The sequence below is a fragment of the Streptomyces sp. NPDC002446 genome, assembly GCF_053595675.1.
In genome coordinates this window covers 113,993-171,488 of record NZ_JBSFYC010000006.1, presented here as the reverse complement: position 1 = coordinate 171,488, position 57,496 = coordinate 113,993, and the positions used below count along the sequence as shown (strand labels likewise).

The 57,496-nt window shown below is 73.0% G+C and carries 46 protein-coding genes and 1 pseudogene (1 of these 47 only partly in view); 23 read left to right on the top strand and 24 right to left on the bottom strand.

Annotation, left to right across the window (positions count from 1 at the left end; translation table 11 throughout):
• The first annotated feature begins 195 nt into the window (after window positions 1–195).
• On the top strand, window positions 196–885 hold the full coding sequence (locus ACWD6P_RS06085) for a PepSY domain-containing protein (RefSeq protein WP_451442823.1): 690 nt from the start codon (window positions 196–198) through the stop codon (window positions 883–885).
• A gap of 45 nt (window positions 886–930) precedes the next feature.
• Here the strand turns inward: ACWD6P_RS06085 and ACWD6P_RS06080 are convergent, their stop codons facing one another.
• From ACWD6P_RS06080 to ACWD6P_RS06070, 3 genes are all read right to left on the bottom strand, one after another.
• The gene (locus tag ACWD6P_RS06080) at window positions 931–2,211 is read right to left on the bottom strand and encodes an HRDC domain-containing protein (protein ID WP_451442822.1); all 1,281 of its coding nucleotides are present in this window, start codon (window positions 2,209–2,211) and stop codon (window positions 931–933) included.
• A 77-nt stretch (window positions 2,212–2,288) separates the two neighbouring features.
• A complete protein-coding gene (locus ACWD6P_RS06075; RefSeq protein WP_006602452.1) occupies window positions 2,289–2,951 on the bottom strand; it encodes a response regulator transcription factor in 663 nt (220 codons plus the stop codon).
• A gap of 273 nt (window positions 2,952–3,224) precedes the next feature.
• Entirely contained in the window at window positions 3,225–3,881 is a 657-nt protein-coding gene (locus ACWD6P_RS06070) for a DUF3000 domain-containing protein (protein WP_451442821.1), read from the bottom strand.
• Window positions 3,882–3,983: 102 nt separating this feature from the next.
• On the opposite strand from ACWD6P_RS06070, the gene hemE reads away from it, so the two are divergent.
• Window positions 3,984–5,051: a uroporphyrinogen decarboxylase gene (hemE, locus tag ACWD6P_RS06065; RefSeq protein WP_451442820.1), complete on the top strand. Its 1,068-nt coding sequence runs from the start codon at window positions 3,984–3,986 to the stop codon at window positions 5,049–5,051.
• 38 nt (window positions 5,052–5,089) lie between these two features.
• Window positions 5,090–6,100 (top strand): hypothetical protein, encoded by a 1,011-nt coding sequence (locus ACWD6P_RS06060; RefSeq protein WP_451442819.1) that lies wholly within the window; start codon window positions 5,090–5,092, stop codon window positions 6,098–6,100.
• Window positions 6,101–6,134: 34 nt separating this feature from the next.
• Here the strand turns inward: ACWD6P_RS06060 and ACWD6P_RS06055 are convergent, their stop codons facing one another.
• Both ACWD6P_RS06055 and ACWD6P_RS06050 read right to left on the bottom strand, forming a co-directional pair.
• The gene (locus ACWD6P_RS06055) at window positions 6,135–7,520 is read right to left on the bottom strand and encodes an FAD-dependent oxidoreductase (protein WP_451442818.1); all 1,386 of its coding nucleotides are present in this window, start codon (window positions 7,518–7,520) and stop codon (window positions 6,135–6,137) included.
• Between the two features lie 105 nt (window positions 7,521–7,625).
• A complete protein-coding gene (locus tag ACWD6P_RS06050; protein ID WP_451442817.1) occupies window positions 7,626–8,822 on the bottom strand; it encodes a thiolase family protein in 1,197 nt (398 codons plus the stop codon).
• A gap of 240 nt (window positions 8,823–9,062) precedes the next feature.
• On the opposite strand from ACWD6P_RS06050, the gene hemG reads away from it, so the two are divergent.
• Window positions 9,063–10,541, top strand: coding sequence for a protoporphyrinogen oxidase (gene hemG / locus ACWD6P_RS06045; protein ID WP_451442816.1), 1,479 nt, complete (start codon window positions 9,063–9,065; stop codon window positions 10,539–10,541).
• A gap of 2 nt (window positions 10,542–10,543) precedes the next feature.
• Window positions 10,544–11,299, top strand: coding sequence for a hydrogen peroxide-dependent heme synthase (hemQ, locus tag ACWD6P_RS06040; protein ID WP_451442815.1), 756 nt, complete (start codon window positions 10,544–10,546; stop codon window positions 11,297–11,299).
• 69 nt (window positions 11,300–11,368) lie between these two features.
• Here hemQ and ACWD6P_RS06035 read toward each other — a convergent pair whose 3' ends face one another.
• The 5 genes and pseudogenes from ACWD6P_RS06035 to ACWD6P_RS06015 form a co-directional block, all read right to left on the bottom strand.
• Window positions 11,369–13,069 (bottom strand): alpha/beta hydrolase, encoded by a 1,701-nt coding sequence (locus ACWD6P_RS06035; RefSeq protein ID WP_451442814.1) that lies wholly within the window; start codon window positions 13,067–13,069, stop codon window positions 11,369–11,371.
• Window positions 13,070–13,153: 84 nt separating this feature from the next.
• Window positions 13,154–13,936 (bottom strand): TIGR04222 domain-containing membrane protein, encoded by a 783-nt coding sequence (locus tag ACWD6P_RS06030; RefSeq protein WP_451442813.1) that lies wholly within the window; start codon window positions 13,934–13,936, stop codon window positions 13,154–13,156.
• Between the two features lie 123 nt (window positions 13,937–14,059).
• On the bottom strand, window positions 14,060–15,082 hold the full coding sequence (locus ACWD6P_RS06025; RefSeq protein WP_451442812.1) for a TIGR04222 domain-containing membrane protein: 1,023 nt from the start codon (window positions 15,080–15,082) through the stop codon (window positions 14,060–14,062).
• Window positions 15,083–15,087: 5 nt separating this feature from the next.
• Window positions 15,088–16,462, bottom strand: a pseudogene (locus ACWD6P_RS06020) (DUF692 domain-containing protein).
• A 163-nt stretch (window positions 16,463–16,625) separates the two neighbouring features.
• Window positions 16,626–17,312: an aminoacyl-tRNA hydrolase gene (locus ACWD6P_RS06015; RefSeq protein WP_451442833.1), complete on the bottom strand. Its 687-nt coding sequence runs from the start codon at window positions 17,310–17,312 to the stop codon at window positions 16,626–16,628.
• Window positions 17,313–17,588: 276 nt separating this feature from the next.
• Here ACWD6P_RS06015 and ACWD6P_RS06010 point away from each other — a divergent pair, with 276 nt between their 5' ends.
• From ACWD6P_RS06010 to ACWD6P_RS05995, 4 genes are all read left to right on the top strand, one after another.
• On the top strand, window positions 17,589–18,575 hold the full coding sequence (locus ACWD6P_RS06010; protein WP_451442811.1) for an ATP-binding cassette domain-containing protein: 987 nt from the start codon (window positions 17,589–17,591) through the stop codon (window positions 18,573–18,575).
• A gap of 115 nt (window positions 18,576–18,690) precedes the next feature.
• Window positions 18,691–19,359, top strand: a complete 669-nt coding sequence (locus tag ACWD6P_RS06005) for an ABC transporter (RefSeq protein ID WP_451442810.1) — start codon at window positions 18,691–18,693, stop codon at window positions 19,357–19,359.
• Window positions 19,360–19,522: 163 nt separating this feature from the next.
• Window positions 19,523–19,819, top strand: coding sequence for a hypothetical protein (locus tag ACWD6P_RS06000; RefSeq protein WP_451442834.1), 297 nt, complete (start codon window positions 19,523–19,525; stop codon window positions 19,817–19,819).
• Window positions 19,816–20,001 (top strand): hypothetical protein, encoded by a 186-nt coding sequence (locus tag ACWD6P_RS05995; protein WP_451442809.1) that lies wholly within the window; start codon window positions 19,816–19,818, stop codon window positions 19,999–20,001. Before ACWD6P_RS06000 ends, ACWD6P_RS05995 begins: the two co-directional genes overlap by 4 nt.
• A 44-nt stretch (window positions 20,002–20,045) precedes the next feature.
• On the opposite strand, the gene ACWD6P_RS05990 is transcribed toward ACWD6P_RS05995, so the two are convergent.
• Both ACWD6P_RS05990 and ACWD6P_RS05985 read right to left on the bottom strand, forming a co-directional pair.
• Window positions 20,046–21,413, bottom strand: coding sequence for an alkaline phosphatase PhoX (locus ACWD6P_RS05990; protein WP_451442808.1), 1,368 nt, complete (start codon window positions 21,411–21,413; stop codon window positions 20,046–20,048).
• An 88-nt stretch (window positions 21,414–21,501) separates the two neighbouring features.
• Complete coding sequence (locus ACWD6P_RS05985) at window positions 21,502–22,155, bottom strand: TetR/AcrR family transcriptional regulator C-terminal ligand-binding domain-containing protein (protein WP_451442807.1); 654 nt, start codon at window positions 22,153–22,155, stop codon at window positions 21,502–21,504.
• Between the two features lie 53 nt (window positions 22,156–22,208).
• On the opposite strand from ACWD6P_RS05985, the gene ACWD6P_RS05980 reads away from it, so the two are divergent.
• Window positions 22,209–23,216, top strand: a complete 1,008-nt coding sequence (locus tag ACWD6P_RS05980; protein ID WP_451442806.1) for a hypothetical protein — start codon at window positions 22,209–22,211, stop codon at window positions 23,214–23,216.
• A gap of 39 nt (window positions 23,217–23,255) precedes the next feature.
• On the opposite strand, the gene zapE is transcribed toward ACWD6P_RS05980, so the two are convergent.
• Window positions 23,256–24,380 (bottom strand): cell division protein ZapE, encoded by a 1,125-nt coding sequence (zapE, locus tag ACWD6P_RS05975; RefSeq protein WP_451442805.1) that lies wholly within the window; start codon window positions 24,378–24,380, stop codon window positions 23,256–23,258.
• A gap of 67 nt (window positions 24,381–24,447) precedes the next feature.
• On the opposite strand from zapE, the gene ACWD6P_RS05970 reads away from it, so the two are divergent.
• Window positions 24,448–25,272 carry a pyrimidine reductase family protein gene (locus ACWD6P_RS05970; protein ID WP_451442804.1) on the top strand — a complete coding sequence of 275 codons (825 nt, stop codon included), beginning with the start codon at window positions 24,448–24,450 and terminating at the stop codon, window positions 25,270–25,272.
• A 156-nt stretch (window positions 25,273–25,428) separates the two neighbouring features.
• Complete coding sequence (locus ACWD6P_RS05965; RefSeq protein WP_451442803.1) at window positions 25,429–25,899, top strand: indole-3-glycerol phosphate synthase; 471 nt, start codon at window positions 25,429–25,431, stop codon at window positions 25,897–25,899.
• A 213-nt stretch (window positions 25,900–26,112) separates the two neighbouring features.
• Here ACWD6P_RS05965 and ACWD6P_RS05960 read toward each other — a convergent pair whose 3' ends face one another.
• Both ACWD6P_RS05960 and ACWD6P_RS05955 read right to left on the bottom strand, forming a co-directional pair.
• Window positions 26,113–26,799: an ABC transporter ATP-binding protein gene (locus ACWD6P_RS05960; RefSeq protein WP_451442802.1), complete on the bottom strand. Its 687-nt coding sequence runs from the start codon at window positions 26,797–26,799 to the stop codon at window positions 26,113–26,115.
• Window positions 26,796–27,884: an ABC transporter permease gene (locus ACWD6P_RS05955; protein WP_451442832.1), complete on the bottom strand. Its 1,089-nt coding sequence runs from the start codon at window positions 27,882–27,884 to the stop codon at window positions 26,796–26,798. Before ACWD6P_RS05955 ends, ACWD6P_RS05960 begins: the two co-directional genes overlap by 4 nt.
• Window positions 27,885–28,067: 183 nt before the next feature.
• On the opposite strand from ACWD6P_RS05955, the gene ACWD6P_RS05950 reads away from it, so the two are divergent.
• From ACWD6P_RS05950 to ACWD6P_RS05930, 5 genes are all read left to right on the top strand, one after another.
• A complete protein-coding gene (locus ACWD6P_RS05950; protein ID WP_451442801.1) occupies window positions 28,068–29,303 on the top strand; it encodes a sensor histidine kinase in 1,236 nt (411 codons plus the stop codon).
• On the top strand, window positions 29,300–29,941 hold the full coding sequence (locus ACWD6P_RS05945; protein WP_451442800.1) for a response regulator: 642 nt from the start codon (window positions 29,300–29,302) through the stop codon (window positions 29,939–29,941). The genes ACWD6P_RS05950 and ACWD6P_RS05945 overlap by 4 nt, the downstream gene beginning before the upstream one ends.
• A 148-nt stretch (window positions 29,942–30,089) precedes the next feature.
• Window positions 30,090–31,490, top strand: a complete 1,401-nt coding sequence (murC, locus tag ACWD6P_RS05940) for a UDP-N-acetylmuramate--L-alanine ligase (protein ID WP_451442799.1) — start codon at window positions 30,090–30,092, stop codon at window positions 31,488–31,490.
• A gap of 18 nt (window positions 31,491–31,508) precedes the next feature.
• A complete protein-coding gene (gene msrB / locus ACWD6P_RS05935) occupies window positions 31,509–31,916 on the top strand; it encodes a peptide-methionine (R)-S-oxide reductase MsrB (protein WP_451442798.1) in 408 nt (135 codons plus the stop codon).
• A 338-nt stretch (window positions 31,917–32,254) separates the two neighbouring features.
• Window positions 32,255–32,650 carry a hypothetical protein gene (locus tag ACWD6P_RS05930; RefSeq protein WP_451442797.1) on the top strand — a complete coding sequence of 132 codons (396 nt, stop codon included), beginning with the start codon at window positions 32,255–32,257 and terminating at the stop codon, window positions 32,648–32,650.
• Window positions 32,651–32,657: 7 nt separating this feature from the next.
• On the opposite strand, the gene ACWD6P_RS05925 is transcribed toward ACWD6P_RS05930, so the two are convergent.
• From ACWD6P_RS05925 to treZ, 5 genes are all read right to left on the bottom strand, one after another.
• Window positions 32,658–35,828: a type ISP restriction/modification enzyme gene (locus ACWD6P_RS05925; RefSeq protein WP_451442796.1), complete on the bottom strand. Its 3,171-nt coding sequence runs from the start codon at window positions 35,826–35,828 to the stop codon at window positions 32,658–32,660.
• Window positions 35,829–36,226: 398 nt separating this feature from the next.
• On the bottom strand, window positions 36,227–36,886 hold the full coding sequence (locus tag ACWD6P_RS05920) for a 4'-phosphopantetheinyl transferase family protein (RefSeq protein WP_451442795.1): 660 nt from the start codon (window positions 36,884–36,886) through the stop codon (window positions 36,227–36,229).
• Window positions 36,883–37,857, bottom strand: coding sequence for a metallophosphoesterase family protein (locus ACWD6P_RS05915; RefSeq protein WP_451442831.1), 975 nt, complete (start codon window positions 37,855–37,857; stop codon window positions 36,883–36,885). The genes ACWD6P_RS05920 and ACWD6P_RS05915 overlap by 4 nt, the downstream gene beginning before the upstream one ends.
• Window positions 37,858–37,987: 130 nt before the next feature.
• Window positions 37,988–39,655 carry a PucR family transcriptional regulator gene (locus ACWD6P_RS05910; RefSeq protein WP_451442794.1) on the bottom strand — a complete coding sequence of 556 codons (1,668 nt, stop codon included), beginning with the start codon at window positions 39,653–39,655 and terminating at the stop codon, window positions 37,988–37,990.
• A gap of 314 nt (window positions 39,656–39,969) precedes the next feature.
• Window positions 39,970–41,790, bottom strand: a complete 1,821-nt coding sequence (gene treZ, locus ACWD6P_RS05905; RefSeq protein ID WP_451442793.1) for a malto-oligosyltrehalose trehalohydrolase — start codon at window positions 41,788–41,790, stop codon at window positions 39,970–39,972.
• 197 nt (window positions 41,791–41,987) lie between these two features.
• On the opposite strand from treZ, the gene ACWD6P_RS05900 reads away from it, so the two are divergent.
• The gene (locus tag ACWD6P_RS05900) at window positions 41,988–42,533 is read left to right on the top strand and encodes an FHA domain-containing protein (protein WP_451442792.1); all 546 of its coding nucleotides are present in this window, start codon (window positions 41,988–41,990) and stop codon (window positions 42,531–42,533) included.
• On the opposite strand, the gene otr(A) is transcribed toward ACWD6P_RS05900, so the two are convergent.
• Both otr(A) and lpdA read right to left on the bottom strand, forming a co-directional pair.
• Window positions 42,512–44,476, bottom strand: a complete 1,965-nt coding sequence (gene otr(A), locus ACWD6P_RS05895; RefSeq protein WP_451442791.1) for a tetracycline resistance ribosomal protection protein Otr(A) — start codon at window positions 44,474–44,476, stop codon at window positions 42,512–42,514. The two genes, ACWD6P_RS05900 and otr(A), sit on opposite strands and share 22 nt — an antisense overlap.
• Window positions 44,455–46,110, bottom strand: a complete 1,656-nt coding sequence (lpdA, locus tag ACWD6P_RS05890; RefSeq protein ID WP_451442790.1) for a dihydrolipoyl dehydrogenase — start codon at window positions 46,108–46,110, stop codon at window positions 44,455–44,457. The genes otr(A) and lpdA overlap by 22 nt, the downstream gene beginning before the upstream one ends.
• A 114-nt stretch (window positions 46,111–46,224) precedes the next feature.
• Here lpdA and ACWD6P_RS05885 point away from each other — a divergent pair, with 114 nt between their 5' ends.
• Window positions 46,225–47,106, top strand: coding sequence for a LysR family transcriptional regulator (locus ACWD6P_RS05885; RefSeq protein WP_451442789.1), 882 nt, complete (start codon window positions 46,225–46,227; stop codon window positions 47,104–47,106).
• Between the two features lie 14 nt (window positions 47,107–47,120).
• Here ACWD6P_RS05885 and treY read toward each other — a convergent pair whose 3' ends face one another.
• The gene (gene treY, locus ACWD6P_RS05880) at window positions 47,121–49,664 is read right to left on the bottom strand and encodes a malto-oligosyltrehalose synthase (protein WP_451442788.1); all 2,544 of its coding nucleotides are present in this window, start codon (window positions 49,662–49,664) and stop codon (window positions 47,121–47,123) included.
• A gap of 100 nt (window positions 49,665–49,764) precedes the next feature.
• Entirely contained in the window at window positions 49,765–51,978 is a 2,214-nt protein-coding gene (glgX, locus tag ACWD6P_RS05875; RefSeq protein ID WP_451442787.1) for a glycogen debranching protein GlgX, read from the bottom strand.
• Between the two features lie 240 nt (window positions 51,979–52,218).
• On the opposite strand from glgX, the gene ACWD6P_RS05870 reads away from it, so the two are divergent.
• The 4 genes from ACWD6P_RS05870 to ACWD6P_RS05855 form a co-directional block, all read left to right on the top strand.
• Window positions 52,219–53,031: a Tat pathway signal sequence domain protein gene (locus ACWD6P_RS05870; protein ID WP_451442786.1), complete on the top strand. Its 813-nt coding sequence runs from the start codon at window positions 52,219–52,221 to the stop codon at window positions 53,029–53,031.
• Between the two features lie 75 nt (window positions 53,032–53,106).
• Entirely contained in the window at window positions 53,107–54,453 is a 1,347-nt protein-coding gene (locus ACWD6P_RS05865; RefSeq protein ID WP_451442785.1) for a copper amine oxidase, read from the top strand.
• Window positions 54,454–54,553: 100 nt separating this feature from the next.
• Entirely contained in the window at window positions 54,554–55,804 is a 1,251-nt protein-coding gene (locus ACWD6P_RS05860) for an SAV2148 family HEPN domain-containing protein (protein ID WP_451442784.1), read from the top strand.
• A gap of 19 nt (window positions 55,805–55,823) precedes the next feature.
• Window positions 55,824–57,496 carry the 5' portion of an AfsR/SARP family transcriptional regulator gene (locus ACWD6P_RS05855; RefSeq protein ID WP_451442783.1) on the top strand. 1,645 nt of this gene lie beyond the right edge of the window, so only the first 1,673 of its 3,318 coding nucleotides appear in the window; it begins with the start codon at window positions 55,824–55,826; its stop codon lies off the right edge, out of view.

The window sequence follows — 57,496 nt, the reverse complement described above, 5'->3', positions numbered from 1 at the left end:
ACGCTCACACCGACATGCTACTTACGGGTAACCAAGCTGCACACCCCCACCGCCCGGAGCGGTGAAGGTCACACCGGATGGAGGGGCGGACGACCGGCCGGAGGCGGGGGCGGCCCACGCGCCCGGGTGAGAGAAAACGTCCGAATGCCATGCGTACTGGCGCATTTCCCATCATCGCGAACTTAAGGTGCCCGCATGGACAGGAAACGGAGTGCTGAGGTGACACGGGGCGGCCGGGCGCCGGGCCCCCGAGCGGTCGGGCTGGTCTGCGCCGCGGCCGCCGCGGGTGCGCTGCTGTCGGGCTGCGCGAACGACGACACGAGCCGGCGCGGCAGCGCGGCCGCCGCCTCTCCCGCGGCGGCGCAGCCCACGCGGACCGCCTCCCCGACGGGCGGGCTCACTGAGGACCAGTCCGAGCGCAAGGCCCTCATCCCGACGGCCAAGGTGGACTACGACCAGGCGCTGCGTGCCGCGGTCGCGGCCGTCCCCGCCTCGAAGCCGGTCTCCGCCGAACTCGAGGGCTCCAGCGGCGGCCCCACCTGGGACACGGAGGTGGCCGCCTCCGACGGTGCCGTCCACCGCGTCCGCGTCGACGCGGTCTCCGGCAAGGCGGGTCAGCCGCAGGCCGAGACGGGTCAGGACGCGGACGACAGGCGCGCGCTCGCCGCCCGGCTCGGCAAGGCCACCGTCACGGCGCAGCAGGCCGCACAGACGGCCACCGCCAAGACGAAGGGCACCGTCAGCTCCATCGAGCTCGACGGTTCCGACAGCGGCACGGTGAACTGGTCCGTCGACGTGGTGACGACCAACGACTGGAACAAGACCGCGTACGACATCGACGCGACCGACCGCAAGGTTCTGCGGGAGCACGCCGACACCGACTGACGGCCGCCCGCCGGCGGTCCCCGCGCGCGGGGACCGCCCGGGACGTCAGCCGGCGTCCGGGTCCGCCAGGAGCGCCTCGGTCAGGAGCGGGGCGACCTGTTCGATCTGCCAGGGGCGGGCGCCGTGGCCTTCGAGGACCGCGCCGACCGACTCCAGGGTCGGCTCGGCCGGCGGCTCCCAGCACAGGCGGCGCACCGTGTCCGGGGTGATCAGGTTCTCCTGCGGGAGGTTCAGGCGCTCGGCGAGCGCGGTGACCGCGGCACGGGCGGCCGTCAGGCGGGCCGCCGCGACCGGGTCCTTGTCGGCCCAGGCGCGGGGCGGCGGCGGGCCGTTGAGCGGCTGGCCGGGCTGCGGCAGCTCGTTCTCGGGGAGCGCACGGGCGCGGTCGACCGCGGCCTGCCACTGCTCCAGCTGTCGGCGGCCCATGCGGTGGCCGAAGCCGGACAGCGCCGCCATCGCGTGGCTGTTCGCCGGCAGATGCAGCGCCGCCTCCACGATCGCGGCGTCACTGAGCACCTTGCCCGGCGAGACGTCGCGCCGCTGGGCGACCTGGTCACGGGCCGTCCACAGCTCCCGTACGACCGCCATCTGGCGGCGCCTGCGGACCTTGTGCATACCGGACGTGCGGCGCCAGGGGTCCTTGCGGGGCGGCGGCGGGGGAGCGGCGGCGATCGCCGCGAACTCCTGCCGGGCCCACTCCAGCTTCCCCTGCCGGGTCAGCTCCTCCTCCAGCGCGTCGCGCAGGTCCACCAGCAGCTCGACGTCGAGCGCGGCGTAGCGCAGCCAGGGCTCGGGCAGCGGGCGGGTGGACCAGTCGACGGCGGAGTGGCCCTTCTCCAGGGCGTAGCCGAGGACGTTCTCCACCATCGCGCCCAGGCCGACGCGGGCGAAGCCGGCCAGCCGTCCGGCCAGCTCCGTGTCGAACAGCCGGGAGGGCACCATCCCTATGTCGCGCAGGCACGGCAGATCCTGCGTGGCGGCGTGCAGCACCCACTCGGCGTCGCCGATCGCCTCGCCCAGTTCCGTGAGGTCGGGGCAGCCGACCGGGTCGATCAGTACGCTGCCGGCGCCCTCGCGGCGCAGCTGGACGAGGTAGGCGCGCTGTCCGTAGCGGTAGCCCGAGGCCCGCTCGGCGTCCACGGCCACCGGTCCGGTACCGGCCGCGAAGGCGGCCACGACCTCGGCGAGCGCCTCTGGCGTGGCGGTCACCGCGGGGATGCCCTCACGGGGCTCCAGGAGAGGGACCGGCGCCGGTCGGGGATCCGGAGGCGAGTCTCCGGGTGCTCGCAGTGTCGTGTCTGCTGCGGTCTTTTGGGCGTCGGTCACCAGTCAAGGGTATCTGTGTATGCACGTCGCCCGTCGAGGGAATGATCCCTCGACGGGCGAGCCGGTCGTGTAGGGGGTCAGTGGATGATGCCGGTGCGCAGCGCGACCGCCACCATTCCGGCGCGGTCACCGGTGCCCAGCTTGCGGGCGATCCGGGCGAGGTGGCTCTTGACGGTCAGCGCCGACAGTCCCATCGAGACGCCGATGGCCTTGTTGGACTGGCCCTCCGCCACCAGCCGCAACACCTCGACCTCACGGCCCGACAGCTCGCGGTAGCCGCCGGGGTGCCCGGGGGCGCCCGGCGGGCGGCGCTGCATACGGGCCGCGTTGGCGCCGATCGGAGAGGTGCCGGGACGGCCGGGAATGCCCAGGTTGGTTCGGGTGCCGGTGACGACATAGCCCTTGACGCCGCCGGCCAGGGCGTTGCGTACCGCGCCGATGTCGTCGGCCGCGGAGAGCGCGAGGCCGTTGGGCCAGCCGGCCGCGCGTGTCTCGGACAGCAGCGTGAGGCCGGAGCCGTCGGGAAGGTGGACGTCGGCAACGCAGATGTCGCGCGGATTGCCGACGCGGGGACGGGCCTCCGCGATGGACGACGCCTCGATCACATCACGTACTCCAAGGGCCCACAGGTGGCGGGTGACGGTGGAGCGGACGCGAGGGTCGGCCACGACGACCATGGCCGTCGGCTTGTTCGGGCGGTAGGCGACCAGGCTCGAAGGTTGCTCGAGGAGAACAGACACCGGGCCTCCTGGGGGAGTGGCGGGGACGGAAGCCGGCTTGGGGGAGCCGGAATGATCCGTGTTTGAAGGGTCACTGACCTCTTCGGCAGCAATCCGGCGGGACTTTAGACTTTGATCACGATTTAGTTAGGGGCAATTCGGGCAAATCGGATGGGTGATCGATCAGGTGTGGACATGGAGTGCCCACCGAGGTGATCAGAGCCGTGCGCGAACGTGATCAGCGCGGGCAAGGAGCGACGCCCTGTTGACGGCGCCGCGCACGGCCGGTACGGCTCAGCGCGGCTGCGGACCGCGGCGCTGCGGCAGCGGTACGACCCCGCCGCGCGGCGCCATGTCGAGCGGGGCCGGCGGCAGCCCGGCGACCTGGCACAGCAGATCGCACCACGCCGCCAGATGCGCCGCCAGATCCGGCACCCCGCCGGGGCCCTCGGCCGGTGTCCAGGACGCCCGGATCTCGATCTGGGTCGCCGGCTCGCGCGCGGCGAGCCCGCCGAAGTAGTACGACCCGGCCCGGGTCACCGTGCCGCTCGGCGCGGCGTACCGCACCCCGCGCGCATCCAGCGCACCCGTCAGCCACGACCAGGACACCTCCGGCAGCAGCGGATCGGCGCCCATCTCCGGCTCCAGCTCCGCCCGCGCCAGCGTCACCACCCGGAAGGCGCCGTGCCAGCTGTCGTCCCCGGCCGGGTTGTGCAGCAGCACCAGCCGTCCGTCCGCCAGATCCTTGTCCTCGCCGCCCGGCCCCGAGCCGTGATCGACGACCGCCGCCTCCAGCGCGTACGCGTACGGAGCGAGCCGTTTCGGCGCGGGGGTCGGGTCGATCTCGATCTCCGGCCGCAGTCGTGCCGCGCGAAGCGCCTCGACCGCCTGACGGAAGGGGATCGGGGCCTCGTCCGCGCTGTCCGCGAGGTGTTCATGAGCCGCAGCCATGCCCGGAAGATTAGGCGGAACCGGGCCCGCATACGCGGAGGACACCCGGTACGCGCGTCGCCCATTCGGAGGCCCCCTCGGGCGCATGCGAAGATTTGGGGCGTGAGCGCCAATGAGAGCCCCACGGGCCAGCAGCAGACCGGTACATACGACTCGGCCTTCCTGAAGGCCTGCCGGCGTGAGCCGGTGCCGCACACCCCCGTGTGGTTCATGCGCCAGGCGGGCCGCTCACTGCCCGAGTACCGCAAGGTCCGCGAGGGCATCGCGATGCTCGACTCCTGCATGCAGCCCGAGCTGGTCACCGAGATCACGCTGCAGCCCGTGCGCCGCCACGGCGTCGACGCCGCCATCTACTTCAGCGACATCGTCGTCCCCCTCAAGGCCATCGGCATCGACCTCGACATCAAGCCCGGCGTCGGCCCGGTCGTCGAGAACCCGATCCGCACCCGCGCCGACCTGGACCAGCTGCGCGCCCTGGAGCCCGGCGACGTCCCGTACGTCACCGAGGCCATCGGCCTGCTCGTCCGCGAGCTGGGCAGCACCCCGCTGATCGGCTTCGCCGGCGCGCCCTTCACGCTCGCCAGCTACCTCGTGGAGGGCGGCCCGTCCCGCAACCACGAGCACACCAAGGCCCTCATGTACGGCGACCCGCAGCTGTGGGCCGACCTCCTGGACCGCCTCGCCGACATCACCGCGGCCTTCCTCAAGGTCCAGATCGACGCCGGGGTGAGCGCCGTCCAGCTCTTCGACTCCTGGGTCGGCGCGCTCGCGCCCGCGGACTACCGCCGCTCCGTGATGCCGGCCTCCGCCAAGGTGTTCAAGGCGGTCGAGGGCCTCGGCGTCCCGCGCATCCACTTCGGCGTCGGCACCGGCGAACTCCTCGGCCTGATGGGCGAGGCCGGCGCGGACGTCGTCGGCGTCGACTGGCGGATCCCGCTGGACGAGGCGGCCCGCCGCGTCGGCCCCGGCAAGGCACTCCAGGGCAACATCGACCCGGCCGTCCTCTTCGCCCCCCGCGAGGCCGTCGAGACCAAGGCCCGCGAGGTCCTCGACGCCGCCGCCGGCCTCGAAGGCCACATCTTCAACCTCGGCCACGGCGTGCTGCCCGACACCGACCCGGACGCGCTGACCCGCCTCGTGGAGTACGTCCACACACAGACGGCGCGCTGAACGGAACTGCACCCCCGCCCCGGGGCGTCGTGGACAGCATGAACGCCACCCCCGACGCCCCGATAGCGGAGCTCGCCGCCGCCTGGGACGAGATCCGCGCCGAGTACTACGCGGACCACGACACGGACCTGGTGCTGGCCTGCGCCCGAGCGCTCGCCGCCGACCCCGGTGGCGAGCGCGCCTGGCTGTGGACCTTCGGGCTGCTGATGACCGCCGACTACGTCAGCCTGCAGCCCGCCTCCGACGGCACCGCGGCGACCGTGCTCGACGCGCTGCGGGCCACCGACCGGGAGCTGCGCCAGCGCCCCTGCGCACACGACGAGCACCCCTACGAGGGCGACCTCGAAGAGGAGCTGGAGTGCCTGGTCTCCTACCTTCCGCTGCTGGAGTGCGGCGCCGCGCCGGCGGGGGAGGAGGACTGGGGCGGCGGGCACTTCAGCGAGGTGTGGCGCTGCCCGCGCAATGTCGCCGGGTACGCCAGGGTGGCCATCGACATCCTCGCCCCGGGGACCACCGACGGCATCCCGGCCCGTCTGTCCACCGCCGACCAGGAGGAGGTCAGCGACCTCGCCTCCATCCTGCACGGCTACCCCGCCCCGGGGGTCAGCGTGTCCTGGTCGCTGTCCCACTACGGCAAGGCGCTCGCCGAGGCGACCGAGCCCGCCGAGCGCGCCGGGCTGGTCGTCATCGTCACCGCGCTGTCCTGGTACGCGGACGCCGGCCTCGTGCCGTCTCCGGGGCCGCTCAACGATCTGATCGCCGGGCTCGCGTCCGTACCGGCGGCCCCGGCCGGAGCGGACTGCGGGCACGGCCCGTCGGCGCACCCGGACCTCCCCACGGCCCCGGAGGACGTCATCACGGCCGGGATGTGCCTCAAGAGCCCCAGCGGGCGGCGGCTGCTCGCCGAGCACGGCGGCCGGCACGGCACGGACGTGCCGCCGGAGGCGTGGCTGTGCCCGGCGTTCGTGGCGGAGCTGGCCCGTGAGTCGCTGGAGCGGGTGCGGACGGCCCGCGAGAAGCAGTTCGGCGCGCTGGGGGCGGCCCGCTAGGACATCAGCCGGCGTGCGGGCCCGGCCCGGGGACTCAGCTCCCGGCGGCCCGTACGGCCCCCGTGGCCTTGCGGGCCGCCACCAGTACGGGATCCCAGACGGGGGAGAACGGCGGGGCGTAGCCGAGGTCGAGGGTGGTCATCTGCTCCACCGTCATCCCGGCGGTGAGCGCGACCGCCGCGATGTCCACCCGCTTGCCGGCGCCCTCACGGCCGACGATCTGCACCCCGAGCAGCCGGCCCGTGCGGCGCTCGGCGAGCATCTTGACGTGCATCGGGCGGGCGCCGGGGTAGTAGCCGGCCCGGCTGGTGGCCTCCACGGTCACCGTGACGAAGCGGAGACCGGCCGCGTGCGCCTCCCGCTCCAGCAGGCCCGTCCGGGCGATCTCCAGGTCGCAGACCTTGCTGACGGCGGTACCGACGACACCGGGGAAGGTCGCATACCCGCCGCCCACGTTGGAGCCGATGACCTGACCGTGTTTGTTGGCGTGGGTGCCCAGCGCGATATGGCGGGTGCGGCCCGAGACGAGGTCGTGGACCTCCACGCAGTCGCCGCCCGCCCAGACGGCGTCCTGGCCGCGTACCCGCATCGCCAGGTCGGTGAGCAGCCCGCCGGACCCGCCCAGCGGCAGCCCGGCCGCGGCGGCCAGCGTGGTCTCCGGGCGCACGCCCATGCCCAGCACCACCACGTCCGCCGGGTACTCGGCGTCCTCGGTGGTCACCGCGCGGGCCCGCCCTCCCCCCTGTCCGGTCAGCACACCCGTGACGGTCGCGCCGCGCACCGTCTCGATGCCCATCCGGCACATCGCCTCATGGACCAGCGCGCCCATGTCCGGGTCGAGGGTGGACATCGGCTGTGCACTCTGCTCCAGGACAGTGACCTGGTAGCCGCGGTGGATCAGCGCCTCGGCCATCTCCACGCCGATGTAGCCCGCGCCGACCACCACCGCCCGCCGCCCCGCGGTCCGCTCCAGGCTGTCCAGCAGGGCCCGGCCGTCGTCGAGGTTCTGCACGCCGTGCACCCCCGGCGCGTCGATCCCCGGCAGGTCGGGCCGGCGTGGCCGCGCGCCGGTGGCCAGCACCAGCTTGTCGAAGCCGGTCCAGGACTCCCGGCCGCCGTCGTCCAGCTCCCGGGTGCGCACCCGGCCGCGGTCCAGGTCGAGTTCGGTGACCTCGGTCCGCATCCGCAGATCGATGTCCCGGGCGCGGTGCTCCTCGGCCGTACGGGCGATCAGCGCGTCCGGCCCGTCGACCACGCCGCCCACCCAGTACGGGATCCCGCAGGCGGAGTACGACGTGAAGTGGCTGCGCTCGAACGCGGTGATCGCCAGCTCGTCGGGCCGCTTCAGCCGGCGCGCCTGCGATGCGGCGGCCATCCCCGCCGCGTCGCCGCCGACGACCACCAGCCGCTCCGCCGTCATACCGTCTCCCTTCGCCGCCGCCCGTACCGCGTCGGCTCCGTCCGCCCAGCATGACGCCGAAGCCGTCCAGGGGAGAGCGGACAGCCGCCCCGGGGCGTGCGTGTTCTAGCGTTCCAGTACCAGCGCGAGGCCCTGGCCGACGCCGATGCACAGCGCGGCCAGGCCGGTGCCCGAGCCCAGGGCGGCGAGCTGGTGGGCGACCGCGCCGGCGAGGCGGGCGCCGGAGGCACCGAGCGGGTGGCCGATGGCGATGGCACCGCCGCGCGGGTTCACCACGGACGGGTCGAGCTCCGGCCACTGGCCGATGCAGCCCAGTGCCTGGGCGGCGAACGCCTCGTTCAGCTCGAAGGCGGCGAGATCGGCGAAGCCGCGGGAGGACCGCTCCAGCGCGCGGCGCACCGCCTCCACCGGTCCCAGGCCGAAGAGCTGCGGCTCGACACCGGTCACCGCGCTCGCGCGGATCCGGGCCAGGGGCTCGCGCCCGGTGGCCCGCAGGCCCTCCTCGTCGGCGAGCAGCAGCGCGGCGGCGCCGTCGTTGAGCGGTGAGGAGTTCCCCGCGGTGACCGTGCCCCCGGCCGTACGGAACACCGGCTTCAGCTTGGAGAGCGCCTCCAGGGAGGAGCCCTCGCGGATGGTCTCGTCGCGCTCCAGGTCCACGTCCGGCAGCGGCACGACCTCCGCGTCGTAGGCGCCCTCCTGCCAGGCGCGGACCGCCTTTTGATGGCTGGCCAGCGCGAAGACGTCCTGCTGCTCGCGGGTGATGCCGTACTGGTCGGCGATGAGCTCGGCGCCCTCGCCGAGGGAGACCGTCCACTCCGGGCGCATCCGGGAGTTGACCATCCGCCAGCCCAGCGTCGAGGAGAACATCTCCTGATGGCCCGCGGGGAAGGCCCGCTCGGGCTTGCGCAGCACATACGGCGCGCGGCTCATCGACTCCACGCCGCCGGCCACCGCGATCCGCGCGTCGCCGTGCGCGATGGCGCGGGCCGCCTGGATGACCGCCTCCAGGCCCGAGCCGCACAGCCGGTTCACGGTCACGCCGGGCACGGTGGCCGGCAGCCCGGCCAGCAGCACCGCCATCCGCGCCACGTTCCGGTTGTCCTCGCCCGCGCCGTTGGCATCGCCGAAGCAGACATCGTCGATCCGCGCCGGATCGAGCTCCGGTGTGCGGTCCACCAGGGCCCTGAGCACATGGGCGGCGAGATCGTCGGGGCGGACCCCGGCCAGCGCGCCGCCGTACTTGCCGACGGGGGTGCGCACCGCATCGACGATGTAGACATCCCGTACGCGTGGGTCGGTCATCAGGCGCTGTCCTCGCTGTCCCGGCTCGGCGGTCGGCGGCGGTACGAAGATCGCCACCCGTCGCCCCGAGTCTTTGCCCGCCGGTGCCCGCTGTCAACGGGGTCCTCGGTCACCTTCCTCCGGGACGGCCGGGTCACCCTCTGCCGGGACGGCGGCGGCGTCTTTGCGCGGACCGCGGTCGCCCTCCGCGGATCGCGATCCGGTCACGGTGCTGTCAGTGCGCTCTGAGAGAGTGGAGGCATGAGTGGAGCGCACACCCGTACGGACCGCGGGCCCGGGAGCATCGGTCATGTGGTCGTCGTCGGAGGAGGCATCTCCGGACTGGCGGCGGCGCACCGCCTGCTGGACGGCGGCGCCCGGGTGACGGTCCTGGAGGCGTCCGACCGGCTGGGCGGCAAGCTGCGCACGGGCGAGATCGCGGGCGTACCGGTCGATCTCGGTGCCGAATCGATGCTGGCCAGACGCCCGGAGGCGGTGGAGCTCGCGCGCGCCGTCGGCCTCGGCGAGCGGCTGCAGCCGCCCACCACCGCCACCGCCTCGCTGTGGACCCGCGATGCCCTGCGCCCGATGCCCAAGGGCCATGTGATGGGCGTCCCCGGGGACCTCGGCCCGCTCGCCGCCTCCGGTGTGATCTCCCCGGAGGGGCTCGCCCGCATCGAGGAGGACGCCCGTCTGCCGCGCACCGAGGTCGGTGACGACGTCGCCGTCGGCGAGTACGTCGCCCGCCGCCTGGGCCGCGAGGTCGTCGACCGGCTCGTCGAACCCCTGCTGGGCGGGGTGTACGCGGGCGACGCCTACAAGATCTCGCTGCGCGCCGCCGTGCCCCAGCTGTTCGAGGCCGCGCGCAGCAGCCGTTCGCTGCTCGACGGCGTACGCGGCATCCAGGCGCGGGCGGCCGCCGCGGCCCATGTGACCGGCCCCGCCGCGACCGGCTCCGTCCAGGACAGCCCCGTCTTCATGGGCATCGCCGGCGGCATCGGCACGCTGCCGGGCGCGGTGGCCGACGCGGTACGGGCCAAGGGCGGCGAGATCCGCACCGGCGCTCCGGTCACCGCCGTACAGCGCTCGGCCGACGGCTGGCGCATCGTCCTCGACGGCGCCCCGCTCACCGCGGACGCCGTCGTCCTGGCCACCCCCGCGCAGGCCACGGCCCGCCTCCTGGCCGCCGAGAGCACCTCCGCCGCCGCCGAGCTGGCCGCCGTCGAGTACGCCTCGATGGCGCTGGTCACCATGGTCTTCCGGCGCGCCGAGATGACGCGGCCGCTCACCGGCAGCGGCTTCCTCGTGCCCCCCGTGGACGGCCACAAGATCAAGGCGTCCACGTTCGCCGGCAACAAATGGGGCTGGATCGGCGACGCCGACCCGGACCTCTTCGTGCTGCGCACCTCCATCGGGCGCTACGGCGACGAGGAGGACCTGGCGCGCGAGGACGCCGAGCTGGTCGCGTTCTCGCGGGCCGACCTGCGCGCGGCGGTCGGGCTGACCGCCACGCCGGTCGCCGCCGAGGTCACCCGCTGGACCGGCGGACTGCCCCAGTACCCCGTCGGGCATCTGGCGCGGGTGGCCCGTATCCAAGGCGCCGTCGCGCAGCTGCCGGGCCTTAGGGTGTGCGGCGCGCTCTACGAAGGCGTCGGCATCCCGGCCTGCATCGCCTCGGCCCGCAAGGCCGCCGACGACATCCTCGGCACCCTGCGGCCGGACAGCGGACCGGGCGAGTGAGAATGGACGACATGACAGACGCTTCCACCCCCGCACCGCAGACCCCCGCGGCGCCCGAGAAGGCGCCGAACGCCGGCAAGAAGGCCAAGGACCTCAACGAGGTCATCCGCTACACCCTCTGGTCGGTCTTCAAGCTGCGCGATGTCCTCCCCGAGGACCGCAGCGGCTACGCAGACGAGGTCGAGGAGCTGTTCGCGCAGCTCGCCGCCAAGGACGTGGTGGTCCGCGGCACCTACGACGTCTCCGGTCTGCGCGCCGACGCCGACCTCATGATCTGGTGGCACTCGGAGAGCTCGGACGCCCTCCAGGAGGCGTACAACCTCTTCCGCCGCACCCGCCTGGGCCGCGCGCTGGAGCCGGTCTGGTCGAACATGGCGCTGCACCGCCCCGCCGAGTTCAACAAGTCGCACATCCCGGCCTTCCTCGCCGATGAGCAGCCGCGCGCCTACGTGAGCGTCTACCCCTTCGTGCGCTCCTACGAGTGGTACCTGCTCCCCGACGAGGACCGTCGCCGGATGCTCGCCGACCACGGCAAGATGGCCCGCGGCTTCCCGGACGTGCGCGCCAACACCGTGCCGTCGTTCTCCCTCGGCGACTACGAGTGGGTGCTCGCCTTCGAGGCCGACGACCTCTACCGCATCGTCGACCTCATGCGGCATCTGCGTGGCTCCGAGGCGCGGATGCACGTCCGTGAGGAGATCCCGTTCTACACGGGGCGGCGCAAGCCGGTCGCCGAGCTGGTCGCCGGCCTGGCCTGACCCGTTCCGCACAGCGCTACGGGCCGCCCCCCGAGGGGGACGGCCCGTAGCGCCGTGCGGCGGGCGGTGCTACTTACCGGGCCGCGCGAGCTGTGCCCGGGTCGCCGTCTGGCCCGGCACCGGCTCGGCGCGCGGTGCGCAGTGCACCCGGTGTGCCGGGACCTTCCCGTGCAGCAGATAGGCCTCGGCGTAGTTGTTCACACAGCCGTTGTCGTTGAAGCCGATGCCGTGGGTGCCCGCGCCGTTCTCGGTGACCAGCGACGAGCCGGGCAGCCGCCGCTGCAGTTCCAGCGCGCCCTGGTACGGGGTCGCCGCGTCCCGCTCGGCCGCGAGCAGCAGTACCGGCGGCAGCGCGCCGGGCTCCGTGTGGACGTCGACCGGGCCGCGCCGCCCGTGCGGCACATCGTCGAGCTCGGTCGCCATGTCGTCGGCGGCGTCCAGCAGATCCTGCACGGGGCCGTCACCCGCCCGGCCGGCCGCGTCCTCGACACCGGCCGCATCCTCGACACCGGCCGCGGCCGACTGCGACTGCTCGGGCCAGAAGGCGCACGGCAGGTTCATCCAGGCGTTGTCCCAGGTCTCGAACGGCGCGATCCGCGCGATGTCGGTGTTGTCCCGGTCCCAGATCTTCCACGAGCGCGGCCAGCGCGCGTCATTGCACTCCACGGCCGTGTAGACCGCGTTGGAGTTCTCCTCGTCCTTGGCGGTGCGGTCCTGCGGCATGGCCTGGGCGATCAGCGGCTTGGGGTCGCCGTGCAGATAGCCCGCGAGCGCCTGGGCGCGCAGCGGCCAGAAGGCGTCGTTGTAGCCGGTCTTGAGGTAGGCCGACTGCAGCTGGCCGGGGCCGATCTTGCCGTTGAGCGGCTCGCGGCGCAGCCTCGCGGCGGCCTTGTCGTACGACGCCTGCACCGCCTGCTTGGAGGTGCCGAGGTGGTAGTGGTCGTCGTGCTTGGCGACCCAGCGCAGCCAGTCGCCCCACCGGCGCTCGAAGGCGATGCTCTGGTCGAGGTTGTTGCGGTACCAGACCTGCTTGGGATCGGGATTGACCACGCTGTCGAAGACCATCCGCCGGACGTGGCCGGGGAAGAGCGTCGCATAGACCGCACCGAAGTACGTCCCGTACGAGGCGCCCATGAACGTCAGCTTCTGCTCGCCGAGCGCGGCCCGCAGCATGTCCAGATCGCGGGCGTTGTTGACGGAGTTGTAGAACGGCAGGTCCGCCCCGGCCCGGCGGGCGCAGCCGCGGGCGTACGCCTTCGCCTCGGCCACCTTCTTGCGCTTGAAGGCCGCGTCCGGGTGCATCGGGCTGTCGGTGGGCGCCTTGCTGAACTCCGCGGGGTCCTGGCAGGACAGCGGCGCCGAGCGCCCGACGCCGCGCGGCGCATAGCCGACGAAGTCGTAGGCACGGGCCAGCTTCTTCCACTTGGGGAGCCCGCCGTAGAGCGGGAACTCCATGCTGGACGCGCCGGGGCCGCCCGGGTTGAAGACCAGGGAGCCCTGCCGTTCGCCGTGCGCGGTGGCCCGGATCCGGCTGACCGTGAGGTCGATCTTCTTGCCGTCGGGGCGCGCGTAGTCGAGGGGAACGGTGAGCTTGCCGCATTCGACGGACGACGGCAGATGCTCCGCCGGCGCGCATCGGCCGAAGGCGATGCGGTGCGCCACGGGCGCCGGCGGCGCGTCGGCCGTCCCCGTGGCGCCGCCCGCCGGGGCAGTGGCGAGGGCGGTCACGATCAGCGACCCGATGGTGCCGTACAACGCAAGTGCTCTCACTGGCCGTCCCTTCGTGTGTGCATACAAAAGGGATAGTTGAGGCGCCCATGGCCGATGTAAAGCACCGGATGCCGGTGTCGGACGCTATGCCCCGGAAGAGTGGAGCGCGGCGCGCAAGGTGGGGTCGGTGAGGGCGGCGGGGCCCTGCAGAGCGAGCGTGGTGAGGGAGGCGGAAGAGCCCTGGGAACCGGGCAGGCGGCGCTCGCCCGCGGCGGTGGCCCAGTCGCCGTACGGATGGAGCTCCCAGCGGGCCGCGGCCAGGGTGCCGAGGGTGAGCAGCAGCGGCAGCGCGAACCAGGCCAGGACCAGCCCGTCGTCCGCACCGGGCGGCGCCATCCAGTGGCTCGCCGCGGCGGCCAGCAGCACCAGCACGGCGGCGGCCCGTAGTTGGCGGACCGCGCTGCGGATTCCCGGGCGCGCCCCGGCGGGCAGCGCCAGCCCGGCGGACACCAGCCGGTCGGCCACCGCCCGGACCGCGTCGTCGGCGACGAGGGCCTCGCGCACCGCGGGTATCGGGCGCTGCCCCTCGGGCCCGATGGCGGTGAGGGTGGCGCGCTCGACGGCGTCCTGGCCGACCGGGTCCACGACGGTGGCCCAGCCGGTGTGGGCGAGCAGCAGCCGCCGCTGCTGGGCCATCAGCACCAGCACCACATCGGCGAGCCGGTGCGGACCGCCGGAGAGATAGGCCATCTCATACAGGGTCAGGCCCGGCTCGTGCCCGTCCTGGGCGGCCGGATCCGGGGCCGGACCGGACGCCGGCTGCCCGGCCGGTCCGGTGGTGCGGGCCGCGGCGACCGCGGTCCGGCAGACCCGTGCACAGGAGATCACCGCCGCCACCACGGCGACGAGGAGGAAGAGAAGCCACATAGCAGTGTTCTTACGGGAGGGTCCATGACAATCGCCATGGAATTTCGCCCTATGTGAGGCACCGCACTCCTCGTGCCGGGCACCGCGCCCCGCGCGGCACGGCCGGCCGCCGGTGACTGCACGTCAGCCGCCGCCGCAGCCGCCCCCGCCGCCGCAGCCCGAACCACCGCCGCAGGACGAGCCGCCACCGCTCGAACCGCCCCCGCACGACGCCCCGGCACCGCAGGACGAACCGCCGCCGCTGCCGCCCCCTGAGCCGCCGTCGGACGCGCCGCACCAGGTCGTGCCCTCGCTCCCCGAGCCGCCCCCGGAGTCGTAGGAGGACCCGCCGGATGACGAGGACCCGCCGCCCTGGGCGGCGGCCGCGGTGGCCCGCTGCGCCTCCTCCAACTGCTGCCGCAGCAGCTCGTCCACGATCAGCGCGGTGCCCCCCAGCGCCACCACCAGCGCGGCGGGCTGCCAGGAACCGCCCGCGCCGCCCTGGGAGCCGCCCGCGCCGCCCTGTGAGTCGGCCGTCCGCGCGGCGCGCAGCGCACGGGACCCCGCCTTGGTGATCCGCTGCCGGAACACCGTCCGGCACAGCGCACCCACCACCAGCCCGCCGAACAGCACCGGCGCGATCGTGAAGACCACCGGCCCGTCGTCCCCGCCGGCCCCGACGATCGCCAGCAGCACCCCGAGGAAGAAGAGCACCCCACACACCGTCATCTGCGCGCTCGCCCACCGGCGCCAGCCCCGTGCGAGCCGCGGCCGGCGCAGCAGACCGCGGGCCGCCAGCCGGTCGCCGATGCCCTGGACCGCCGGGCTGCGCATCGCCTCGCCGCGCACCGTGGCCAGCGCCCCGCCGGGCGTGCGCAGCACCGCGCCCAGCACGGCGGCCTCGACCGCGTCCCGCGCGGTGGCCCGGCGTACGGTCACCACACCCGGGCCGCCCACCGTCAGCAGGCCGTCCTCGTGCATCCCGGCGACCGCGGCGTCCACCACCCGCCCCGGGCCGCCGGCGAGGAACGCCGTCTCCCACACCTCGTGCGCCCGCGCGTCCGCCCCGCGCGCGGACGGCGTCCGCAGCCGCACCACCACCGTGCCGAGGACGAGCAGCAACGACGAGACACCGATCCCGGCATACACCCACTGCGTAAAGGACATCGCGGTCACCCCCGGCCGCTCAGGACGTCGCGCACGATGCGTGCCAGACGGGCCGCGGGCCGGGCGGACGGCGGCTTCGGGCCCGCGCGATCCCGCCACCAGCGCGTCAACTGCTGCCGCGCGGCCGGGTCTTCGGGACGGCCCTGGGCCAGCAGATACGCCGCGAAGTCCAGGGCGTCCTGCCGGTAGCCGCCGCTCATCGGCCGGTTCCGGGCGTAACCGGCGAACGCCGTGCGGTAGTTCGCGCCGAGGATTCCGGGCAGCTCGGGCGCGACCTTGGCGACGACCGCCGCGCGCTTGGCGGCCAGCGCCCGGCTCTGTACCCGCAGCCGGGCGCGGTCGAAGCCCTCGGGGGCCGGCGTCCCGGCGACCAGCGCGGACAGCAGCGCAGTCTGCGCCAGCGCCAGCCGCTGCCGCGCCACGTCGGTGCCGGCGGCCACGTTCTCGCCGGTGGCCGCACCGGTGCCGGTGGCCGCACCGGCACCCGCCTCCGGGTGCGTCCCTGCCTCCGGGTGCGTCCCCGCCTCCCGTACGGACTCAAGCCGCCTGCGCATGGCGGGCCTCCTTCAGTACGGTGCGGATCGCGTCGAGTTCACCGGCCAGCTCCCCGCCCTCGGGGAAGTCCTCATCGCGCTCCAGCAGCACACCGGGCGGAGTGGTCCGGGCACACAGCTCGGCGAGCACATCCAGCACCGGCCGGGTCACCGGATGGGCATGGCTGTCGTGCCACACCCCGTCCCGCTCCACCCCGCCCGCGACATGGACGTACGCGATGGCCTCCACCGGCAGCTCGTCGAGGGCGGCGGCCGGGTCCTCGCCCCGGTTGACGTGGTTCGTATGGAGGTTGGCGACGTCGATCAGCAGCCGCACCCCGGTCCGCTCGACCAGCTCGGACAGGAACTGCCCCTCGGTCAGCTCCTCGCCCGGCCAGCTGATGAGGGCGGCGATGTTCTCCAGGGCGAGCGGCACCGGCAGCGCGTCCTGGGCGATCCGGACGTTCTCGCAGAGCACGTCCAGCGCGTCGTAGGTGCGCGGGACGGGCAGCAGATGCCCGGCCTCCATCAGTGGCGAGGCGGTCAGCGGCCCGCCGGCCCGGACGAACGCGATGTGCTCGGTGACCAGCGGCGCGCCCAGCGCCTCGGCACGCTCGGCGAGGGCGCTCAGCCGCGCCGCGTCCGGACGGTCGGCGCCACCGAGACCGAGCGAGACGCCGTGCGGCACGACGGTCGTGCCGCGCTCGCGCAGCTGCTGCAGGGCGTGCGGCAGATGACCAGGGCAGATGTTCTCCGCCACGACCTCGACCCAGTCCACCCCCGGCAGCTCAGCGATCTCCGCGGCGATCTCCGGCCGCCAGCCGATTCCCGTACCAAGGCGCTCCATGCGCTCCATGGCTCCCCCTCTCGCTCCGTGGTCGGGGTACTCATGGCCGCGTCACGAGTGGCCGAATCCTGTACGTCCCCGGTTCAGAGGTTGATTTGAGCTTCCCGCCCGATCCGGCAGCCCCTGAAGGGCAGGCAGCCCCTGGAGGGCGGGAGTGCGCTGCTCACGCCGTCCGCAGCGCGGGGTGGTCCGCGACGACCGTGGCGGAGTTCGGCGCGACCTCCGTGAACCCCGCGTCCCGCACCACGGGCAGCCCGCTGCCGGTCAGGGCCTCCCAGGCCGCGGGCTCCGCGGACCGTACGGCCAGCGGGAAGCCCGCCGCGCGCCAGGCCGAGCGCTCCTGCTCGGACAGCTGCCACCACGCCAGCTGGGCGCCATGCCCGGCCTGTGCCATCTCCTTGCCCGCCGACATCTTCAGCTCGGGGTTGAGCCACAGCACCGGCAGACCGCCGGCCGGCGGCGCCGGCGGCTGCGGATCTTCCAGCTCCGTGCCGGAGACCTGGAGGCGCGCCAGGTCCTTCGGCCAGCCGTCCAGCGGCACCGGCGGATAGACCCGCACCTCGGCGCGGTCACCGCGGACCGTGATGCCCGGCAGCGCCTCGGCCCGCCGCCACTCCGCGCCGCGCGCCCGCCGCACCACCTTCCGGATCCGGGCGTCCTGCCAGTTCCGTACCGCCTCGGCCCACTCGCCGTCGCCCGCGGACCGCTCGTCCGACAGCAGCACCAGCACCGCCCGCGCGGCCGTCTCCAGCGCGTCCGTACGCGCCGGCGGCTCGGCCCGCTCTATCCGCGCGACCAGCGGCAGCACGAACTGCGGCGCCGCGTCCCGGTCGGTCTCCGCATGCGGGATGGGGCTGCTGGTGTCGTTGCCGGGCTGCCCGGCGGTCTCGGTGCTGATCACTCGGCCAGTCTGCCAGCCGCCACTGACAACGCCGCCGCCGACGGCCGCACGGCCGGTGCGGCCGAGCGCGCCCCTGCGCGGGCACCGGCCGGCCGCTCCGGCTACCGTCGGGGACGGCGCAGCGGCGGGGGAACGCCGAGGACGCCGGGAACATCGGAAACGCCGGGGGACGGCAGGCGTCCGCGGCGCAGGGGGACGGCGGGAGGCGGCGGGGTGCCGGAGCGGATGAGGCTGGACGGGGTGGGGCGGCGCTACGGGGTACGCGGCCCCTGGGTGCTGAGGGATGTGCACCTCGACGTGCCCGCGGGCACGCTGCTGCGCATCGAAGGGACCAACGGCAGCGGAAAGTCCACCCTGTTGCGGCTCTTCGCGGGCATCGACCACCCCAGCACCGGCCGCATCACCGGCCGCCCGCGCAGCGCGTACGTCCCCGAACGCTTCCCCGCCGCCATGCCCTTCACCGCCGTCGGCTACCTCACCCACCTCGGCCGCGTCCACGGCGTACCCGGCCGCGAAGCGACCCGTCGAGCCACCGAGTGGCTCGAACGCTTCGGCGCGGCCGGGCATGCGCGGACGCGGCTGGCCGAGCTGTCCAAGGGAACCAGCCAGAAGGTCGCGGTCGCCCAGGCGCTGCTCGCCGAGCCCGAACTCCTCATCCTGGACGAGGCCTGGACCGGTCTGGACCGCGGCGCACGCGACGTACTCGACCGCGCGGTCGCCGACCGGGTCGCGGCCGGCGGCACGGTCGTCTTCGTCGACCACGACCCACGGCGGCTGGCCGGCGCGGCCGACGCCCGCTACCGGGTCGCGGACGGGCGGCTGCTGCCCCAGGAGGAGAGCGGCCGCGCCGCCGGGGGCACGCCGCCCGTGACCGGCCCACGAGTGATCATCGAGGTGGACGGGGCACCGGATGCTCACGGCGCACAAGGCCTGCACGGCCTATACGGTCCACAAGGTCTACCGAGCCCGGCAGGGAGCGGGCAGGTCACTGGCGGGGCGTCACGTCTCCCCGGCGGACCGGAGATCGCCCCGGGGCCGGACGGTACGACCCGGCTGACGGTCGGGGCCGTCCACTCCGACGCACTGCTGCGCGCCCTGCTCACCGCCCGTCCGCCCTGGCACATCCGCTCGGTCACCCCTGCCCCCGGCTCACCCGCAACTCCCGCCACGGGACCCGCCCTTGACCCGGGTCCTGACCCACTCCGCCCCTGACGGCCGGTTCCTTCCCGTCCTGCCGCGCCATGCCCGCTTGCTTGCTTGCCTGCCTGCCCGCCCGGCCTGCCCACTTCGACTCCGCTCCGATTCCGACCCTGACGAGGCCCCTCCCATGATCGCTCTCCTCCGCTACCAGGCGGCGCTGCTCATCGGCTCGCACCGCTGGCTGCCGCCGGTCATCTGCTACGCGGCCTGGCTGGCCATCGGTGTCCAGAGCGGCGGCCCGATCCTCGACGCGTTCGGCTACGCCGCGGGCGGCCTGCTGCCCGTCGCGGTATGGCTGACCCGGGTCTGTGTCACCAACGAGCCGCCGGCCGCCCGTAATTGCGCCGCGACCGCCGCCGGGCCCGGCCGGGTGCACCTCGCGTGTGTGCTGACCGCGGCCGGCGCGGCGCTGCTGCTGGCGCTGGTCGGTACGGCGGCCGTCCTGCTGCTGTCCGACCCGCACTCCGCCGACCACCGGGTGGCCGTCCCGGTCCTGCCCGCGACCGCGGCCGGGCTGCTCGCCTCGCTGGCCTGTCTCCTGATAGGCACCGCGATCGGTGCCCTGTGCAACTGGCCGGTCCTGCGCAGCCCCGCCTGGAGCATCCCGGCAGGCCTCACCGCCGCCCTGTTCCTGCTCGTCCTGGGTGTCTCGCCCGCCAACGCCGCCGTCACGGGCCTGGTCACCGGCTCCGCCCACGGCACGATCAGCATTCCCTGGATCCCGCTCGCCCTCGCCGTGCTGATCGCGGCCGCCGCCACGGCTGCCGCCTGCGCACTCACCTCCCGCCGCAGCTGACCGGGCTGGCTGCGGGGCGCATCCTCCGCATCCGGGCCGCTTCCTCCGCATCCGGGCTGGCTGCGGGGCGCTTCCCCCGCCCCCTCCCCCTCCTCCCCCTTCGGGGGAGGGGGCGGGGGGTGGGTTCGGGGGTGGGGGGAGGCGCAGGCGTACGCTCGGCACCATGCCGGGCACCGACGCACACACGCCGACCACCCCCGCCGCGCCCGCCGAGTGCTACGCGGCCCCCGACGCCGACGCCGACGCCGACGCCGACCCGGCCGCGCCCGCCCCCGCCGCACCCGCGCCCGGACCCGCGCCCGCCGCGCCCGAGCCCGCCGCTGGACCCGCCGCCCTCAGTCCGCGCGCCGACTGCCTGCACTGCGGCCGCCCCACCGAGTACCCGGCCGACCGACCCGGCATCGTGCTCTGCCCCGTCTGCGAATGGCAGGAGGCCCAGCGCTCCGCCTGCTCGGGGTGACCGGCGCCCCGATGACCGGCGACGCGATGACCGGCGGTGCGGTTTCCCGGCGCCCCGACGACCGGCGCCCCGACGACCGACGACCCGACGACCGACGGTGCGGTGACCAGCGGTGCGGTGACCAGCAACGCGGCCGTGCCGTGACCAGCGACGCGGTGACCAGCAACGCGGCCGTGCCGTGACCAGCGACGCGGTGACCAGCGACGCGACGCCGCGGTACCGGCCCTCAGTGATGCCAGGGCCCGGTCACCGCGAACGTCGTCCCCGGCGTATAGCAGTTGACGTACATCGTGCGGTGGTCGGGCGAGAAGGTCACGCCCGCGAATTCGCCCCACTCCGGCTTCTCGGGGGTGCCGATGTTCTGGCGGCCGCGCGCCATCGCATAGACCTCGCCGTGCCGGGTGAGGCCGAAGACGTGCTGCGCGCCCTCGCCGTCCTCGCAGACCATCAGGCCGCCGCTGGGCGCGAGGCAGATGTTGTCGGGGGACTCGCCGGGCAGTTGCAGATCGCTGCCGGGGCCGAAGACGACGACCTGGGTGAGGCGCCGCCTCTTGGGGTCGTACTTCCAGACCTGGCCGTAGTGGTCCGCCGCCGAACCGTCTTTGCGGTGCGCGAAGCTGGAGACGAAGTAGACGCAGGAGCCGCCCCAGTAGCAGCCCTCCAGCTTCTGGGCGTGGGTGATGCCGCGGGGGCCGAAGTCCTGGAAGCGCAGGGGCGTGTGGCGGGCGAGCGGATCGGGGACGTCCACCCACTCGACGTGGTCGAAGGCCGTTCCGGGCTCCTGGATGGTGGAGAGGTCCGGCACCCCGGGGACGCGCAGTGCCTGCAGCCGCCCGCCCGCCCGGAGCGAACCCCGGCCGCCCAGCGGCTGCTTCGGCAGAAAGCGGTAGAACAGGCCGAAGGGCTTGTCGAAGGCGTCCTCGGTCTCGTAGACCGTGCCGGTGCCGGGGTCCACCGCAATCGCCTCGTGCTGGAAGCGCCCCATCGCGGTCAGCGGGACGGCTCCGGTGCGCCGCGGGTCGTACGGATCGACCTCGAAGATGAACCCGTGGTCCTTGGTGTAGTTCTCCTCACCGGCCCGGAGTTCGGTCTCCTCGCAGGTCAGCCAGGTGTTCCAGGGCGTGGGGCCGCCCGCGCAGTTGGTGGAGGTACCGGCGATGCCGACCCGTTCGGAGCGTACGCCGTTGTCCCGGTCGAGCCCCAGGACCGTACAGCCGCCCTCGCCACCGGGGTCGTAGGTCAGCTCGCGCACCCGGGGGACGGCGGAGCGGGAGCCCGTACGGTTCTCGTGGTTGCGGACGAGATAGGTGCCGCCGTGGCCACCGGGGAACGCGGCCATGCCGTCGCAGTTGCCGGGTACCCTGCCCTCCCCTGAGGGCAGCGGGTCGCCCTCCCTGGACAGGACCGTGTACCGGAAGCCCTTGGGGAGGTCGAGCAGACCGTCCGGGTCGGGGACCAGCGGCCCGTAGCCCCGTCGTCCCATGCTCCGGGCGGTCGCGGTCCCGGCGAATATCTCCGTGAGGTTCCCGGTGAAGGCGAGGGACACTCCCAGCGCACCGGCCCTCGCCAGCATCTGACGTCGTGTCGCAGACATGGGCAACTCCCTGTTGGCGGACAGGTGATGTGACCCGCTCGTGTGTACCACGCACCCGCGCCGCCGGGAACCCGGCTGCGAGGGCCGGTCACTCTTCCCGTTCCGCCGCGGGGTCCGCAGTCCGGGAGCCGGCCCGGCCGTAGTGCGCGATCAGCGGGAGGAACACCTCGTCGACCACCGCGGTGACATCGGCTTCCGAGGGAGCGCGATGGGTGATCAGCATCCCGCTGGCCACGAGGGTGATCGGAAGGGAGGCGACCCGGGCGGGGATCCGGGACGGGTCGAGCTCTCCGCGCCGGGCCGCGCGGCCGAGCACCTGCGCCATCGCGTCCCCGCCGGCCTCGCGCGAGCGCTCCGCCATGAAGTCACCCAGGTCGGTGCCGCGGGTCCGGCTGTCGGTGAGCACCTCCAGGACGGGGGTGATCGCCGACAGCCGGGTGGTGATCTGGTCGAGCAGCGCGAGGACGTCGGTGCGCAGCGCGCCGGTGTCCGGTGGCGGCGGGGGCAGTGGCGGTGTGCGGTGCCGCAGGGCGGCCAGGGCCAGATCGCGGCGCTCGGGCCAGCGCCGGTAGAGCACCGTCCGGCTGGTGTGGGCGCGGGCCGCCACGCCCTCGTACGTCAGGTCGTGGTAGCCGACGGCGAGGAGCTCCTCCCAGGCGGCGTCCAACAGGGCGGCTTCCAGTGCGGCACCCCTGCGTCGGCGCCCCGGGGGAGGCGCCGCACCGTTCACATCTTTAGGCACAGTGTGTATCTTACTCCGGGAGATAAGATACGCGACGAACCTTAAGGGGTGCCATGCGTGGCAAGGGCGTGCAGTACGACACCGGAACGTTTCCGAACGGCGACACCACGAACCCCCGGTTCACCCCCGACCTCGCGGCGCGCGACATGCGGGTCATCGCCGAGGACCTGCACTGCAACACCGTGCGCATCACCGGCGGCGACCCCGGGCGGATCAGCGCGGCGGCCGAGGCCGCGGCGGAGGCCGGGCTCGCGGTCTGGTACTCGCCGTTCCCCTGCGAGATGACGGAGGATCAGCTCCTGCCGTACTTCGTCGAGTGCGCGGACCGCGCCGAGGAACTGCGGCGCCAAGGGGCCGATGTCGTACTGGCCACCGGCTGCGAGATCAGCATCTTCAACTGCGGCTACCTGCCCGGCGAGACCTTCAACGACCGTATGGAGCCGCTGCGCGCCGCACCGGAGGTGCGGGAGAAGGCGCTCGCCGCGATCCCGGAGCCGGTCAACGCCTTCCTCGCCGAGGTGGCCAGGGCCGTCCGGCCACGGTTCGGCGGTCCGCTCAGTTACGCGTCGATCCCCATCGAGCGCATCGACTGGACGCCCTTCGACCTCGTCGGCGTCGACGCGTACCGCAGCAGCCGCAACGCCGCCACCTACCGCGAGGACCTGCGGGCGTACTTCGCGCACGGCAAGCCGGTCGTGGTCACCGAGGCCGGCTGCTGCGCCTACCGAGGAGCCGGGGACATGGGTGCGGCCGGCTGGCTCGTCGTCCGGCCGGACGGCACCGTCACGCCGGGGACCGTGCGGGACGAGGGCGAACAGGTCCGCTACATGGACGACTTGCTGCCGCTCTTCGAGGAGGAGGGGGTCGACACGGCCTTCTGGTTCAGCTTCGTGTGCTACGCCCTGCCGCACCGGAAGGATCCGCTCCGGGACGCGGACCTCGGGTCGTACGGCATCGTCAAGGTGCTGGACGAGGAGCGCGGCGCCGCCGTGCCCTGGGAGCCGAAGGAGGCGTTCCACGCCCTGGCCCGGCACTACGGGAAGCCGTCGGACACGCCCTAGCCCTCCCGGTGGATCGGCCTTGCAGGGCCCGGAGCGCCCCTACGGCGCCTCGCCGGCGACCAGCGGCTTGGCGTCGCGCGCCAGGGCCGTCAGGCGGGAGATCGCCCGGAAGTACTTCTTGCGGTAGCCGCCGCGCAGCATCTCGTCGCTGAACAGCTCGCCGAAGGCCTTGCCGGAGGCCAGTACGGGCACCTCGCGGTCGTAGAGCCGGTCCGCGAGGACCACCAGGCGCAGCGCGGTGGACTGGTCGGGGACCGCCTGGACGTCGGTGAGGCAGACCGCCTCGATGCCGTCGCACATCGCGCCGTAGCGGCTGGGGTGCACCTTCGACAGGTGTTCCAGCAGGGAGGGGAAGTCGTCGAGCGAGGCACCGGGCGTGCGGTACGCGGTGCGGGTGACGGTCTCGTCGTCGTACGGGGCGGGGGCCTCGGGCAGGCCGCGGTGGCGGTAGTCCTCGCCGTCGATCCGCAGCGGGCGGAAGTGCGCGCTCAGGCCCTGGATCTCGCGCAGGAAGTCGGCGGCCGCGAACCGGCCCTCGCCGAGCTTGCCGGGCAGCGTGTTGGAGGTCGCGGCCAGCGCCACTCCGGCGTCCACCAGTTTGCTGAGCAGGCTGGAGACCAGCACCGTGTCGCCGGGGTCGTCCAGCTCGAACTCGTCGATGCACAGCAGCTTGTGGTCGCTGAGCGTGTGGACGGTCTGCTGGAAGCCGAGCGCGCCGACGAGGTTGGTCAGCTCGACGAAGGTGCCGAAGGCCTTGCGTTCGGCCGGGGCGGGGGCGGCGTGCCACAGGGAGGCGAGCAGGTGGGTCTTGCCGACGCCGTAGCCGCCGTCCAGATAGACGCCGCGCGGGCCCTTGGGGGCCGCCGGCTTCCGGGCGAACCAGCGCCGCTTGGCGGTGCCCGCGCCGGCCCCGGCGTCGATGCCGTCCGCGAAGTCGCTCAGGACCTGGACGGCCTCGGCCTGGCTGGGCTGCCGGGAGTCCGGGATGTACGTGTCGAAGCGGGCGCCCTGGAAGCGCGGCGGCGGCACCATCTCGGCAACCAGGCGGTCGGCCGGGACGTGCGGTGCGCGGGCGGTGAGCGCGGCGGGCGCCGCGTCGTCCCCGTCGGCCGGCGGTCCGGCTATCGGGTCGGGCTGCGGGGAAGAGGGCTGGGAAGGCGACACAGCCGTCCAGCCTATCTCCTCGGCGGTATCCGCCGGTCCGCCGGGCGAGGCATGTCACACTGCCGCCATGCGACGCCTGTACCCCCTCCTCGCCCCGCCCGCACCCGCTCCCGGCAGCGAGAACTCCGCGGCGGCGCCGGCCGGTCCCGCCGACCGGGAGTGGACCCTGGACGAGCTGGCCGAGGCCTATGCGTATCCGGAGCCGGACGATCCGGCGCGTGCGGAGGGCGGCGGCTGGCTGCGCGCCAACATGGTGTCGTCGATGGACGGCGCGGCCCATCACGAGGGCCGTTCGCAGCCGCTCTCCGGCGATGCCGACATGCGGATCTTCGGGGTGCTGCGGGCCCTCGCGGATGCCGTGGTGGTGGGCGCAGAAACGGTCCGGCAGGAGGGCTACCGGCCGGCCCGCGCCCGGGAGGCGTTCGCCGCCCGCCGGGCCGCCGCCGGTCAGGCCCCGGCACCCGCCATCGCCGTGGTCACCGCCGGTCTCGGGCTGGACTTCGGTCTGCCCCTGTTCACCGAGCCGGTGGTCCCCACCGTCGTGCTGACCGGTGCGGGCGCGCCGGCCGACCGGGTGGCGCGGGCGCGGGCGGCGGGCGCCGAGGTGCTGTTCGCCGGCGAGGGTCTGGGCGTCGACCCGGCCAGGGTGGCCGGGGTGCTGGCCGAACGGGGGCACACCCGGCTGCTCACGGAGGGCGGACCGCGGCTGCTGGGGCAGTTCGCGGCGGCCGGTGCGCTGGACGAGATGTGTCTGACGCTGGCTCCGGTGGTCGCCGTGGGCGATGCGCCGAGGATCATGAACGGACCCGCCGTCCCGGTTCCCGAGCGGTTCGCCCTGGCGTCCGTATTGGAGGAGGCCGGGTTCCTGTTCACTCGCTACCGTCGGTCCTGACAATCGGCGGAATTATCTGTTCCGCTTAGCTTCCTTTGGGCACACTAAAAGCCAACGGTCCCGTGTGGCGACGGGGCAGGATGGTTTCTGTCGGGCACCGCGCACTGCGGCGCCCCGAAGAGAAGAAGGGCGTCCGTCGTGTTCACGAGCGTATTGATGATCGAGAAGCCTCTGACGCCCGCCGACGTGGAGTTTGTGACCACCCTGCACGGCGATGACCCGATCTCGTTCGTCGTCCTGATGCAGCCGCGCGGCAAACAGGACGTACTGCTGCGGGCCATCGACGACGTCGCCCTCGGCGAGTTCGACGACGCCGTACGGGAGGGCGCACCGGGCGGCAGCGCGGCGGAGGCCCCCGCCGACCTCGCCCTGTCCCACACCGTGCAGGCGCTGCGCGAGGCGGGCGCCGAGGCCGTCGGACAGGTGGTCGAGGACCATCCGCTGGACCTGCTGCGCTCCGTCGTCGACGAGACCGGCGCGGACGAGGTGATCGTGCTGACCACCCCGCACTTCGTCGAGGAGTTCTTCCACCGCGACTGGGCCTCCCGGGCCCGCCACAAGGTGGGCGTCCCGGTGCTCAAGCTCTTCTCGCACGCGGCGGACGATCAGCCGCAAGGGTCCGCCTGACCGCTCGTGCCCCGCGCGGCCTGTCCGGCCCTGACGCACCGGACGCACCGGACGCCCGGCCCTTGCCACCCGGTTGGCGTATCGGAGTTCCGCGTCGGCGTACTGGCGTGCCGTGTCGGCGTACGGGGCGGCCGCGCCGCGTACCTGGCGGCCGCACCGCCTACCGGCTGGACCGCACGGCGTACGGCCCGGCCGACGCCGCCACGGAGGCCGTCAGGCGCGGACGCCGACCCGTGGACGCAGCCGCCCGTCCCGTACCTCCGCGATCTCGTCCGCCGCGTCCAGATGCGCGGGATCGTGGGTCACCAGCACCGTCGCGGTGGCGCGCTCATGGGTGAGCGCGAGCAGCAGGTCGAGGACCTCGGCGCCACGGTCGTGGTCCAGTGCGCTGGTCGGCTCGTCCACCAGGAGCACGGCGGGATCGTTCATCAGCGCCCGCGCGATGTTGATCCGCTGCCGCTGCCCGCCCGACAGCTGATGCGGGCGCCGGTGGGCCTGCCCGTCCAGGCCGACCGCCGCCAGCAGCTCCAGCGCCCGGGAACGCGCCTTACGGGGTGAGCGGCCGTCCAGATGGGCCATCACCTGGAGCTGCTCGGCGGCGGTCAGCGAGGGCAGCAGATTCGGCTGCTGAAAGACCGTGCCGATGGTGGTGCGGCGCAGCGCGGTCAGCTCGCCGCGGCCGAGACCGGTGGTGTCCGTGCCGTCGATCACCACCCGCCCCCGGTCCGGGCCGATCAGCGTCGCGGCGACCGCGAGCAGGCTGGACTTCCCGGACCCGGACGGCCCGATCACCGCGGTCAGGCACCCGGCGGGCACGGACAGCGAGACCTCGTCCAGTGCGGTCAGGGTGTCCGCGCCGTCGGGGTAGGTGAGGGTCACATCGGTCAGTTCGAGGCTCATCGGGCACTTCCCAGGGCGGTCAGCGGGTCTACGGACGTGATGCGGCGGATGGACAGCGCGGCGCCGACGGCACCCAGCGCGATCATGATCAGGGCCGGGATCAGCACGGTGGACGGATCGAGCACGAACGGCACCGCGCCGCCGATCCCGGCACCCACGCCCGCCGCCACGGCGGTGCCCAGGCCCGTACCGATCACCAGCAGGACGACGGCCTGGCCGAGCGCGTCCCGCAGCAGATAGCGGGTCGAGGCGCCCAGCGCCTTCAGCACGGCGACATCGCCGCTGCGCTGGATCGTCCACACCGTGAAGAACGCGCCGATGACCAGCGCGGAGATGGCGAACAGAAAGCCGCGCATCAGCTGCAGCGACCCGTTCTCGGCGGAGTACGAGCCGATGGCCCGCAGCGCGTCGTCGGGGGTGACGGTCCTGGTGCCGTACCTCTCGTCGGCCGCCGTCAGATCGGCGCTCCCGTTGGTGGACAGGGCGAGCACGGTCGCCCCCGGGGCGGCGCCGGAGTCGCGGACTCCGCCCGCCAGCCCCCGCCAGTCGTCCAGCGCCGTCCAGACCACCGGAGTGTGGCTGTACATCGCCGTGCCCGACACCGCCGCGACACGGAACGTCCGCCCGCCCAGCGTCAGCGACGCCCCGGCCCGCACACCGAGCGACGAGGCGGCCTTCTCGGACAGCACCACGGAGCCCTCGCCCACCCGCCCGGCGGCCGGACCCAGCCGCGAACCGGGACGTACCCCGAACGCCGACACCGCCGCCGTCCGCCCGCCCGCACCGGCCTTCGCCGTGGCGATCCCCAGCGGCTCGGCCGACCGCACGCCCGGGACCCGCGCCCAGTCCCGTACGGTGCGCTCCGGCAGCCGCGAGTCGCCGAAGGTGACGCCGTCGTCCCCGGCGGGCGCGGAGAACACCAGACGGTCGGCGGGCAGCGCGGTGATCGCCGAGGTGTTCTCCCGGCCCAGGCCCGCGGTCAGGCCGGACAGCAGACCCACCAGCACCGTGATCAGCACGATGACGGTGCCCATCAGGGCGAACCGCCCCTTGGCGAATCTCAGGTCTCTCCAGGCGACGAACACCGGCTTTGCCATCCTCGGATCCGGGCGCCGGACCCACTGCCCGGCGGCTGGTCCCACCGTCGCCTCCCGGACGGGGCCCGGACATCGCGCCACGGAGTGGTTCACCGGCATCGAAAGGTGCGCGGCGGGATCAACCCTTTGATTGATGCCGCAGGTGAGGGCCGCCCTTAGCCTGGAGAGGCCGTGACCGAAGAAGCCGTGACCGACCCCTCCCTCAGCCCCGTAGTGCGGGCCCTGCGCAGCTGCCTGCACCTGATGGTGGCCGCGCTGCTCGGGCTCGCCGCCGCCCGCGCGGTCGCCGACCGGGCGCCCCACGCCCCCGCCGTCATCGCCACCGCCGTCGCCCTGTGCGCCGTGTACGCGATCGGCCCCCGGCTGCCCCGCCTCCGCAGCTCCACCGGCGCCGCCGCCCTCTGGCTCGGCGCCGTGGGCCTGATCTGGCTGGTGCTGCTCGCCCTCACCCCGGACGGCGTATGGCTGGCCTTCCCGCTCTTCTTCGTCCAGCTGCACCTGCTGCCGCTGCGCTGGGCGCTGCCCGCCGTCGCGGCCACCACCCTCTTCGCCATCGCCGGATTCGGATGGCACACCCACACCCTGACCGTCGGCACGGTGCTCGGGCCCGCCCTGGGGGCCGCCGTCGCCGTCGCGGTCGTCCTCGGCTACCAGGCCCTCTACCGGGAGAGCGAACAGCGCCGCCGCCTCATCGAGGAGCTGACCGCGGCCCGCAGCGAACTCGCCGCCGCCGAACACGCCGCCGGAGTGCTCGCCGAGCGCGAACGCCTCGCCCGTGAGATCCACGACACCCTCGCCCAGGGCCTGTCCAGCATCCAGCTGCTGCTGCGGGCCGCCGAACGCGCCCTGCCGCAGCGGCCCGGAACCGCCCTCGGCCACGTCCGGCAGGCCCGCACGGCCGCCGTCGGCAACCTCGCCGAGGCACGCCGCTTCGTGCGCGCGCTCAGCCCGCCCGACCTGGAGGCGGGATCGCTGCCCGCCGCCCTGGAGCGGCTCTGCGCCACCACCGCCCGTACGTCCGGACTCGCCGTGCACTGCCAGGTCTCCGGCGCGCCCACCGCCCTGCCCACCCCGCACGAGGTCGCGCTGCTGCGCATCGCCCAGTCCGCGCTCGCCAACACCGTCCAGCACGCCGCCGCCGACCGCGTCGAGCTGACCCTCAGCTACATGGACACCGAGGTCGCCCTGGACGTCGTCGACGACGGCGCCGGGTTCGTCCCCGCCGAGGTCCCCGCACCGGGCTCCGCGGCGGCCTCCGGCACCGGCTTCGGCCTCGCCGCGATGCGCGCCCGGGCCCGCGCCCTGCAGGGCACCCTCGCCGTCGAGTCCGCCCCCGGGGAGGGCACCGCCATCGCCGTCACCCTGCCCTGCCCCGCAGCGCCCACCGCCCCGGAGGCCGCCTCGTGACCACCACGGACACCCCCATCCGGCTGCTGCTCGCCGACGACCACCCCGTCGTACGCGCCGGACTGCGGGCCGTCCTGGAGACCGAACCGGACTTCGAGATCGTCGCCGACGTCGCCACCGCGGAGCAGGCCGTCGAGCTCGCCGCGCGGCGCGATCTCGACGTGGTCCTCATGGACCTCCAGTTCGGCGGCCGGATGCTCGGCTCCCAGGCCACCGCCGCGATCGCCGCCCGCCCCGGTGCCCCGCGGGTCCTGATCCTCACCACATACGACACCGACGCCGACATCCTCGCCGCCATCGAGGCCGGCGCCACCGGCTACCTCCTCAAGGACGCCCCGCCGGAGGAACTGGCCGCCGCCGTGCGCACCGCCGCCGCCGGCAAGTCCGCGCTCGCGCCCACCATCGCACTGCGCCTGATGGACCGGATGCGCACCCCCGCCACCGCGCTCTCCCGCCGCGAGACCGAGGTCCTCCAGCTCGTCGCCGACGGCCTCTCGAACGCCGCGATCAGCAAACAGCTCTTCCTCAGCCAGGCGACCGTCAAGTCCCACCTCGTCCACATCTACGCCAAGCTGGGCGTGGACTCCCGCACCTCCGCGGTCGCCGCCGCCACCGCACAGGGCCTGATCCGCCGCTGACCGCCGCTGACCGGCCCCGCGGACGGCCGACCGCCCCCGGCCGGGGTCCGCGGACCGTCGCTGTCAGTGCCGGGTGCGAGAATCATCGACAGCACGACAGAACGACAGCAGCACCGCTCGCGATGATCGACGATCAGGGAGACGCACCATGGCACCCGCCATCCCAGCCTCGATGGACCGACCGCACTTCATCGGCATCGGCGGAGCCGGCATGTCGGGCATCGCCAAGATCCTCGCGCAGCGCGGCGCCCAGGTGGCGGGCAGCGACGCCAAGGACTCCGCGACCGCCCAGGCCCTGCGCGCCCTCGGCGCCACGGTCCACATCGGCCATGCCGCCGAGCATCTGGCGGCCGACGCCACCAGCGTCGTGGTCTCCTCCGCGATCCGCCCCGACAACCCCGAGCTCGCCGCCGCCCACGAGCGCGGCATCCCCGTCGTGCACCGCTCCGACGCCCTCGCCTCCCTCATGGACGGGCTGCGCCCCATCGCGGTGGCCGGCACACACGGCAAGACGACGACCACCTCCATGCTCGCCGTCTCCCTCGGCGCCCTCGGCCTCAAGCCGTCCTACGCCATCGGCGGCGACCTCGACGCCCCCGGCTCCAACGCCGAGCACGGCTCCGGCGAGATCTTCGTCGCCGAGGCCGACGAAAGCGACCGCAGCTTCCACAAGTACGCGCCCGAGGTCGCCATCGTCCTCAACGTCGAGCTGGACCACCACGCCAACTACGCCTCGATGGACGAGATCTACGAGTCCTTCGAGACCTTCGTCGGCCGCATCCGCCCGGGCGGCACCCTGGTCATCAGCGCCGACCACCCCGGCGCCCGCGAGCTGACCGACAGGATCTCCGGCCGCTACGACATCGAGGTCGTCACCTACGGCGAGTCCCCGGACGCCGACGTCCGCGTCCTCAAGGTCAACCCCCGAGGCCTGACCAGCGACGTCACGGTCGCCCTGACCAGCGGCAAGATCCTCACCTTCACCGTCTCCGTCCCCGGCCGGCACTACGCCCACAACGCCGTCGCCGCCCTGGCCGCCGGCGTCGCCCTGGACCTGCCGCCGCACAACCTCGCCTCCGCCCTCGGCAAGTACACCGGCGTCAAGCGCCGCCTCCAGCTCAAGGGCGAGGCCGCCGGCGTCCAGGTCATCGACTCCTACGCCCACCACCCCACGGAGATGACCGCGGACCTGGAGGCCATCCGGGGCGCCGTGGCCGAGGACTCCCGGGTGCTGGTCGTCTTCCAGCCCCACCTCTTCTCCCGCACCCAGGAGCTGGGCGCCGAGATGGGCCAGTCCCTCGCCCTCGCCGACGCCTCCGTCGTCCTGGACATCTACCCGGCCCGCGAGGACCCGATCCCCGGCGTCACCAGCTCCCTGATCATCGACGCCGCGCGAGCCGCCGGCGCCGACGTCACCCCCGAGAGCGACCAGGCCGCCATCCCGGATGTGATCGCCGGAATGGCCAGGCCCGGTGACCTTGTTCTCACCATGGGCGCGGGCGATGTGACCGACCTCGGCCCCGCCATCCTGACCCGCCTGGGCAGCTGAGCCAAGGAGGCACCCCAGATGCCGTACGAGATCGACAAGCCCGACGAGCAGTGGCGCGCGGAGCTGACCCCCGCCGAATACCAGGTCCTCCGCCAGGCCGGCACCGAGCCCGCCTTCGTCGGCGAGTACACCGACACCAAGACCGCCGGTGTCTACTCCTGCCGCGCCTGCGGCGCCGAACTCTTCCGCTCCGACACCAAGTTCGAAAGCCACTGCGGCTGGCCGTCCTTCTACGACCCCAAGGACTCCGAGGCGGTCGAGCTCGTAGAGGACCGCTCACACGGCATGGTCCGCACCGAAGTCCGCTGCACCCGCTGCGGCTCCCACCTCGGCCATGTCTTCGCAGGCGAGGGCTATCCGACACCGACGGACCAGCGGTACTGCATCAACTCGATCTCGTTGCGGCTGATCCCTGGCGAGAGTTGATACGCCCGCTTGGTAGGTGCGTCACACGCTGACGTCGAGAGGGCTCAAAGTGAGCTCCCATCGCGCGTAGCTTCTTAGTCTGGTGCTTGCCTAGGGGGCGCCCTCGTCCGGCGCTGGTGCAGGCGCTTGACGGCGCTGATGGGTGACGCATCGGAACCGCACTGGGGTGAAGCTGCCAGTGAAGAAGAAGGCACGGATGCCATGAACGTCTGGGTGGCGCTGGGCGGCGCAAGCAGCCTGTGGTGACGGACTGTGAGAGTTTGCTCTGTTTTTTGGGATCCATCGTTCGGAGTCGGTCGCTGTACATGGGGCAGGCCCAGCTCTGCTAGAAAGCAACCGTGAACTCGGCCCTATCTCCCTCCCAGCTTCAGCTTCTGCGGCATCTCGCGCTCTCAGAGATGCCGTACCCGGATTCGGACGGCTTTGCGTCAGCAGCCCGGGGCTTGGACGAATCGAGCGTCCAGGACGACGCGAGAGTGCTCAGCTGGATGGGGTTGGTGGCCGTGACTGGCGACCACCTCGCCATCACCCCACCAGGGAGAGCCGCTTACTTCGAGGCCGAGTGCTCTGAGCTGTCAGCTCGTCTGGCTGAAGTGAACGTTTTTGCCGACGAGATTGAGCGGCGCTCGCCTTCGCTTGCCGCTGAGCTTCACGCGCTCCGCCAGATTGCGGAGGGAGTATGGAGCGTGGACGAGGCGACGGAGTATGTCGAGCGCCGAGCAGAGCTGCAGTGACCGCGGGCTACTCCTTATTGTCATCCAGGGTGAGATGCACCCGGCGACGGGGTTTGCGGGCTTTCGTTGGAACCGGCAGGATCCCGACGGCTCCGAGGTCAGATGCGGTGATCACAGGGCCGGCCAGAACCTGGTCAAGCAGGTCTTTTTGGGCCGGAGCTAGTTCGGTAAGCCGCCGGATCACGGAGAGCAGTTCCATGAGCTCCCGCGACCATTCGCTAGGCCAGGTGGCGACGTGCAGGTCGTCCAACGGGCTGGTCTTTCGGCTGTTGGGCTTGGCTTTGCGGTAGCCGAACCACTTCTTCACGATCTGCATTCCGCCGACGTCGTAGTTCCACACATCGGCAGGAACCGGACTGAACTGGCCGGGGCCCAGGTGGAGCGTCTGGGTAATCTCGGCGTACTTGATTTCGTCTGGTACTGCTCGCCCCACAGCCTGGTCGTAGCGGATGCGGCGTGGGTCGCCTTGTGGGTAGAGGACGTCTTCAGCTGGCCTGCCGTCGTCGGGGGCGATGTAACGCTGACCGTACGTTGAGGCCCAGAGAAGCTGTGAGCCCAGGCGAACGGCCTTGTCCCAGAGCTGCGGGTCGCGAGTGATCGGCAGCCGCACGCCCGGGGTGAGAAGCTCCTCAGTGAACTGCTTGGTGAATCCGGCATGCCCGGTGACGGCGATCACGTACGCGGCCAGTTCGTGCACCGTGACCTGGGAAACGCCGAGCTCGGTGGCGAGGTGGGAGAGCAGCCGGGGATGCACATTGGACGTGCCATCAGGGTGCAGAATCGGCAGCACCTTGCCGCCCCGCCCGTTGAAGTGATGGGTGTCCGGGATCAGCGCGGTGGCGATGACTGCCGGCCCGGTGCTGATCTCATGCGAGGACTGCTGGTTGAGGAACAGCTGGTTCGGCTGCTGGCGGGCCTCCCACAGGTCAGGCCGAGCCCTGTCGATAACGCGGCTGTCTGCGATGAGCCACTGACGGTCGAAGCTGCGTAAGGCGATGCGTATCAGGTTGGGCGTCAGCTCTGTTTCGTCCCCGATTACCTGATGGTGCTCGGGCTGGCCGGGCAATGATGCCCGTTTGGTGCGAAGCGAGCGGTCACTCGTCTCCTTCAGCAACTCCGCCTTCTCGATCTGATCTTCCTCGTGGATAAGGCGTGCCCAGCGTTGCTGCAGGACCTCTCGAGCTGGGCCGTTGACCCACGAGCGATTGGCCGTGACGCCCAGGCTCCCCCAGGTGAAGAGATCATCAAGGGCCGGAAAATCTCCCCATCCAGTTTCGGTGTTCGGACGGAACGGGAGGGTGCCATTGGGGTGTGTGTCCTGCCAGCCGTCGTCGTCGAGCTGGATCTCTTTGAGCTGACGGTATTTGACGTTTCTCTTGCCGTGCACGGTGCGGTAGTGGATCCGAGCGGGTTTCTGGGGATCCTTACCTCCGCTGCGGACGAAGATGCAGATTGCGAGCGGCTGGGCAACACCGGGAAAGATTCGGCTGGCGACGTCCGGGCGATGACCCTCCGGGGACAGGTCGATGATCCAGCCCTCGTCGCAGGTCCGCCGCAAGTAGTCGCGCATGCCACGCCCACCGGGCCCGGTGGTGAAACCGGAGGGTGTGATGAAGCAGACGACGCCTTGCTGGTCCTGGGGGTGGGTGTCGAAGACCTTCCACGTTGCCCATCGCCAGAAGTAGATGTAGAGATTCTTCAGAACATGCTCGTATCGCCCGTTTCCGGGCCACTTGAAGTTCTCAATCGGCGCAAGGCCGTGTGCGGGTGTGCCGCTCTCGATCCATCCACCGCGGCCCTTCGCTTTGTCGTCATAGGGCGGATTGCCGATCGCGACGGTGACCGGTGTGCTGGCCTTCACCTGGTTTGCCCGCTTGCGTGATTCGGAGATCACCCCGTACGTCGATGCGAGGTGCTCCTCCGCGACATAAGGGTTGTCGAGCGTGTCGGTGACGAACAGCTGCATCCCTTCGGCTGGTGGTACCGCGCGGTGTCGTTTGAGGAGATCCGAGGTCCGAAGCTCGGCGACGGCAAAGGGGCCCATCTGCAGCTCGAAGCCGATGAGACGTCGCGCCAAGTCACTTATGGCGTCGGGTGTTGCGCCGGGGCCGATGTTGTCCGCGGCCCAAGCGGCGACGTGTTCGATGATTGCGTGGAGGTAAGTGCCTGTCCCCATCGCCGGGTCGACGATGCGCACATCCGGGTTTGCGTATCCTTCCGTGCGGCCCAGGCGGGTGCGGAGTACGTCTTCCGTCAGTCGCACCATCTCCTCGACTACCTCGCGAGGGGTGTAGTACGAACCGCTCTGCTGGCGCAGCTTTTCGTCGTACACCTCCAAGAACGACTCGTACAGGTGGAGGTAGGCATCGCGTCGTCCTTTGCGAATCGCTTCCCAGTCGATTGCGTCGATCACCTGGATGAGCAGGTCGAGGGTCACCTCGAAGCTTTCGGTGATGTTGTCGGTGAGAAGCTGCAGCGCCTTGCCCATCAAGGCATGTCCTGCATCGAGCCGTCTGCCCACCTCGTGCAGCCCGACCCCCGTCAGTGAGATGTTCTCGGTGCGGGCCAGCAACAGCGCGAAGGTCACCGCCTGCGCATACCCGTCGGCGAAGGTCGCATCATCCGCTGTCGGAAAGAGCAGCTTTCGCCAGTCCTTCTTCAACCCTGTGAATCGCAGATCCTGCGGCCGCGCACCCGCAGCCGAGTCGCGGCCTTCGTGCTCCAGCTGCTCAAGGACAGCCGCGCGCAACAGCCTGCACAGCGGCGCGGTGCGCCGGACAAGAACGGAGACCTGGCGGATCCGTTCGGGGACCCAGTGCAGGAAGGTCATCAGGAGGCTGTTGAAGGCATCAAGGTCACGGGCTGCCAACGCGCGACCCGCGGTGGCTAACTCGCCGTCGAAGACAACCGGGTCGCCGACCAGCGTGCCGGTACGGAAGAGTCGCCACTCTGTGCCATTGGTGTAGAGCACATTCGGCAGATCGCGCAGGCGCTCCCACTGTCTCTTGTTGCGGCCTGTGAACTTCTCCGGATCAACAGATTGACCCGGGCGCTTAACCTCGACATAGCCGACGATCGAACCGTGTACTTCGACGGCGTAGTCCGGGCGAACTCCCACCTCGCGTAATGGCGCCTCGGAATGCCACAGAACGCCATCCAAGGCGTCGTGAGTGCCCACGACCTCTAAGAGCCTTTGAAGCGGAGGCCGAATGGCCGCCTCTTGTTCGCCAGGCCCGTTCACCATCGCCTTGCATGAATCCCCGAAGCTCGATACGGCCTCAGCGAGCCATGCGAGTCGCTCCTGCGCCACTGCCGCCCCCCAGCGCTTGCCGATTACGACGATGGAGTATGCCAGGCGGCAGACTAATGTGACCAGTCGTCAATTATCGCTTGACTGCGAGCAGTCCACGTAGAGAACGCTTGTTCGTGTCTGTCTGAGTGCGGGACCCAATCAACGGCTGACGAAGACCGAAGGCGGCCGACAGGCTCGGCTCCGGGCAGGGGCGCCGGCGGCAGATGCGGGGCGATTCCGTGCCCGCCGCCGGTCCCTCGCGCCTCATGGCCTTGGCCCGGTCCTCATGCCATCAGGCAGATCGCCGTCACCACCAGTCCCTCCTCGGCCAGCCATCCTCCGCTGAATTCGGTCAGCTCCCGGCCGTTGACCACGGGGCCGGGGACGAGGAGGCGGGCGGTGAAGGTGGCGTCCGTGGGGTCGAGGGTGAGCAGGGCGTCCTCGAAGCCCAGCCACCGCTGGGTGAGCGGGTACCAGGCCTTGTAGACGCTCTCCTTGGCGCTGAAGATCAGACGGTCCCAGCAGACCTCCGGCTCCAGGTCCGCCAGATGGCGGAGCTGAGCACGCTCCTCGGGCAGCGTGACGAGATCTATGACGCCGGGATCGTCCACCGGCTGGTTGGGCTCCGCGTCCAGGCCGACGGTCACCACGTCCCGTTGGCGGGCCACCGCGGCCGCGCGGTAGCCGGTGCAGTGCGTCATGGCGCCGACGACGCCGTCCGGCCACTGCGGCGCCCGGTCGCGGCCGGGGAGCAGCGGTGCGGGAGCGAAGCCCAGCCGGGACAGCGCACTGCGGGCGCAGCCGCGTACGGTGCCGAACTCCAGCTGGCGTTTGGGGACGGCGCGGGCCACCAGTGCGCGTTCCTCGGGGAACATCTCGGACAGCGGGGCGTCCTGAAAGGCCTCGGCGGTCACGATCGGCGCCGGCAGCAATTTGTCGATCATGCGTGGGTCCTTGTGGTGCCGGGGGCGACGCTGGCCGGGGCGGGCAGGATCTGGACCGGGCGGCCCGGCTCGCCGGAGCGTTTCTGCCACTCGCGCGGGTAGCCGAGCGACACCTCCTGATGGGGAACGCCGTCGCACATCAGCAGCCTGGGGATGTGCAGATGGCCGTAGACCACGGTGGCGGCACGGAACCGGCGCGGCCAGTCGGCGGTCGCCTCCGTACCGCACCACAGCGCGAACTCCGGGTACCACAGCGGGCGGGTGGGCTCGCGCACCACGGGCCAGTGGTTGATGAGAACCGTCGGCAAGTCCTCCGGTACGGCGGCGAGCCGTGCCTCGGTGGCCGCCACCCGTGCCCGGCACCACGCCTCCCGCGTCGGATAGGGGTCCGGGCGCAGATGGAACTCGTCGGTGCACACCACCCCGGCCTTCTCGGCGTCGGCGAGCGCCTCCTTCTTGGACGTCAGACCCGGCTTCCGGAAGGTGTAGTCGTAGAGGAGGAACAGCGGGGCGATCACCGCCGGGCCGCCGTCGCCCTCCCAGACCGGATAAGGGTCCTCAGGGGTGAGGACGCCCAACTCCCGGCAGATCTCCACCAGATGGTCGTAACGGGCCACACCGCGCAGCTGCACCGGGTCGTCCGGCGGCGTCCACAGCTCGTGGTTGCCGGGCACCCACACCACCTTGGCGAACCGGCTGCTGAGCAGGCCGAGCGCCCAGCGGATGTCGGAGACGTACTCGCCGACATCGCCGGCGACCAGCAGCCAGTCGTCGTCGGACCGTGGCTCTAACCGCTCGACGATGTCGCGGTTCTCCTTGTAGCGGACGTGCAGATCGCTGACGGCCACCAGGGTGCCGCGCCCGCCGCCCCGCGCCGGAGCGGAGGCGGACGCGGCGGCGGAGGCGGACGCGGGGGCGGCGGGGGCTGGGCCGGCGGCGCTGGGTTCGAGGGTGCGGATCTCGTAGGTCACCATCGAAGTAAAGACGGTGCGGAGGGGAGAGTGAAGTGCGGGGCGGGCGCGGAGGTGCGTCCGTCACCGGGGTGGTGGTGTCGCGGTGGGTGTGCGTCACCAGGGCGGTGGTGTCGCCATGGTGCGTCCGTCACCGGGGCGGCGGTGTTGCGGAGGGTGGGGGACCGGGCCGGGTGGAAGCTTGGGAGGTCGGTGCGCCGCCGCGGCGGATGCGGGTGGCCAGCCACAGGTCGAAGCGGTCGTCCGGGTCGTCGAGGCGGCGGCCGGTGAGGTCCATGGCCTTGTCGAGGCGGTTGCGCACGGTGTGCCGGTGGACGCCGAGGCGGCGGCTGGTGGCGTCCCAGGCACCGCCGGTCTCCAGCCAGGCCGCCAGCGTGGCGATCAGCTCCTCGCCGTTGTCCGCGAGATCGAGCGGCCCCAGCACGGTGTCGGCGTAGCCGTGCAGCGTACGGCGGTCGCCGAGGTCGAGCAGCAGACGGCTGGCCTGGCTCTGCCGGGCCTGTGCCGGCTCCCCGCCGGCCCGGCTGACGGCGAGCAGACCGGCGGCCTGACGCAGCGACACCCGTACCGCTTCGGGAGCGGTGGCCGGGCCGATGCCGGCCGGGCAGCGCGGCGCGAAGCGGGCGAGCACATCGCGGATGTCCAGCTCCTCGCCGACCACCGCCTCGATGAGCCCGCCCGGTGCGCCGCCCGCCGCCGCGTCCGTGACCCGGACCAGTCCGCCGGGCATCGCCAGCGCCAGATCGGCGGCCATCTCCTGGGCGACGGCGTCCGGAGCCGCGTCCCCGTCCGCCGTCCCGGCTCCGGAGGGCCGCCCGGCGCCGGCCGCACCCGTGCCCTTGGCGTCCTCGCCGCCGCCGTACGGCTCCACCACGATTCCGCGTACCCGTTCGCCCGTCAGCCCCACCGAGTGCAGCATGTCCCGGGCCCGGTCCGCGGACGGGTTCTCGTCGGCCAGCAGCTCCGAGAGCAGCGCCGACCTGCGACGGCGCTCCGGCTCATCGCGCAGGTGCCGCCGCTCCAGCTCCAGGGACAGCAGCGAGACCAGTCCGGGGACGACCGAACGCGCCGCGTCGTCCGGACGTCCCGTGAGCAGCAGCAGCCCGCGCAGCCGCCGCGCGCCCAGGGGCTGCACCTCCAGCTGCTGCCCCCCGGCCGTAGCGGACGCGCTGCCGCGCAGCCCGCGCGCGGCGACCCGTTCGATCAGATCGCGCGCCTGCGCCAGCGGCGTGCGCGGCTCGCGCTCGCCCGCCGCCAGCAGCCGCCCCAGAGGGTCGAGCACCGCGGCGCCCACGCCGGTTGCGGCCGTCCACTCCGCCAGCATCGGCCGCAGCCCGTCGCCGGCCGCCGCGGCCGTCAGCCGCCGCTGGGTCGCGAACGCCCGGTGCAGCGCTGCCCGCTGTTCGTCGGCCCGGGCGTCGAAGACCGCCTTGGTGACGGCGATGAACGGCACCTCGTCCGGCACCGTCAGCAGCGGCAGCCCCGCCTCCTCGGCCGCCGTCACCAGCGGCTCCGGCGCCTCCTGGTACGGCAGCCCCTGGCCCAGGCCGAGCGCCAGACAGGCCGCCCCGCCCTCGGCCACATCCCGGACGTAGGCCCGGCAGGCGGCCGGCTCCATGGGCAGCAACAGGCCGATGGTCATCAGCAGTTCGCCGCCCTGCAGCCACTTCCCCGGTGTCAGCAGATCGGAGACCGTCGCCGCCTCGATCGTGCGGGCCAGCAGCCGCGGCGGCACGTCGTAGGTGACCGACAGCCGCAGATCCTGCCTGGCCAGGAGATCGGAGATATGCAGGGGCATATACACAGTGTCCATCACATTTCTACGGAATGGACGATCGGGCAGGGGCAGGGGCAGGGGCAGGGGCAGGGGCAGGGTGCGGGGGGCGGGGCGGAGGCGAGGCGTGCTGCGCGGCGTGCGTCGTGGAGCTCTTCCCTAGGGGCGGGGCGAACAGATCCCGTAGGGGACGCGAGGGCCCCCTCGGGGCCATAACGAGGTGGGGCAGGGGGGCTATTCCACAGCAGGTGGCCATTCCCCCGCAGGCGGCCATTCCACCGCAGGAGGGCATTCCCCCGCAGCCGGGCATTCCACCGCCGGAGGGCATCCCCCCCGCCCTACACCCCCCACACCCCCACCGTCACCGACTCCGGTGGCAGGCGTAGCACGCCGTCCGTATCCGGGAGCCGGGCCTCCGGCCAGCCCGCCAGTGCCTGCGGAGCGGTGTGCCCGCCCGCGGCCACCGGAATCGCCGTCGTGTCCCGCCCCAGGTTGACCGCCACCGGAATCTCCGCCGTCGTGTCCCGCCCCAGGTTGACCGCCACGCGCAGTGGTCCGCGCCGGAGCAGCAGCCAGCGGGCGTCCTCGTCGAAGGTGACGTCCGTGTGGCGCGGATCCGGGTCCGTCAGCGCGGGCAGTTCATGACGGAGCGTCAGCAGCGTACGGTGCCAGGCCAGTAGGCGGGCATGGGGGGCGCGGGCCGGTTCGGACCAGTCCAGGACGCAGCGGTCGCGGGTGGCCGGGTCCTGGGGGTCGGGCCAGTCACCGCTGTCGCCGGCCCACTCGTGCGCGGCGAACTCGCGCCGCCGGCCGGCCCGTACCGCCTCCGCCAGCTCCGGATCCGTGTGATCGGTGAAGTACTGCCACGGGGTGCTGGCCCCCCACTCCTCGCCCATGAACAGCATCGGGGTGAACGGCGAGCACAGCACCAGCGCCGCCGCGCAGGCGAGCAGCCCGGGCGTCAGGCTTGCCGCCAGCCGGTCGCCGAGCGCGCGGTTGCCGATCTGATCGTGCGTCTGGGCGTAGGCCAGCAGCCGGTACGCGGGGGTGCTCCGCAGGTCGAGCGGCGCGCCGTGCACCCGGCCGCGGAAGCTGGAGTACGTACCGTCGTGGAAGAAGCCGCCGGTCAGCGTCTTGGCGAGGGCGGCGAGCGGGGCACGCGCGAAGTCGGCGTAGTAGCCCTGGGACTCGCCGGTGAGGGCGGTGTGCAGGGCGTGGTGGAAGTCGTCGTTCCACTGGGCGTGCAGGCCCTGGCCGCCGCTCTCCCGCGGTGCGGTGGTCTGCGGATCGTTGAGGTCGGACTCGGCGATCAGGAACAGCGGGCGCCCCAGCCGGCCCGCCAGCCCGTCCACGGCGGCGGACAGTTTGGCCAGGAAGTGCGGGGTGCGGTCGTCGTGCAGCGCATGGACGGCGTCCAGCCGCAGCCCGTCCAGCCGGTAGTCGCGCAGCCAGGAGAGCGCACTGCCGATGAGGTAGCCGCGCACCTCGTCGGACCCGGGGGCGTCGAGATTGACCGCCGCTCCCCAGGGCGTGTGATGGGTCTCGGTGAAGTACGGCCCGAACTCCGGCAGGGGGTTGCCCGACGGGCCGAGATGGTTGTGCACCACGTCGAGGACGACGCCCAGGCCCAGGCCGTGCGCGGCGTCCACGAACCGCTTGAACCCGTCGGGCCCGCCGTAGGGCTCGTGCACCGCCCAGGGGGCGACCCCGTCGTACCCCCAGCCGTGGGTGCCGGGAAACGGGCAGACCGGCATCAGGGAGATATGGGTGATGCCCAGGTCGGCGAGGTGGCGCAGCCGGGCGGCGGCGGCGTCGAAGGTTCCCTCGGGGGTGTAGGTCCCGATGTGCAGCTCGTAGAGGACCGCGCCCGCAAGCGGGCGGCCGGACCACGGGTGCCGCCAGTCGAACCGGTCGTGCTCGACGACCGCGCCGGGCCCGCCCGGTCCGTCCGGCAGCCGCGCGGCGCGTGGATCGGGCAGCGGCGGCCCGTCGTCGAGCCGGAACGCGTAGCGGTCACCGTCGCGGGCCGGTGCCTCGGCCCGCCACCATCCGGCGCGTTCACCGTCGCGCTCCATCGGGACCGGTGGTTCACCGGCGCGCCCGCCCGCCCACTGGAGAACGACCCGCCCGGCCCTCGGCGCCCATACCTCGAACAGCACGGCTGTCCTCCTTCGTCGGCTACCGATCCCCACGACCCAAGCATGCCCACGCGCCGCCGGACAGCCCGACGTGGCGGCGCGGGCCGACATCGCGCCGACGCACTGGGCCGTTCCGGCGAGCGGCCGGCACCGCCGGCGAGTGTTCTGCGCACCTACCTCGCCTGGACAGCGGCTCGCGGCCGCCGGAGAATCACGGCATGACTTCGCTCGAGTTCCCCGCGCGCCCGGCGCGCCCGTCGGACGCCGACCGGGAGCGCGCCCTCGACCTGCTGCGCGACGGCGCGGCCCAGGGACGGCTGTCCCAGGACACCTTCCTGCGGCGCCTGGAACTCGTCCTCACCGCCCAGCAGCACTCCGAACTCGACCTGGCGACCGCCGACTTGGAGAGCCGCGGCAAGGTCCAGGGCTTCCTGCTGCGGATGGTCGGCCGGGCGTCCGCATTCCACATCCGGGTGCGCAGGGCCTGGCGCACGGAGCGGCTGCCCAAGCTGCTGCTGCCCGAGCCGGGGCCCTTCCCGCTGCTGATAGGCCGGGCGCCCGGCGTGGGTCTGCGCCTCAACCACGAGACGGTCTCCCGTGCCCACGCCGAACTCCGCAGCGCAGGCAAGGGCTGGCTGCTGCGCGACCTCGGCTCCACCAACGGCACCTGCGTCAACGGCCGCCGGGTGGTCGGCGAGGTCCCGGTCGGCCCCGGCGACCACATCACCTTCGGCCGGGTCGACTACGTCCTGACGGAGCGGTAGGGCGCCCCGTCCCGCAGCGTTGCCGCATCCTCACGTACCGGGCGATCCCCGGACGGATGCGACATCCAGCCTCCTTCGCCGTGCGTCAGGCCCGGCAACAGCCCCTCGAATTCCTGGACATGGCGGGCCGGCAGCGCACCGCAGACCAGCCAGGACCGGCGGCCGCCGGAGGTCTCGCCGAGCTCCGCGCCCAGCGCGGCCAGACGGGCGGTCACCGGCGCGAGCGCGGCCAGCGGGACCTCTGCCTCGAAGGCGTGGTACGGCTCGTAGACCCGGGTGCCGGCCCGTTCCAGGGCCCGCAGCAGCACCCCGGGGGTGACCGTGCGGAAGTGCCCGGCGGTGCTGACCGGGCCGATGAAGCCGGACCGGGTCAGCACCGCCCGGCAGTCCGTCACCGCGAGGCCGCGCGGGCCCCGCTGCAGGGTCGCCAGTACGGTCTCCTCGACGGCCTGGTGGAAGCCGTGCGGCAGTGCGCCCAGTTCGGTCTCGTAGGCGAAGACCGGGCCGGAGCCGCGGGCGCCCGGCTCGACGCGCAGCCCGACCGTGGCCCACGGCCCGACGTGGCCGCGCCTGGCGATCTCGTGAACCGCCTCGCCGACGCCGCACGGCCGCTCGACGCACACCACCCGGCTCGGCGCGAACTCGGCCTCGACGCCGTACTCCTGGCGCAGGGTGGCCGCGATGATCTCCTTCTGCACCTCACCGTGCAGCAGCACCGAGGTCGCGCCGTCGGGCGCGGGACGGACCTGGAGCAGCGGGTCCTGGTCGGCGAGCGCCAGCAGCGCGGCGCGCAGGGCCGCGGCGCGCGCCGGATCGGGGGTGCGGACGACGGTTTCGAGGGTGGGGGAGGGGAAGAGCGCGGCGTCGGCGGGGGCTTCGGCGGGCGGGCCGATGCGGTCACCGGTCCGGATGCCGGGCAGTCCGCGCAGCACCGCGATATTGCCCGGGGTCAGCGGCCCGTCGTCGCCGGGCGGCCGCCCGATGACATCGAGCGAGGAGATCCGGCCGGTCAGCGGACCGCCCGCGCCGTCCCCCGCGCCGTCCCCCGCACCGGGCCGGTGCAGCTCGATCCTCTGCCGAGGCCGCAACTCGCCCTCGTAGAGCCGGACATGGGCGGTGCGCTCGCCCTTCGGCGGGTGGTGGACGGCGAAGACCGTGCCGCGGGGTGCGGTGCCCGCGCCCACCGGGGCCGGCGGGATCAGCCGGGTCATGCCGTCGACGAGCGCGCCGACGCCCTGCCCGCCGAGCGCCGAGCCGAAGTACACCGGGTGGAGCGAACCGTCGGCCGTGCGGGCGGCCAGGGCGGCCCGGAGCCGGTCCGGGGTCGGCGGCGGGCCCTCGACCAGCTGGGCCAGCAGCGACTCGTCCGCCTCGGCCACCGCTTCGGCGAGCTGCTCGCGGACCTGCGGGTCCTCCAGGGAGTACGGCACCGAGCGCGCCCGTGCGGTGCCGAGGCCGGTCACGGACGTCATCGGGACCGCGACCGGCGCCAGCAGGCGGCGGATGTCGTCGAGCAGCGCCCGGTCCCGGGCGCCGGCCCGGTCGATCTTGTTGACGAAGAGCAGGGTGGGCAGCCGCAGCCGCCGCAGCGTCTTCATCAGCACCCGGGTCCTGGCCTGGACGCCCTCCACCGCGGACAGCAGCAGCACGGCGCCGTCGAGCACCCCCAGGGCGCGCTCGACCTCCGCGATGAAGTCGGAGTGGCCGGGGGTGTCGATGAGGTTGATCTGGAGGTCGCCGACGGTGAAGGAGGCGACGGCCGAGCGGATCGTGATGCCGCGCTGCCGCTCCAGCTCGCCGGAGTCCGTGCGGGTGTCACCGGCGTCGACGCTGCCGAGCCGGCCGATGGCGCCGCTGTCGAACAGCAGCCGCTCGGTGAGGCTGGTCTTACCTGCGTCGACGTGGGCGAGAATCCCGATGTTCAGGGTGTGCGAGGGAAGCATGGAAGGTGGATTCCTCGAGAACTGTCGTCCGGACGGGGCGATGGGTCGTTCCGAGGAATCCGCGCATTCCGTGCTCCTTGGTCGGGGAAGAGCGTGCGTACGGGGCCATGCTGACCAGCCGTGGGCCGGGCCGCAACCGAATTGATCGCCGTCGCCGTCGCCGTCGATCCTCCGGCCCCAGGGGGCACCCCGCCCGCTCGGTGCTGGTGCAGCCCCCGCCCGGCCAGCGTCAGAAACGTCTCGCCGACCGCCTCCGAGAGGGTCGGGTGGGCGTGGACGTGCTGGGCGACATCGGACGGTTCGGCGTCCCAGGCCACGATCAGCTGGCTCTGCGCGATCATCTCGGAGACCTGCGGCCCGACGAGATGGACACCGAGCACCGCACCCGTGGCCTCGCCCCCTGCCCCGTCGGCCGCCGCGATCACCTTCACCATGCCGCCCTGACCGTGCACCATCCCCTTGGCGGTGGCGGTCAGCGGCATGGTGTTGACCTTGATCTCCAGGCCGCGGGCGCGCGCCTCGGCCTCCGTCAGACCGACCGAAGCGGTCTGCGGCGAGGAGTACGTCACCCGCGGCACGGCCGCGTAGTCCACCGGCCGGGTGGGGACTCCGGCCAGCGTCTCGGCCACCAGCAGGCCCTCCGCGAACGAGGCGTGGGCCAGCCCCAGGGACGGCGGCGGCAGCAGGTCACCGACCACGTGGATGCCCGGTACCGCGGTCTCCAGCCGCGACCAGTCCGCCGGCGCGACGAACCCCCGCGCGTCCGCGGACAGCCCGGCGGCCTCCAGGCCGAGCCCGTCGGTCACTGGCACGCGCCCCACCGCGACCAGCAGCCGCTCCGCCTCGACCACCACCTCCTCGCCCCCGGCGGTGCGCACGGTGGCCCGTACCCCGTCGGGCAGCAGCTCGGTCCCGGTGAGCGTGGCGCCCGTACGGACGGTGATGCCGCGTTTCTTCAGACCGCGCGCCAGATGGCGGCTGACCTCGTCGTCCTCCAACGGGAGCAGCCGCGGCGCCGCCTCGACGAGGGTGACCTCGGCACCCATGGAGCGGTGGAACGAGGCGTACTCGACGCCGATCGCGCCGCCGCCCAGGACCAGTACGGACGCCGGGAGTTCGGCCGCGAACAGGGCGTCGTCGCTGGTCACGACCCGGCGGCCGTCCGGTGCCAGGCCCGGCAGCAGACGCGGCCGGGACCCGGTGGCCAGGACGATGCCGCGCCGGGCGGTGAAGGTTCCCGCACCCTCGACATGGACCGTACGGGGACCGGTCAGCCGGGCCGTGCCGTGGACGACCCGCACCCCTGCCGCCGCCAAGTGCCCGGCCACGCCCTGGTGGTTGCGGGTCACGATGGTGTCGCGGGTGGCCACCAGCGCGGGCCAGTCCACGGAGTCGACGGTGGCCTTGACGCCCCACCGCTCGCGGGCCTCCGCGATACCGTCCACCAGCTCGGCGGCGTGCAGCATGGCCTTGCTGGGGATGCAGCCGCGGTGCAGGCAGGTGCCGCCGATCAGCTCACGCTCGGCCAGCACGACCCGCAGGCCCAGGGAGGCGGCGCGCAGGGCGGTGCTGTAGCCGCCCGTGCCGCCGCCGATGACGAGGACGTCCGTGGCGTCCGGTGGTGTCTCACTCATGCGATCAGCCATAGGAGCAGCCTCCGCCCACCTGCGGTGATGAGTCCAAGGCAATGTTTCTATGGTGGCGATGAAGGCTCTTCATGGGCGGTCCGGCACATGGCGGGAGGGGCGATGAGCCTGCGGCAGATGGAGTACCTGGTGGCGGTCGTCGAGGAGGAGTCCTTCACCCGCGCCGCCGAGGCGCTGCACGTCACCCAGTCCGCGCTCTCGCACCAGATCAAGGCGCTGGAACGGGAGGTGGGCGGCCCGCTGCTGGAGCGGATGAGCCGCGGGGTGCGGCTGACCGCGATGGGCCGGGCCTACTTCCCGCACGCCGAACTCGCCGTACGCAGCGCCCGGCAGGCCCGCCGCGCCGCACTGGCCGCAAGCGGCGCACAGAGCGGCGAACTGCATATCGCGACGGTGCACGCCCAGGCGATCGGGGTGCTGCCCGAGGTCTGCGCACGCTGGGCCCGCGAGCACCCCGGCGTCCGCCTGGTGCTCCATGAGTACGCCACCACCGAGGAGCTCTACGAGCACATGGCGCGCGGTGTCGCCGACATGGCGCTCGGGCCGCGCCCCGCGGACTGGCCGGGGCCGGTCACCGTCGTCGGGCAGGAGCGGATGGTGCTGGTCGTACCGCACGGCGACCCGCTCGCCGGGCGTACGTCGGTACGGCTGGCGGAGCTGGCGGACCGGCCGTGGGTGCGCTGCAGCCTGGAGCCGGTGGTGGGCGGAAGGCGCTGGCTGGACCTGGAGTGCGAGCGGGCGGGCTTCACCCCGCGGACCGCCGTCCGCACCCAGCACAGCTCGACCGCGGTGCGGATGGCGTCGGCGGGCGTCGGCGTCCTGCTGACCGCGGCCCATGAACTCCGCGGCCTGGACTGCGCGTCGGTGCCCACCGACCCGCCGTGGAGCCGCGACATCACGGTCTTCTCGCGGGTCCAACTGACGGGTGCGGCGGCCGAGTTCACCGATCTGCTGCGTACCAACCAGGAGCTGGCGGGTAGCTGACGGCGCGTCACATTTCACTCCCGGACGAACAGCGCCACCGGTGACGTCGCCAGCAGCTCGCTCAGCCCCACCACCGCGCCGCCCGGCAGCTCGCGCCCGCTCAGCAGCTCGCGCCAGGGCCCGTCGGCGGGCAGCCGCAGCCCGGTGTCCCACCAGCCGCCGGTCTCCGCCAGCCGCAGCGACAACCGGGTCACCACCGTCAGCACCCGCCCGCTGCGGCAGAACGCCACACAGTGCTCGGCCGCCGGACCCTCCGTGTGCACCGGTTCGTACGAGGCGCCGGCGCCGAACCACTCGGGGTGGGCGCGCCGCAGCCGCAGCGCGGTGGCCGTCAGCCACAGCTTCTCGCCGGACAGATCGCGCGGCGCGGCCCCGCCGTCCAGCTCGGCGAGCAGCTCCGGGCGGAACCGGGCGGGCCGCCGGTTGTCCGGGTCGACCAGCGCGGCGTAGCTGAGTTCGGTGCCCTGGTAGAGGTCGGGGACGCCCGGCATGGTCAGGTGCAGCAGCGTTGCACCCAGCACGTTCGCGCGCAGGAACGGGGCCAGCTCCTCGTCGAGCGCGGTGAGCGGGGCGGCCGGGGGACCGCAGGGCCCGTTGCGGACGAACTCCGCCACCGCCTCCTCGTAGTCCCCGTTCCGCTCCGTCCACGAGGTGCGCAGCCCGGCCTCCCGTACGGCCTTGAGGACCGCGGCCGTCACCCTCTCCGCAGCGGCCTCACCGACGGACGGCCCCAGGCCGAACGCGGTCTGCCAGGCCAGCCAGGACACCATGGGATCCGCCGGGCCCGCGCCGTCCGCCCCGCCCGCCCCGGCCCCGCACACCGCCGCCTCGCCCATCCCGCCGAGCACGTCCCGCCACCGGTCCGGGCACTCCGACAGCACCGCGATCCGCGCCCGCACATCGGCGCTGCGCTTGGTGTCGTGCGTGGAGAGCACCGTTCCGGTCGCCGGCCGGTCCCGCTGGATCCGGGCGCAGTACGCGTGGAAGGCCTCCGGTCCGAGCGCGGGTTCCCCGGGGTCCTGGCCGACCTCGCAGGCCGACAGCAGCACCGGGTAGCGGTAGAAGGCGGTGTCCTCGACGGACTTGGCGTGCAGCGCGGACGCGGTCTGGGCGAAGCGGGCGGCGAAGTCGGCGCGGTCCGCGGCCCGCCGTTCCCCGGTCTGCCGTTCCGGGGCGCCGTCGTCCGCCTCCCGCGCGCCCTGTGCCTCCCGCGTGCCCTCCGCGTCCTCGGCCCCGTCGCTCCACCGGCCGAGCGCCAGATCGTGGACCAGGTCCACCGCCCGCGCCTCCGCGGGCACCCGGAACGCGCCCCGCGCGCGCACCGCCGCCCGACCCAGCATCGCCGCGTCCGGCACCGCCTGTGCCGCATCGGCGGGGTAGGGCCGGTAGACCGGAAGCCGCACCAGCAGCTCACGGATCGCCTGCCGCAGCGCCCAGGGCGCGTGGTCGCCGGGCCGCAGGGCGTGCGCGCTGATCCGCGCCGCGGTCCGCACCAGCCGTTCCACCTCCGCGGCCAGGTCGTGGGTGACGACCTCGTACGCGGCCCGGCGTACCGTCTCCTCCCAGTCGCCGCCCTCGTCGGCCAGCGGGGTGACGAAGTCCCGGTAGTGGGAGAAGAGCCGCGCCGAGCCCTGCGGGCAGACGAAGAGCCCGTCGATGTGCCGCAGCGCGTCATAGCCCGTCGTCCCCGCGCAGGCCCAGCTCGCGGGCAGCCGCTCGTCGCCGGTGAGGATCTTCTCGACGACGGTCCAGCGGCCGCCGGTCGCCTCGTGCAGCCGGGCCAGATAGCCGCCGGGGTCCACCAGGCCGTCCGGGTGGTCGATGCGCAGCCCGTCGATGACGCCCTCACGGACCAGCCGCAGCACCGTGCCGTGGGTCGCTTCGAAGACCTCCGGGTCCTCGACGCGCACCCCGATCAGCTCCGAAATCGTGAAGAAGCGGCGGTAGTTGAGCTCGCTGCGGGCCAGCCGCCACCAGGCGAGCCGGTACCACTGGGCCGCCAGGAGGCGCGGCAGCGGCAGGCCCCCGGTACCGGGACGCAGCGGGAAGGTGTGCGTGTCGCGGTAGTGCAGCAGCCCGTCCCCGGCATCGACGCGGAGGTGCTCCGACTCGTCGCCCAGCGGCCCCTGGAGCACCGGCAGCAGCAGCCGTCCGCCGTGGCCGCCGTCCCAGTCGACGTCGAACCACCGCGCATACGGGGACGCCGGCCCGTCGCGCAGCACCTCCCACAGCGGCCCGTTCAGCGCCACCGGCGCCGGTACGGCCATATGGTTCGGCACGATGTCGACGACCAGGCCCAGGCCGTGCGCACGGGCCGTCGCCGCCAGCGCCCGCAGCCCCCGCTCACCGCCCAGCTCGGCCCGTACCCTCGTGTGGTCGACCACGTCATAGCCGTGGGTGGACCCCGGCACCGACTCCAGCACCGGTGAGAGGTGCAGATGGGAGACGCCCAGCGCGGCCAGATGGGGGACGGCCCGCTCGGCGGCGGCGAACGGGAAGTCCGGCTGGAGCTGCAGCCGGTAGGTGGCGGTCGGCGACGGACTCGATGGCTGCGTCATGGGAACACCCGTACCCCGCCGGGGGCCCGATGTGTCATCCGCGTCCGGCATTGGCGTCGCCCGAACGCCGTCGGTGTGCCCGGACCGGGCCGGTCCCCGGCTACGCCGGCCGTTGCAGCACCAGCAGGCTCCGGCCGATCAGTGTCAGCCGGTCCCCGGCCTTGACCTTGGCGCCGCCGCCGTCGGCCACCGCCTGCGGCCGGTCGGTGTCCACCACGACCTGCCACTGCCGCCCCAGGTGCTCGGGAACCATGAACTCCTTCTCCTGGTCGTGGGCGTTGAACATCAGCAGGAACGAGTCGTCGGTGATCGGTTCGCCGCGCGGACCCGGCTCGGAGATCGAGCTGCCGTTGAGGAACACGGTCAGCGACTTGGCGTGCACCGACTGCCAGTCGCGCGGCCCCATCTCCCCGCCGCCGGCGGTGAACCATGCGATGTCGGACAGCTCGTCATGGGTGCCCTCCATCGGGTGGCCCTGGAAGAACCGCCGGCGCCGGAAGACCGGATGGTCGCGCCGCAGCCACACCATCTGCCGCACAAACGCCAGCAGCGCCCGCTGCTCCTCGTCCGCCCCCGGCACCCGCTCCGTCCCGGCGGCCTCGTCCGCCTCATCCGCCCCGTCCGCCTCGTCGGACCCGTGCGGCTCGGCGCCGGCCGCCGCCCCCTGCTCCGGCCAGTGCACCCACGACAGCTCGTTGTCCTGGCAGTACGCGTTGTTGTTGCCGTCCTGGCTGCGCCCGAACTCGTCCCCGTGGCTGAGCATCGGCACGCCCTGCGACAGCATCAGCGTGGCGATGAAGTTCCGCATCTGCCGCGCCCGCAGCCGCCGCACCGAGGGGTCGTCGGCCGGCCCCTCGACACCGCAGTTCCAGGACCGGTTGTAGCGCTCGCCGTCGCGGTTGTCCTCGCCGTTGGCCTCGTTGTGCTTGTCGTTGTACGAGACCAGATCGTGCAGCGTGAAGCCGTCGTGGCAGGTCACGAAGTTGACGGAGGCCAGCGGCCGCCGGCCGTCCTCCTGGTAGAGGTCCGACGAGCCCGCCAGCCGGGACCCGAACTCCGCCAGGGTGCGCGGCTCGCCCCGCCACAGGTCCCGCACGGTGTCCCGGTACTTGCCGTTCCACTCGGTCCACAGCGGCGGGAAGTTGCCCACCTGATAGCCGCCCTCGCCGACGTCCCACGGCTCGGCGATCAGCTTGACCTGGCTGACGACCGGGTCCTGGTGCACCAGGTCGAAGAACGACGACAGCCGGTCCACCTCGTGGAACTGCCGGGCCAGCGTCGCCGCCAGATCGAAGCGGAAGCCGTCCACATGCATCTCCTGCACCCAGTAGCGCAGCGAGTCCATCACCAGCTGGAGCACATGGGGGCTGCGCATCAGCAGCGAGTTCCCGGTGCCGGTGGTGTCCATGTAGTACTGCCGGTCCTCCGACAGCCGGTAGTAGGAGGCGTTGTCCAGCCCCCGGAACGAGAGCGTCGGCCCCAGATGGCTGCCCTCGGCGGTGTGGTTGTAGACCACGTCGAGGATCACCTCGATGCCCGCCTGGTGCAGCGCCCGCACCGCCGTCTTGAACTCCAGCACCTGCTGCCCGCGGTCGCCCCAGGACGCATAGGCGTTGTGCGGGGCGAAGAAGCCGATGGTGTTGTAGCCCCAGTAGTTCGTCAGCCCAGCGTCCACCAGCCGGTGGTCCTGTACGAACTGGTGGACCGGCATCAGCTCCAGCGCGGTCACCCCCAGCTTCGTCAGATGGTCGATGATCGCCGGGTGCGCCAGCGCCGCATAGGTGCCGCGCAGCTCCGCCGGCAGCTCCGGGTGGCGCATCGTCAGGCCCTTGACGTGGGCCTCGTAGAGCACCGTCTCGTGGTACGCGGTGCGCGGCGGACGGTCGTCGCCCCAGTCGAAGTACGGATTGACCACCACCGAGGCCATGGTGTGGGGCGCCGAGTCCAGGTCGTTGCGCACCTCGGGGCGCCCGAAGTGGTAGCCGTAGACGGCCTCGTCCCAGTCGATCCGGCCGCTCATGGCCCGTGCGTACGGATCGAGGAGTAATTTCGCCGAGTTGCAGCGGTGCCCGCGCTGCGGCTCGTAGGGGCCGTGCGCCCGGAAGCCGTAGCGCTGCCCCGGCATCACCCCCGGTAGGTAGGCGTGCCGCACAAAGGCGTCACTCTCGCGCAGCTCGACGGCGGTCTCCGAACCGTCGTCGTGCAGCAGACACAGTTCGATGCGCTTCGCGGCCTCGGAGAACACCGCGAAGTTGGTGCCCGCCCCGTCATAGGTGGCACCCAGTGGATACATCTGTCCCGGCCAGACCTGCATGCTCAGACTCTTCCACTTTCTCGTCGGGCGCTGCGGAGACTCCACGACACACGTGCGCGGAGCGAAGCAAAATCCTTCCGCAAGGTGTCGCAACTTTTCGTACACAGCGGTCTTTTCCCGAGATCTCCGCTGAATGCTGGCAACCTGTCGCGAAGTCGGATCGTCCTACTGGTCGTCCTACTGGAGGACTGACGGGGGAACCGAGATGTGTGTCACGCAATGTGACAGCAGGGGGTAACCGTGCACCAACTGATGCACCGCCACCTCGGCAAGGTCGTCGCGGGCGCCGCCATCGCGCTGACGGGCACCGCCGTCATGGCCGCGATCACCTTGCCCGCCGACGCCGGCGCCGCCGGCAGCACCGGCACCCGGCCCGCCGCAGCCGGCGCGGCCGCTCCGGGAGGCGACCCGGGACAGCCGCCGCCGCCCGGCGTCGTCGAGAAGGTCCACGCCCAGGGGGAGCGCGGCCAGGGGCGCGATCCGCTCACCGACGCCGAACTCCGGCGCGCCCGGGAACTGGCGCTGCCGCGCCCCGTGCGCGGCGTCGCACGGGATGTCGCTGGCCGGCCGGGGCCCGAGCCCCTCACCACCGACCTGGCCGAACTCACCCCGTCGGAGACCGGGCTCGCCGACCCGCCGCGCCGGGCCCATGTCTCCTTCTACGACTACAAGAGCGACAGCTACGTCACCAAGACCGTCAACCTCACCACCTCGAAGGTGGAGTCGACGGACACCCAGCACGGCGTCCAGCCGCCGCCCAGCCACGACGAGGCCGTCGAGGCGGCGCGGCTGCTGATCGCCGCCCCGCTCGGCTCCGGCCTGCGGCAGGACTACCGCGACGCCACCGGGCGCGACCTGACCGGCCCCGGGCCGCTGGCCGTGACCGGCTTCGTCTACCGGGGCCGCGCGGAAGGCGACGCGCCCGGCGCCCTCGCCGAGTGCGGGGAGCACCGCTGCATCCGCCTCTTCACCAAGATCAAAAACGGCCAGTGGATCGACACCCGCCGCTTCGTCATCGACCTCAGCGCCCGCACCGTCGCCCGCCTGGGCTGACCGCGGCGAACCGCGCCGACCACGTCGGCCGATGCCGCCATCGACCTGCCACTCCTTCGCACAGGAGCCACCACCATGCCGCAACGCCGCACCACCGGTACCCCGGCCCGCAGACGCCGCCCGCACCACCGCGCCGCCGCTCTCGCCGCGGCCCCCCTGCTGCTCGCCACGACCGCCCTCCTGACCGGCCCGGCCGCCGCCCAGGCCGCCCCCAAGGCGCCCGCCGCGCCCGCCCCGGCGCCCCAGTGCAGCGCCGCCTACCGCATCACCCAGGCGCTTGAGGGCGGCACCGTCTGGCGGATGTGCTGGCACTACGAGGGCAACGCCGGCCTGGTCCTGGACGACGTCTCGTACCAGCCCAAGGGCGAGGCCGCCCCGATCAAGGTGCTCACCACCGCCAAGCTCGCCCAGATCCACGTTCCCTACGACGACGGCAGGAACGAGTACGACGACCTCACCGGGCAGGGCTTCGCCCAGGGCCTGCAGAAGCTCGACCCCGCCGAGTGTCCCGGCGGCACCGTCAAGTCCGTCAAGGTGCCCGGCGCCTGGGACCCCGCGCACCCCGACGTCAGCGGTCTGTGCGCCACCACCCGCGCCCGCGGCCACGCCTACCGGATGGGCGTCTACCCCGGGGAGGACACCAAGACCCATCAGCTCCAGGGCAAGGACCTGCTGCTCTACACCGTCAACAAGGTCGGCTGGTACGAGTACATCACCGAATGGCGGTTCTCCGGCGACGGCACCATGACCATGCAGGTCGGCGCCACGGGAACCGTCTCGCCCGGCGACTACGACGCCGGCGACGGCCGCGGTATGCCGATCGGCAAGGGCGCCAAGGACTACGCCACCAGCCACAGCCACAATGTCTTCTGGCGGCTGAACTTCGGCCTGGACGGCGCGCCCGGCAACAAGGTCGAGCAGTTCGACTCCGCCACGACGACCCGCCCCGGCGGCCGCACGCCCACCATTCGCACCACCCGCACCCCCGTCACCAACGAACTCGCCGGGGACGCCGGGCCGATGCGCTGGTGGCGGGTGGTGAGCCCCACCGGCAAGAACAAGGACGGGCATCCGCGCTCGTACGAGATCGTCCCGGGCCACACCAGCAAGTACACCGGCCGCAGTTACACCAAGCACGACGTCTATTTCACCGAGTACAACAAGTGCGAGCAGTTCGCCAGCAACAACCTCGCCAACTGTGGTGCCCGCGCCGGCAAGACCGTCGACACCTGGGTCAACGGGCAGCCGCTGAAACACCCCATCGCGTGGGTCAACATCGGGTTCCACCACATCGCCAGGGACGAGGACCAGGAGCCGATGCCCGTCCACTGGCAGGGCTTCCAGCTGGTGCCGCGCGACGTCACCGCTATGAATCCGCTCACTCCCCCCGCGCTGTCCGGTCACAACGGGCACTATGAATAAGGGGAGTTGAGACTCGACTCGACCCATCCTGCTGCACCGCCTCCCGCACCGCAGTAGTCTGCCTTGATCGTTGGCACGCGGGTTCGGAAGGCGGTGGCAGGTGAGCGGCGGGCTGGAGTTGCCCCCTGGTGACGAGAGTCATGAGGGTCACGAAGGCGGCTCCGTCGACGCACCACCCGGCGCGGTGTCCCTGGCACGACCGCTGGAGATCGGGGCGGAGCTGGACTGGGGCGCCGACGCCTGGAGCGAGGTGCGTACGCGTGCCCGCCGGGCCGGCCGCGCCTACATCTGGCTGAATCTCGTCGAGCAGCGGCTGCGGGCCGTGGTCGCGGCCGTCCTGCGGCCCATCTACGAGCCGGTGCACGGCGACGAATGGGTGATCGCCGCGGCCGGCCCCGCCGGACAGGAGTGGGTGCAGCGCGCGGTCGCCGTCCGCGAGGTCAGCCGCCGCAAGGGCTACCTCCTCGACCCCGCGGACGACAACATCGTCAGCTTTCTGACGCTGCCGCAACTCCGCGAACTGATGGTCCAGCACTGGCCCTGCTTCGAGCCGTACTTCGACGACCGCCGCGACGTCGAGCTGGCCCTCGACGAACTGGAGGTCGCCCGCAACATCGTCTCGCGCAACCGCGCCCTGTCGGAGACCGTCCTCGCCCAGGCCGAGCGCGCCTCCGCCCGGCTGCTGGACATCCTCGGCTCCGGCGTCGGCACCCGGATCTCCGGGCGGCTGCCGATCGACGCGGTGGAGGACCTCGTCGGCGACCGCTACGCCGACGTCATCGGCGTGCACCCCGACCGGGTCCGCCTGCAGCGGCAGCTCCCCGCCGAGGACCTCTTCGGCGGCGCCCGGCGCCTCGACGCCGTCGGCATAGGACTCAACCTCCTCGTCCAGAACTACTCCGGCCGCCGCCTGGTCCGGCTCGCCGAATCGGGCTGCCGGGTCCGGCTGCTCTTCCTCAACCCCGCGAGCAGCGCGGTCCGCCGCCGGGAGCGCGAAATCGGCCTGAAGAAGGGCGAGATGAGCCGCTCCATCGAGATGAACATCCTCCATATGCGGCGGGTGCGGGCCCGGCTGCGCGACCCCGGCGCCTTCGAGATCCAGGTCTTCGACGAGACCCCGCGCTTCACCGCGTACCTCGTCGACGGCGACGGTCCCGACGGCGTGGCCGTCGTCCAGCCCTACCTCCGCAAGAGCCGGGGCATGGAGTCCCCCGTCCTCGTGCTGCGCGGCGGCTCCCGCGAGGTCGTCCGCCAGGACGGACGCGACGGACGCGACGGCGACCACGGCCTCTTCGAGACCTACCGGGAGGAATTCGAGGGCATCTGGGCGGACTCGCGGCCGGTCTCCTGAGACCTCGTACGGTTGGCCCATGCAATTCTGCGTACTCGGCGGTCCGGCGTCACCGGACGTGCGGACCGCCGACGGCCGCCCCGCCCCCGTCCCGGAGAAGAAGGTACGGGCACTGCTCGCCGCGCTCCTGGCGCACCGCGGCCGCCCCGTGTCCGCGGCCCGGCTCGTCGAGCACCTCTGGGGCCCGCGGCCGCCCGCGAACCCGACCGCCTCCCTCCAGAGCAAGGTCTCCCAGCTGCGCCGCGCCCTGGACACCGCGGAGCCCGGCGCCCGGAAACTGGTGACCGCGACCCCGCCGGGCTATCGGCTGGACATCGCGGCCGACGCCCTGGACGCCGGCCGCTTCACCGCCTTGACGGCCCGCGCCCACGCCGCCGCCACCGCGCGGGAGCGGGCCGGCCTGCTCGGTGCGGCACTGGAGCTGTGGCACGGCCCGGCCTTCGCGGGCTTCGCGGACGACGACCTGGTGCGCCCGGTAGCCAAGAGCCTGGAGGAGCAGCGGCTGACCGCGCTGGAGGAGCGGGCCGCGGCGCGCCTGGAGCTGGGCGAGCACGCCGCGCTGGCCGGCGAGCTGGCCGGCCTGGTGGCCCGGCACCCGCTCCGGGAACGGCTGCGCGCCCTCCAGCTGACCGCCCTGTACCGGGCCGGGCGGCAGAGCGAGGCGCTGGCCGCGTACGGCACCGTGCGCGCGCTGCTGGCCGAGGAGCTGGGGGTGGATCCCGGCCCCGAGCTCGCCGCCGTCCATCAGGCGATCCTGCGGCAGGAGCCCTGGGAGACGGGCGGCGCGGGAACCGGGAGCGGCGGGGCCGCGGCTGCGACGGCCACCGCGCCCGCGGGCCCCGCCCCGCACCCGCCCGGCGGCCCCGCCCCGCGCCCCCGTACCAACCTCCCCGCTCCGCTCACCGAACTCCTCGGCCGCCAGGACGCCGTACGCCGGGTCGCCGAACTCCTCGCGGCCACCCGCCTGGTGACCCTCACCGGCCCCGGCGGCGTGGGCAAGACCCGCCTCGCCCTGGAGACCGCGGGCCTGCTGGCCGACACCTTCCCCGACGGCGTCTGGCTCGTGGAACTGGCCGCGCTGAGCCGCCCGGACGATCCACCCGGCCGTGCGGACAAGTGCACCGCCGCCGAACTGGCCGAGGCGGTGCTGGCCGTGCTCGGCATCCGCGAGGGCGCCGCGGCCGGCCCGGTGGCGGAGCGGCTCGTCGGCGCGGTACGGGGCAAACGCCTGCTGCTCGTCCTGGACAACTGCGAGCACGTCGTCGACGCCGCCGCCGAGGTCACCGCCCAACTGCTCGCCGCCGCTCCGCAGCTCCGTACGCTGGTCACCAGTCAGGAACCGCTGGGCCTGGCGGGCGAGGCGGTGTGGACCGTACCGCCGCTGGAGCCGGCCGGTGCCCTCGCGCTGTTCGCCGCCCGCGCGAGCGCCGGCGACCCCGGCTTCGTGCTGGACGCGGACACCACCCCCGCCGCCGCGGAGATCTGCCGCCGCCTGGACGGCATCCCGCTCGCCCTGGAGCTGGCCGCCACCCGGGTCCGCGCGGTGGGCGTACGGGAGCTCAGCGCCCGGCTGGACGACCGGTTCCGGCTGCTGGCGGCCGGCCGGCGGGGCGCGCCGGCCCGGCAGCAGACGCTGCGCGCCATGATCGACTGGAGCTGGGAGCTGCTGCCCTTCCCCGAGCGCACCGTGCT

Excerpts from the sequence above, each read along its gene's own strand:
- ACWD6P_RS05980 (WP_451442806.1), top strand. The coding sequence starts at position 22,209 with ATGCGTGGCAAGGGCGTGCAGTACGACACCGGAACGTTTCCGAACGGC.
- ACWD6P_RS05960 (WP_451442802.1), bottom strand. The coding sequence starts at position 26,799 with ATGAGCCTCGAACTGACCGATGTGACCCTCACCTACCCCGACGGCGCG.
- ACWD6P_RS05910 (WP_451442794.1), bottom strand. The coding sequence starts at position 39,655 with ATGCCCCTGCATATCTCCGATCTCCTGGCCAGGCAGGATCTGCGGCTG.
- glgX (WP_451442787.1), bottom strand. The coding sequence starts at position 51,978 with ATGCAGGTCTGGCCGGGACAGATGTATCCACTGGGTGCCACCTATGAC.
- ACWD6P_RS06010 (WP_451442811.1), top strand. The coding sequence starts at position 17,589 with ATGAGGCTGGACGGGGTGGGGCGGCGCTACGGGGTACGCGGCCCCTGG.
- ACWD6P_RS06060 (WP_451442819.1), top strand. The coding sequence starts at position 5,090 with ATGAACGCCACCCCCGACGCCCCGATAGCGGAGCTCGCCGCCGCCTGG.
- ACWD6P_RS06070 (WP_451442821.1), bottom strand. The coding sequence starts at position 3,881 with ATGGCTGCGGCTCATGAACACCTCGCGGACAGCGCGGACGAGGCCCCG.
- hemG (WP_451442816.1), top strand. The coding sequence starts at position 9,063 with ATGAGTGGAGCGCACACCCGTACGGACCGCGGGCCCGGGAGCATCGGT.
- ACWD6P_RS05900 (WP_451442792.1), top strand. The coding sequence starts at position 41,988 with ATGACTTCGCTCGAGTTCCCCGCGCGCCCGGCGCGCCCGTCGGACGCC.
- ACWD6P_RS06050 (WP_451442817.1), bottom strand. The coding sequence starts at position 8,822 with ATGACCGACCCACGCGTACGGGATGTCTACATCGTCGATGCGGTGCGC.
- ACWD6P_RS05920 (WP_451442795.1), bottom strand. The coding sequence starts at position 36,886 with ATGATCGACAAATTGCTGCCGGCGCCGATCGTGACCGCCGAGGCCTTT.
- ACWD6P_RS05965 (WP_451442803.1), top strand. The coding sequence starts at position 25,429 with ATGATCGAGAAGCCTCTGACGCCCGCCGACGTGGAGTTTGTGACCACC.
- ACWD6P_RS05885 (WP_451442789.1), top strand. The coding sequence starts at position 46,225 with ATGAGCCTGCGGCAGATGGAGTACCTGGTGGCGGTCGTCGAGGAGGAG.
- ACWD6P_RS06055 (WP_451442818.1), bottom strand. The coding sequence starts at position 7,520 with ATGACGGCGGAGCGGCTGGTGGTCGTCGGCGGCGACGCGGCGGGGATG.
- lpdA (WP_451442790.1), bottom strand. The coding sequence starts at position 46,110 with ATGAGTGAGACACCACCGGACGCCACGGACGTCCTCGTCATCGGCGGC.
- ACWD6P_RS06005 (WP_451442810.1), top strand. The coding sequence starts at position 18,691 with ATGATCGCTCTCCTCCGCTACCAGGCGGCGCTGCTCATCGGCTCGCAC.
- treY (WP_451442788.1), bottom strand. The coding sequence starts at position 49,664 with ATGACGCAGCCATCGAGTCCGTCGCCGACCGCCACCTACCGGCTGCAG.
- ACWD6P_RS06085 (WP_451442823.1), top strand. The coding sequence starts at position 196 with ATGGACAGGAAACGGAGTGCTGAGGTGACACGGGGCGGCCGGGCGCCG.
- msrB (WP_451442798.1), top strand. The coding sequence starts at position 31,509 with ATGCCGTACGAGATCGACAAGCCCGACGAGCAGTGGCGCGCGGAGCTG.
- ACWD6P_RS06025 (WP_451442812.1), bottom strand. The coding sequence starts at position 15,082 with ATGTCCTTTACGCAGTGGGTGTATGCCGGGATCGGTGTCTCGTCGTTG.
- ACWD6P_RS06000 (WP_451442834.1), top strand. The coding sequence starts at position 19,523 with ATGCCGGGCACCGACGCACACACGCCGACCACCCCCGCCGCGCCCGCC.
- ACWD6P_RS05990 (WP_451442808.1), bottom strand. The coding sequence starts at position 21,413 with ATGTCTGCGACACGACGTCAGATGCTGGCGAGGGCCGGTGCGCTGGGA.
- hemQ (WP_451442815.1), top strand. The coding sequence starts at position 10,544 with ATGGACGACATGACAGACGCTTCCACCCCCGCACCGCAGACCCCCGCG.
- murC (WP_451442799.1), top strand. The coding sequence starts at position 30,090 with ATGGCACCCGCCATCCCAGCCTCGATGGACCGACCGCACTTCATCGGC.
- ACWD6P_RS06030 (WP_451442813.1), bottom strand. The coding sequence starts at position 13,936 with ATGTGGCTTCTCTTCCTCCTCGTCGCCGTGGTGGCGGCGGTGATCTCC.
- ACWD6P_RS05970 (WP_451442804.1), top strand. The coding sequence starts at position 24,448 with ATGCGACGCCTGTACCCCCTCCTCGCCCCGCCCGCACCCGCTCCCGGC.
- ACWD6P_RS05865 (WP_451442785.1), top strand. The coding sequence starts at position 53,107 with ATGCCGCAACGCCGCACCACCGGTACCCCGGCCCGCAGACGCCGCCCG.